Annotated in this window: 53 protein-coding genes, 3 tRNA genes, 2 rRNA genes and 1 pseudogene (1 of these 59 running past the window's edge); 19 read left to right on the top strand and 40 right to left on the bottom strand. The window is 53.3% G+C overall.

The features are described from left to right. On the top strand, window positions 1-740 hold the final stretch of the coding sequence (locus BFG58_RS17580) for a diguanylate cyclase (protein ID WP_069720211.1). Its footprint begins 1,045 nt before the window's first position; 740 of the gene's 1,785 nt are visible here — the last part of the coding sequence; the start codon falls outside the window, past its left edge; the stop codon is at window positions 738-740. Between the two features lie 12 nt (window positions 741-752). On the opposite strand, the gene BFG58_RS17575 is transcribed toward BFG58_RS17580, so the two are convergent. After that, on the bottom strand, window positions 753-1,157 hold the full coding sequence (locus BFG58_RS17575; RefSeq protein WP_023326759.1) for a helix-turn-helix domain-containing protein: 405 nt from the start codon (window positions 1,155-1,157) through the stop codon (window positions 753-755). A 124-nt stretch (window positions 1,158-1,281) separates the two neighbouring features. Beyond that, entirely contained in the window at window positions 1,282-1,926 is a 645-nt protein-coding gene (locus tag BFG58_RS17570; RefSeq protein ID WP_023343460.1) for a TetR/AcrR family transcriptional regulator, read from the bottom strand. Between the two features lie 189 nt (window positions 1,927-2,115). Between BFG58_RS17570 and BFG58_RS17565 the strand changes: the two genes are divergently transcribed. The 9 genes from BFG58_RS17565 (at window position 2,116) to catA (ending at window position 12,771) form a co-directional block, all read left to right on the top strand. Continuing rightward, on the top strand, window positions 2,116-3,603 hold the full coding sequence (locus BFG58_RS17565; protein WP_175430180.1) for an efflux transporter outer membrane subunit: 1,488 nt from the start codon (window positions 2,116-2,118) through the stop codon (window positions 3,601-3,603). A 49-nt stretch (window positions 3,604-3,652) separates the two neighbouring features. After that, window positions 3,653-4,795 (top strand): HlyD family efflux transporter periplasmic adaptor subunit, encoded by a 1,143-nt coding sequence (locus BFG58_RS17560; protein ID WP_069720209.1) that lies wholly within the window; start codon window positions 3,653-3,655, stop codon window positions 4,793-4,795. Window positions 4,796-4,808: 13 nt separating this feature from the next. Then, on the top strand, window positions 4,809-6,353 hold the full coding sequence (locus BFG58_RS17555) for a DHA2 family efflux MFS transporter permease subunit (protein ID WP_055321833.1): 1,545 nt from the start codon (window positions 4,809-4,811) through the stop codon (window positions 6,351-6,353). 402 nt (window positions 6,354-6,755) lie between these two features. Further along, the gene (locus BFG58_RS17550; RefSeq protein WP_069720208.1) at window positions 6,756-7,367 is read left to right on the top strand and encodes a flavin reductase family protein; all 612 of its coding nucleotides are present in this window, start codon (window positions 6,756-6,758) and stop codon (window positions 7,365-7,367) included. 162 nt (window positions 7,368-7,529) lie between these two features. Then, window positions 7,530-8,603, top strand: a complete 1,074-nt coding sequence (locus BFG58_RS17545) for a catalase family peroxidase (protein WP_069720207.1) — start codon at window positions 7,530-7,532, stop codon at window positions 8,601-8,603. Next, window positions 8,600-9,187 (top strand): cytochrome b, encoded by a 588-nt coding sequence (locus BFG58_RS17540; protein ID WP_045909828.1) that lies wholly within the window; start codon window positions 8,600-8,602, stop codon window positions 9,185-9,187. Before BFG58_RS17545 ends, BFG58_RS17540 begins: the two co-directional genes overlap by 4 nt. Before the next feature lie 399 nt (window positions 9,188-9,586). Beyond that, complete coding sequence (locus BFG58_RS17535; protein ID WP_024909477.1) at window positions 9,587-10,081, top strand: molybdopterin-dependent oxidoreductase; 495 nt, start codon at window positions 9,587-9,589, stop codon at window positions 10,079-10,081. A 17-nt stretch (window positions 10,082-10,098) separates the two neighbouring features. After that, window positions 10,099-12,030 carry a bifunctional diguanylate cyclase/phosphodiesterase gene (locus tag BFG58_RS17530; protein WP_069720206.1) on the top strand — a complete coding sequence of 644 codons (1,932 nt, stop codon included), beginning with the start codon at window positions 10,099-10,101 and terminating at the stop codon, window positions 12,028-12,030. A 63-nt stretch (window positions 12,031-12,093) separates the two neighbouring features. Next, window positions 12,094-12,771, top strand: coding sequence for a type A chloramphenicol O-acetyltransferase (gene catA / locus BFG58_RS17525; RefSeq protein WP_069720205.1), 678 nt, complete (start codon window positions 12,094-12,096; stop codon window positions 12,769-12,771). Between the two features lie 70 nt (window positions 12,772-12,841). Here the strand turns inward: catA and BFG58_RS23940 are convergent. From BFG58_RS23940 to proB, 8 genes and pseudogenes are all read right to left on the bottom strand, one after another. Further along, window positions 12,842-13,000, bottom strand: a pseudogene (locus tag BFG58_RS23940) (hypothetical protein); the annotation flags it as partial. Window positions 13,001-13,099: 99 nt separating this feature from the next. Beyond that, window positions 13,100-13,399: a hypothetical protein gene (locus BFG58_RS17520; RefSeq protein ID WP_025912594.1), complete on the bottom strand. Its 300-nt coding sequence runs from the start codon at window positions 13,397-13,399 to the stop codon at window positions 13,100-13,102. Then, the gene (locus BFG58_RS17515) at window positions 13,396-14,460 is read right to left on the bottom strand and encodes a hypothetical protein (RefSeq protein ID WP_069720204.1); all 1,065 of its coding nucleotides are present in this window, start codon (window positions 14,458-14,460) and stop codon (window positions 13,396-13,398) included. The genes BFG58_RS17520 and BFG58_RS17515 overlap by 4 nt, the downstream gene beginning before the upstream one ends. A gap of 638 nt (window positions 14,461-15,098) precedes the next feature. Continuing rightward, entirely contained in the window at window positions 15,099-16,004 is a 906-nt protein-coding gene (locus BFG58_RS17510) for a HEPN domain-containing protein (RefSeq protein WP_069720203.1), read from the bottom strand. 163 nt (window positions 16,005-16,167) lie between these two features. Continuing rightward, window positions 16,168-17,091: a glycosaminoglycan attachment site gene (locus tag BFG58_RS17505; RefSeq protein WP_254665206.1), complete on the bottom strand. Its 924-nt coding sequence runs from the start codon at window positions 17,089-17,091 to the stop codon at window positions 16,168-16,170. Window positions 17,092-18,194: 1,103 nt separating this feature from the next. Beyond that, window positions 18,195-18,270 (bottom strand) — tRNA-Thr (locus BFG58_RS17500). Between the two features lie 111 nt (window positions 18,271-18,381). Next, the gene (gene proA, locus BFG58_RS17495; protein WP_032646979.1) at window positions 18,382-19,635 is read right to left on the bottom strand and encodes a glutamate-5-semialdehyde dehydrogenase; all 1,254 of its coding nucleotides are present in this window, start codon (window positions 19,633-19,635) and stop codon (window positions 18,382-18,384) included. A gap of 11 nt (window positions 19,636-19,646) precedes the next feature. Further along, a complete protein-coding gene (gene proB / locus BFG58_RS17490; RefSeq protein WP_008501877.1) occupies window positions 19,647-20,750 on the bottom strand; it encodes a glutamate 5-kinase in 1,104 nt (367 codons plus the stop codon). 304 nt (window positions 20,751-21,054) lie between these two features. On the opposite strand from proB, the gene phoE reads away from it, so the two are divergent. Then, window positions 21,055-22,107, top strand: a complete 1,053-nt coding sequence (gene phoE / locus BFG58_RS17485; RefSeq protein ID WP_008501878.1) for a phosphoporin PhoE — start codon at window positions 21,055-21,057, stop codon at window positions 22,105-22,107. Between the two features lie 136 nt (window positions 22,108-22,243). Here phoE and crl read toward each other — a convergent pair whose 3' ends face one another. The 3 genes from crl to gpt all read right to left on the bottom strand — a co-directional run bounded on the left by crl (window position 22,244) and on the right by gpt (window position 24,510). Then, window positions 22,244-22,645, bottom strand: a complete 402-nt coding sequence (gene crl, locus BFG58_RS17480) for a sigma factor-binding protein Crl (protein ID WP_008500249.1) — start codon at window positions 22,643-22,645, stop codon at window positions 22,244-22,246. A gap of 57 nt (window positions 22,646-22,702) precedes the next feature. Further along, window positions 22,703-23,947 carry an esterase FrsA gene (frsA, locus tag BFG58_RS17475; RefSeq protein ID WP_045909843.1) on the bottom strand — a complete coding sequence of 415 codons (1,245 nt, stop codon included), beginning with the start codon at window positions 23,945-23,947 and terminating at the stop codon, window positions 22,703-22,705. 104 nt (window positions 23,948-24,051) lie between these two features. After that, entirely contained in the window at window positions 24,052-24,510 is a 459-nt protein-coding gene (gpt, locus tag BFG58_RS17470; protein WP_003863205.1) for a xanthine phosphoribosyltransferase, read from the bottom strand. Between the two features lie 260 nt (window positions 24,511-24,770). Here gpt and pepD point away from each other — a divergent pair, with 260 nt between their 5' ends. Then, on the top strand, window positions 24,771-26,228 hold the full coding sequence (pepD, locus tag BFG58_RS17465) for a cytosol nonspecific dipeptidase (RefSeq protein WP_047748040.1): 1,458 nt from the start codon (window positions 24,771-24,773) through the stop codon (window positions 26,226-26,228). Between the two features lie 76 nt (window positions 26,229-26,304). Here pepD and dinB read toward each other — a convergent pair whose 3' ends face one another. The 8 genes from dinB to BFG58_RS17425 all read right to left on the bottom strand — a co-directional run bounded on the left by dinB (window position 26,305) and on the right by BFG58_RS17425 (window position 33,512). After that, entirely contained in the window at window positions 26,305-27,363 is a 1,059-nt protein-coding gene (gene dinB / locus BFG58_RS17460; protein WP_048029970.1) for a DNA polymerase IV, read from the bottom strand. Between the two features lie 108 nt (window positions 27,364-27,471). Further along, window positions 27,472-27,675: a (Na+)-NQR maturation NqrM gene (gene nqrM, locus BFG58_RS17455; protein WP_023615899.1), complete on the bottom strand. Its 204-nt coding sequence runs from the start codon at window positions 27,673-27,675 to the stop codon at window positions 27,472-27,474. After that, complete coding sequence (nqrF, locus tag BFG58_RS17450) at window positions 27,675-28,898, bottom strand: NADH:ubiquinone reductase (Na(+)-transporting) subunit F (protein ID WP_069720202.1); 1,224 nt, start codon at window positions 28,896-28,898, stop codon at window positions 27,675-27,677. Before nqrF ends, nqrM begins: the two co-directional genes overlap by 1 nt. Window positions 28,899-28,908: 10 nt before the next feature. Beyond that, window positions 28,909-29,505: an NADH:ubiquinone reductase (Na(+)-transporting) subunit E gene (nqrE, locus tag BFG58_RS17445; protein ID WP_023334613.1), complete on the bottom strand. Its 597-nt coding sequence runs from the start codon at window positions 29,503-29,505 to the stop codon at window positions 28,909-28,911. A gap of 6 nt (window positions 29,506-29,511) precedes the next feature. Beyond that, a complete protein-coding gene (locus tag BFG58_RS17440; RefSeq protein ID WP_024909466.1) occupies window positions 29,512-30,150 on the bottom strand; it encodes an NADH:ubiquinone reductase (Na(+)-transporting) subunit D in 639 nt (212 codons plus the stop codon). After that, the gene (locus tag BFG58_RS17435; protein ID WP_069720201.1) at window positions 30,143-30,937 is read right to left on the bottom strand and encodes a Na(+)-translocating NADH-quinone reductase subunit C; all 795 of its coding nucleotides are present in this window, start codon (window positions 30,935-30,937) and stop codon (window positions 30,143-30,145) included. Before BFG58_RS17435 ends, BFG58_RS17440 begins: the two co-directional genes overlap by 8 nt. Continuing rightward, on the bottom strand, window positions 30,930-32,165 hold the full coding sequence (locus BFG58_RS17430; protein WP_069720200.1) for an NADH:ubiquinone reductase (Na(+)-transporting) subunit B: 1,236 nt from the start codon (window positions 32,163-32,165) through the stop codon (window positions 30,930-30,932). The genes BFG58_RS17435 and BFG58_RS17430 overlap by 8 nt, the downstream gene beginning before the upstream one ends. Window positions 32,166-32,168: 3 nt before the next feature. Beyond that, window positions 32,169-33,512: a Na(+)-translocating NADH-quinone reductase subunit A gene (locus BFG58_RS17425; RefSeq protein WP_069720199.1), complete on the bottom strand. Its 1,344-nt coding sequence runs from the start codon at window positions 33,510-33,512 to the stop codon at window positions 32,169-32,171. A 298-nt stretch (window positions 33,513-33,810) separates the two neighbouring features. Between BFG58_RS17425 and dpaA the strand changes: the two genes are divergently transcribed. Further along, on the top strand, window positions 33,811-34,551 hold the full coding sequence (dpaA, locus tag BFG58_RS17420) for a peptidoglycan meso-diaminopimelic acid protein amidase (RefSeq protein ID WP_069720198.1): 741 nt from the start codon (window positions 33,811-33,813) through the stop codon (window positions 34,549-34,551). On the opposite strand, the gene BFG58_RS17415 is transcribed toward dpaA, so the two are convergent. Both BFG58_RS17415 and lpcA read right to left on the bottom strand, forming a co-directional pair. After that, a complete protein-coding gene (locus tag BFG58_RS17415; RefSeq protein WP_008500262.1) occupies window positions 34,522-35,289 on the bottom strand; it encodes a class II glutamine amidotransferase in 768 nt (255 codons plus the stop codon). The two genes, dpaA and BFG58_RS17415, sit on opposite strands and share 30 nt — an antisense overlap. A gap of 57 nt (window positions 35,290-35,346) precedes the next feature. Beyond that, window positions 35,347-35,925, bottom strand: coding sequence for a D-sedoheptulose 7-phosphate isomerase (lpcA, locus tag BFG58_RS17410; RefSeq protein WP_021242877.1), 579 nt, complete (start codon window positions 35,923-35,925; stop codon window positions 35,347-35,349). Between the two features lie 239 nt (window positions 35,926-36,164). Here lpcA and fadE point away from each other — a divergent pair, with 239 nt between their 5' ends. Together fadE and BFG58_RS17400 are read left to right on the top strand one after the other, a co-directional pair. Next, the gene (fadE, locus tag BFG58_RS17405) at window positions 36,165-38,609 is read left to right on the top strand and encodes an acyl-CoA dehydrogenase FadE (RefSeq protein WP_048029959.1); all 2,445 of its coding nucleotides are present in this window, start codon (window positions 36,165-36,167) and stop codon (window positions 38,607-38,609) included. A 108-nt stretch (window positions 38,610-38,717) separates the two neighbouring features. Continuing rightward, complete coding sequence (locus tag BFG58_RS17400; protein WP_045909852.1) at window positions 38,718-39,488, top strand: amidohydrolase; 771 nt, start codon at window positions 38,718-38,720, stop codon at window positions 39,486-39,488. Between the two features lie 57 nt (window positions 39,489-39,545). On the opposite strand, the gene BFG58_RS17395 is transcribed toward BFG58_RS17400, so the two are convergent. From BFG58_RS17395 to dnaQ, 9 genes are all read right to left on the bottom strand, one after another. Beyond that, on the bottom strand, window positions 39,546-41,147 hold the full coding sequence (locus tag BFG58_RS17395) for a gamma-glutamyltransferase family protein (RefSeq protein WP_069720197.1): 1,602 nt from the start codon (window positions 41,145-41,147) through the stop codon (window positions 39,546-39,548). Between the two features lie 9 nt (window positions 41,148-41,156). After that, window positions 41,157-42,032 carry an ABC transporter permease gene (locus BFG58_RS17390; protein WP_069720196.1) on the bottom strand — a complete coding sequence of 292 codons (876 nt, stop codon included), beginning with the start codon at window positions 42,030-42,032 and terminating at the stop codon, window positions 41,157-41,159. A 2-nt stretch (window positions 42,033-42,034) separates the two neighbouring features. Beyond that, window positions 42,035-42,976, bottom strand: a complete 942-nt coding sequence (locus BFG58_RS17385) for an ABC transporter permease (protein ID WP_008500268.1) — start codon at window positions 42,974-42,976, stop codon at window positions 42,035-42,037. 18 nt (window positions 42,977-42,994) lie between these two features. Next, window positions 42,995-44,509, bottom strand: coding sequence for an ABC transporter substrate-binding protein (locus tag BFG58_RS17380; RefSeq protein ID WP_175430179.1), 1,515 nt, complete (start codon window positions 44,507-44,509; stop codon window positions 42,995-42,997). Between the two features lie 2 nt (window positions 44,510-44,511). After that, entirely contained in the window at window positions 44,512-45,594 is a 1,083-nt protein-coding gene (locus tag BFG58_RS17375; RefSeq protein ID WP_069720194.1) for an ABC transporter ATP-binding protein, read from the bottom strand. Next, window positions 45,591-46,604 (bottom strand): ABC transporter ATP-binding protein, encoded by a 1,014-nt coding sequence (locus BFG58_RS17370; protein WP_069720193.1) that lies wholly within the window; start codon window positions 46,602-46,604, stop codon window positions 45,591-45,593. Before BFG58_RS17370 ends, BFG58_RS17375 begins: the two co-directional genes overlap by 4 nt. Continuing rightward, a complete protein-coding gene (locus tag BFG58_RS17365; RefSeq protein ID WP_045909857.1) occupies window positions 46,601-47,320 on the bottom strand; it encodes a FadR/GntR family transcriptional regulator in 720 nt (239 codons plus the stop codon). Before BFG58_RS17365 ends, BFG58_RS17370 begins: the two co-directional genes overlap by 4 nt. Before the next feature lie 379 nt (window positions 47,321-47,699). Continuing rightward, window positions 47,700-47,776 (bottom strand) — tRNA-Asp (locus BFG58_RS17360). A gap of 132 nt (window positions 47,777-47,908) precedes the next feature. Further along, complete coding sequence (gene dnaQ / locus BFG58_RS17355; RefSeq protein WP_048029949.1) at window positions 47,909-48,640, bottom strand: DNA polymerase III subunit epsilon; 732 nt, start codon at window positions 48,638-48,640, stop codon at window positions 47,909-47,911. A gap of 31 nt (window positions 48,641-48,671) precedes the next feature. On the opposite strand from dnaQ, the gene rnhA reads away from it, so the two are divergent. Continuing rightward, window positions 48,672-49,172 carry a ribonuclease HI gene (gene rnhA, locus BFG58_RS17350; RefSeq protein WP_223540539.1) on the top strand — a complete coding sequence of 167 codons (501 nt, stop codon included), beginning with the start codon at window positions 48,672-48,674 and terminating at the stop codon, window positions 49,170-49,172. Here rnhA and BFG58_RS17345 read toward each other — a convergent pair whose 3' ends face one another. Further along, complete coding sequence (locus BFG58_RS17345; protein ID WP_045909859.1) at window positions 49,173-49,889, bottom strand: class I SAM-dependent methyltransferase; 717 nt, start codon at window positions 49,887-49,889, stop codon at window positions 49,173-49,175. A gap of 32 nt (window positions 49,890-49,921) precedes the next feature. Here BFG58_RS17345 and gloB point away from each other — a divergent pair, with 32 nt between their 5' ends. Together gloB and mltD are read left to right on the top strand one after the other, a co-directional pair. Further along, window positions 49,922-50,680: a hydroxyacylglutathione hydrolase gene (gene gloB, locus BFG58_RS17340; protein ID WP_069720192.1), complete on the top strand. Its 759-nt coding sequence runs from the start codon at window positions 49,922-49,924 to the stop codon at window positions 50,678-50,680. 68 nt (window positions 50,681-50,748) lie between these two features. After that, window positions 50,749-52,113 (top strand): murein transglycosylase D, encoded by a 1,365-nt coding sequence (mltD, locus tag BFG58_RS17335; RefSeq protein WP_045909861.1) that lies wholly within the window; start codon window positions 50,749-50,751, stop codon window positions 52,111-52,113. Between the two features lie 52 nt (window positions 52,114-52,165). On the opposite strand, the gene BFG58_RS17330 is transcribed toward mltD, so the two are convergent. The 3 genes from BFG58_RS17330 to BFG58_RS17320 form a co-directional block, all read right to left on the bottom strand. Beyond that, the gene (locus BFG58_RS17330) at window positions 52,166-52,939 is read right to left on the bottom strand and encodes a class I SAM-dependent methyltransferase (RefSeq protein ID WP_069720191.1); all 774 of its coding nucleotides are present in this window, start codon (window positions 52,937-52,939) and stop codon (window positions 52,166-52,168) included. Between the two features lie 76 nt (window positions 52,940-53,015). After that, window positions 53,016-53,816: an endonuclease/exonuclease/phosphatase family protein gene (locus tag BFG58_RS17325; protein WP_025912579.1), complete on the bottom strand. Its 801-nt coding sequence runs from the start codon at window positions 53,814-53,816 to the stop codon at window positions 53,016-53,018. 136 nt (window positions 53,817-53,952) lie between these two features. Then, a complete protein-coding gene (locus BFG58_RS17320) occupies window positions 53,953-55,128 on the bottom strand; it encodes an MFS transporter (RefSeq protein ID WP_063620856.1) in 1,176 nt (391 codons plus the stop codon). A 104-nt stretch (window positions 55,129-55,232) separates the two neighbouring features. On the opposite strand from BFG58_RS17320, the gene yafC reads away from it, so the two are divergent. Further along, entirely contained in the window at window positions 55,233-56,138 is a 906-nt protein-coding gene (yafC, locus tag BFG58_RS17315; protein WP_045909864.1) for a DNA-binding transcriptional regulator YafC, read from the top strand. A 29-nt stretch (window positions 56,139-56,167) separates the two neighbouring features. On the opposite strand, the gene dkgB is transcribed toward yafC, so the two are convergent. The 4 genes from dkgB to BFG58_RS17295 form a co-directional block, all read right to left on the bottom strand. Then, window positions 56,168-56,971 carry a 2,5-didehydrogluconate reductase DkgB gene (gene dkgB, locus BFG58_RS17310; protein WP_024909445.1) on the bottom strand — a complete coding sequence of 268 codons (804 nt, stop codon included), beginning with the start codon at window positions 56,969-56,971 and terminating at the stop codon, window positions 56,168-56,170. 160 nt (window positions 56,972-57,131) lie between these two features. Further along, a tRNA-Asp gene (locus tag BFG58_RS17305) sits at window positions 57,132-57,208 on the bottom strand. 56 nt (window positions 57,209-57,264) lie between these two features. Then, window positions 57,265-57,380 (bottom strand): 5S ribosomal RNA (gene rrf / locus BFG58_RS17300). Between the two features lie 72 nt (window positions 57,381-57,452). Further along, window positions 57,453-57,671, bottom strand: a 23S ribosomal RNA gene (locus BFG58_RS17295); the annotation flags it as partial.

Here is a 57,671-nt window from a genome sequence, read left to right as displayed (position 1 = left end):
GTCACCCGCCGGTGAACGGCGAGCCGGATATTGCCTGTTATCATCTTCCGGCATCCCAGGCGGAAAGCGCGCTTTGCGTGCCGCTTATCGCTCAGGGTGAGGCCATTGGCCAGCTCTCCTTCCAGAATATCACGGCGGATAATGCCCCTTCCCGCGCGTATCTGGAGCTGATGGCCGAGGCGCTAGGGCTTGCGCTGGCCAACCAGCGTCTGCGCGACGCGTTGCTGGAAAAAGCGTTGTTTGACCCGCTCACCGGCCTGCGTAACCGTCATCATCTGGAAGATACCCTGCAAACCCAAACGGCACAGGCGATACGCACTGGCGTGCCGTTAAGCTGCATGATGATTGATATCGACCACTTCAAGAGCATTAATGACCGTTTCGGCCATGAAGCGGGCGATCTGGTGATCAAAAGCGTGGCGTCAATTGTTCAGCGCGCCGCACATGACAACGGGCTGGCATTCCGCTACGGCGGCGAGGAGTTTCTGGTGCTGCTTTCCGGTGCCGATGAAGCAGAAGCGTACGCCTGCGCGCAGAAGATTTACACCGGCGTGCATGAGCTGTCGCTTCGCTACGGGCTGACCGAGATTGGGCCGGTGGACGTGTCGATTGGCATTGCCAGCTACCCACAACATGCCCAGACCGACAACCTGCTGCGCGCTGCGGATGTGGCGCTATACCGGGCAAAAGAGCTGGGACGCGCGCGGATTGTGAGTTTTGGGATGCTGGAGGCGGGTTAGCGGATTTTCGCTTTAGTCGCGCGTCACCTCAGTAATCAATATCGACAATCCATTCATGTCATGACTTTTTTTAGCCATCTCACGGTATTTGGTTGGGGAGAGTCCATATTGGTTTGAGAACGCTCTGCTGAAGGTGGACGGCTCTTCATAGCCTAGCATTGTAAATATATCTGAAACAGAGAGCTGCGTATGTCTGAGCATATGCGCGGCTTTTTCAAGTTTCCGGCTGCGGATATAGAGACCTATACTTATGCCACACTCCTGGCGAAAGTTTCGTTGAATATAAGCCAATGAATAACCGGATTTTCGCGCCACATCCAGAACGGTAATAGGTCTGTATAAATTCGAGTCAATCCAGTGAGTCAGGGACTTAATTACAGTTTCACGATCTTTTAAAAGAGTAAACTTTATACACATAAGTATCCACGAAATTTTATTTACAAGAAGTCCGCTGGCAATGTCATCCAATGACAATTGAAAATAATATTTCCAAAAAGAAAAAATCACCCTAATAATAGGGTGAGAGAATGCTTACTGTATTTTAGTGAGATGTCTTTGCAACATCCTCATTTTGTTCAGGACCATACAACTTCATAAACGCATTAACGGAGGCCTGCGCTTTCATGACAATTTCACTTTCGTCCGGCTGATCCTTTCGTGCTTTTAAAAGCAAGGGTTCAAGGATACCGGCCTGGAGAAGAGAGCGAAAATACTCAGCGGCCAGCACTGGGTCATCTTTTCTTAAAATATTTTGATTCATTAAATCGGTGAAAAGCGCCGATACGTTTGAACGAAGTTTTTGCATTCGCTCATAATACAACTCTCCAATTCCCGACCTTCCGGCTTCGGAAATCATTAATCTTTGCAAGTCCACAATATCCGGTGAACAAATATAGCGTAAAAAGGCAACGGCAAATTGCTCGATAACCAGCTGTGGTGATTTTCTGAAAAGGCGCACCTGCCCTGCAGTTTCAATAGTCATGCTCTTAATATACTGTTCTGTTTCAGAAGACATGCATTCTACAAATAGCTCTTCTTTCGAAGAAAAGTGGCTGTAAATTGTCGATTTTGAGCCACCCACAATCGCGTTGATCTCAGAGATAGACGTAGCATCAAATCCTTTTTGTCGAAACAGCCCGGATGCAACGTCCAGAATCTGTTGCCGTTTAAGCGCTCTTTTATCCATATGTTTCCTCGGTAGTTTAGGTGTTTGGCCGCTCGCCAACACTTTTTGTTATCTGATTTCGGAATCACGTCTGTGAGTAGGGTTCGTAATCGTACCGACGAGTACATTTTTATTTGACGGCGCTCAGAAGTCAAGATATAAATCGTACCGTACTGTACGGTACTGCATTTGGACTACTTGATGAACAGCATGATGAGCGTACTGATGAAAGGTTTTCAGGAGGCACTCCCGAGGTGTCGTATTTCCGGTTCAACCCGGTCCAGGATAGTGATGGGCTGTGTTGTCTTTTCCGCCATCAGCCTGAGCGGATGCGCCATGATCCCCGATCTCGGCACCCCACCGCCTATGAAGACGGTCACACAACTTAAAAGCGATCAGAGTTTCCCACATCAGAACGGCCAGTGGCCGAAAGATGACTGGTGGAAAAAATACGGTGATGAGCAGCTCAACGGACTGATTGATGACGCGCTCAAAAATTCCCCTACGCTTAACATCGCCGACGCTCGCGTGAAGCAAGCGCAGGCGATGACCCAAAGCGCAAGCGGATCGCTTTTCCCCGAGGTCACCGCTAACGCCAGCTTTATGCGGGACAAAATGAGTTACAACTATGTGACGCCTGAAAGCGCAACACCCCAAAACTGGAACAGCTATGGGCGCACCACGCTGGATATGAGCTGGGAAATTGATTTTTGGGGTAAAAACCGCGCTGCGCTCGCGGCTGCAACGTCAGGTGAAATGGCGGCAGTCGCGGAAAAAGCGCAAACAAGACTGGTGCTGTCTTCGTCTGTTGTTACCGTTTACGCGGAGCTGGCGCATTTATACACCGTTCGCGAAACGCTTAACGATACCCTGACGATACGAACCAGTACGCTTGCGTTGTTCCAGCAACGGCATGACGCTGGGCTGGAAGATTTATCCAGCCTTCAACAGGTTGAGACGCGTCAACTCAACGCAAAAGCAAATCTGGTGGCAATAGATGAAGCGATTGCGATCAAAAAACATGCCCTCGCCGCATTGATCGGTGACGGGCCTGACAGGGCGCTGGCCATAACCGCGCCTAAGGCAACGCTTTTAGCGCATGAGGACCTTCCTCCCAATATTGCGTTGGATCTGATTGGTCGCCGTCCCGATATTATCGCGGCACGTTTACGCGCAGAGGCGGCAGCAGAGAAAATCAAACAGAAAAAAGCCGGTTTTTACCCGAGCGTTAATCTGGTTGCCTTTGCCGGATTCCAGTCATTGGGTATTAACAACCTTACCCGGAGTGGCTCAGCAATTGGCAGCTTTGGCCCGGCAATATCGTTGCCCATATTTAATACGCAACAGCTACAGGGTGATTTGAAATACGCCAGCGGTGAATATGACATTGCGGTGAATGTATATAACGACACGTTAACGAATGCACTTCGTGAAGTGAGCGATGCGCTCACCAGCAGAGCCTCTCTTAAAGACGAGATGCTGTATTCTCAGGCGGCAGTCGCGTCAGCAGAAAAAGCGTATTCGCTCACCAGACAAAGGTATGAAGGAAAAGTTGCTGATTATCTTGACGTCTTATCCTCGGAAGACGAGCTGGTCGCTTCCCGCAGAAAATTAGCCGACGTTAATTCTCGTGCCTTTACGATTGACGTCGCATTAGCGCGCGCATTAGGCGGCGGATATACCTCGAGCAAACAGTGATTATTTAACACCAGGTTAATAACTAAATAGTGGAAAGAAAGGAAATAAAATGAGTCATTCTGCAGCGATTGAAAATCAAAATATTGAATCATCCGATATCAAAAAGAAAAAGAGAAAACGTTTGTTCTCCTGTCTTGCAGTGAGTATTGCGCTTGCTGGTGCAGGCTCTTTTGCCTGGTGGGAATTCGTCGGTTCCCGGTATGTTGAAACCGATAACGCCTATACCGATGTCGAATCAGCCCAACTCTCTTCTGCCGTTACCGGTACGGTAAGCGCCATCCTGGTCACGGATTCCCAGGTGGTAAAAAAAGGCGATGTTCTGATCCAGCTGGATCCCACCGACGCGCAGCTAGCCCTTAATCAGGCGGAAGCAGACCTGAACCTGTCCATTCGGCGAGTAAATGGATATAAGGCCACTGATACAAAGCTCGGCGCAGAAGTTGTGGCTAATGAAAAAGAGCAAAAACGCCTGCTGGCCCAGGTTGATGCCGCAAACGCTGACTTCCAGCGCGCGACGGTTGACCTCAAACGACGCGAGGCGCTCATGCAGACAGGCGCGATTTCAGGCGACGAGCTGACGCGCATTCAAAACGTTTATGCTTCCGCTCTGGCAAACCTGAATGCCGCTAAAGCCGCCGTGGCGCAAGCAGAGGCAGCTAAACAGGCGGCGGTGGGTGCAAGACAAGCGAATGCTGTTCTGATTGAGAACGCAGATACCGAGACCAACCCTGAAGTTGTCCTTGCCAGAGCGAAGCGCGATCAGGCCAGACTGGATCTGGAAAGAACCGTAATCCGTTCGCCAGTCGATGGCGTGGTTGCTCGTCGCCAGGTCGAGCTTGGGCAACGCGTACAACCTTCCACACCGTTATTGTCCGTGGTGCCAGTACAGCAAATTCACGTCAATGCCAACTTCAAGGAGGTTCAACTCCAGCATGTGAAAGTGGGGCAGAAAGTGGAGCTGGTAAGCGATCTGTATGGCGATAACGTGCTTTTTCATGGAACGGTAGAAGGCTTTGATGGCGGAACCGGCGCAGCGTTTTCAGTTATTCCTGCGCAGAACGCAACGGGTAACTGGATTAAGGTTGTTCAGCGTTTACCCGTACGCATCAAACTCAATGCTGACGAGCTTGCAGCACATCCGCTGCGGGTAGGGCTGTCCATGAAAGCGACAGTTAATTTAAAAAGTGAATAACGGAAACCGGGCTATGTCTACATTCGTTATCGATAACCAACCTCCTTCGCTGAAGGGCGGTATGTTATGGGTGGGTGCCCTGGTTCTTGCAATGGCGAACTTTTTAGCCGTGCTCAATATGACCATTGCAAACGTCACTCAACCCAATATGGCTGGTGCCCTGGGCGCAGGCACCAGCCAGGGTACCTGGATCATCACGGCCTATGCCGTTGCTGAAGCCATTACGGTACCGCTTTCAGGATGGTTAACCACACGGTTTGGCGGCGTGCGCGTTTTCTCCATTTCCGTGTTCATGTTCGGTATTTTTTCATTGCTTTGTGGCCTTTCCACTTCGCTGGGAATGCTGCTGCTGATGCGAGTTTTTCAGGGCATGGCAGGAGGCCCCCTGATGGCCTTATCACAAACGTTACTGCTGCGTATTTTCCCGAAAGAAAAATCCATGCAGGCGACGGGACTATGGGCGATGACAACATTGCTCGCGCCCGTGATAGGCCCGGTTCTCGGTGGATGGATTTGTGATCATTACAGCTGGTCGTGGGTGTTTATCATCAACGTTCCAATGGCCATCGCTTTTTCAGTCGTGGCGTGGTCAGTATTGAAAATCTTCGAAGATGAGCTGGTTAATAACGCTATTGATATCGTTGGGTTTGTTTTACTGGTTATCTGGGTTGGCGCACTGCAAATCATGCTGGATGAAGGGAAAGACCTTGACTGGTTTGCCTCAGAAGAAATATGGGTTCTGGCGATTGTGGCCTGCATAGGTTTTTTGTGTTTCTGTATCTGGGAACTGACCGCTGACCATCCGATTGTCGATATCAGCGTGTTTCGCCATCGCGGTTTCTCGGCCAGCATGTTTGTGCTCGCGCTTGCGTTTGGGTGTTTTTTTGGTCTGAATGTCCTGACGCCTTTGTGGTTACAATATAACTTAGGGTATACAACAACATGGGCCGGGATTGTGGTGGCCTGGGGTGGCCTTCTGCAGGTGGTCTTTTCTCCGGTTGCCGCTAACCTTTCCAACAGAATCGATCCGCGCATTCTTATCTTCTTTGGCTGCGCCTGGCTCGGTCTCGATACCTTCTGGCGCGCCTATGCGACGACCGATATGGACTACTGGTCCATCTGTGTCCCCTTGTTATTCATGGGGGTGGGAATGCCGTTGTACTATGTTCCGATTACGGGCCTTGCAATGGGCTCGGTAGATGAAGCGGAAATGCCTTCTGCAGCCGGGTTAATGAACTTTGTTCGAACGTTATCAGGCGCGTTTGCCACATCGCTGGTGACGACGTCATGGCAAGACCAGCGCTATATTGCGCATGACAAGCTGGCGTCCGTCGTTGACCCGACAGGCGATCTTTCACAGTACATCAACTCGGCGCCTCAGCAAGGTGGGCAGTTTGTTAGGGAGCTTTTTGACAAGATGGTTAACAGCCAAAGCATGATGCTTTCTACCAATAATCTGATGATGTCGATAGGCGTCATATTCTTTATCGCTGCTTTTGCTATTGCTTTAGCACCGAAACCCTCTCGCGTTGTTGATGCCGCATCTGTAGGACATTAATCGTTATTCAGCACAGGGATGTGGGCGTCAAATAAAAGAGAAAATTTGATGGATGAAAAACCAGGACTTTCTGTACAGAAAAAGCGGTGCTTAATATCAGAAATAAATTTTTCAATATATAAAAAAGTGGACGCTTCCCAGTGGAAGAAGCGTCCTAAATCAGGCAATTATTCAGACACAGATTGAAACCGTTGACTGACGATCTCATCGATAATATCGCATACTCCCTTCTGTTCATTATTTACATTTTCTGCCATCGCAGAAGAAAAACACAGCCCATATCCCTCACCCTGCGCCTTCTCGCCGGGGACGTTCAGGTGGCGTGCGTTACTTCGCGCTTCACCGAAGTAACGCACGTTTGCACAACGTAGACTGGGCCTTCGTTAATCAGAGGATGATAAAATGAAAACCCAGCAGGTCGATTTTGCTTCTTTATATTTTGGTACACCGGTCGCCATTATCTCCAGCCAAAATCCTGACGGTTCAACCAACCTGAGCCCGGTCTCCTCGTGGTGGATCCTCGACCGGAATATCGTGTTCGGGCTTGGCACCTCCGGAAAGTGTTATGAAAATATCACAGGTAACCTCGATATTGTTCTGAACATCCCGGACAGCAGGCTCTGGCCGAATATTGAAGCTATCGCAAATAAAACGGGAAAAGCATCGCCACCGGAATGGAAGAAAAAAATGGGATATGTTTTTGAACAGGACAAGTTTAGCTGCGGAAATTTCCATAAGGAAAAGGCGGTGACGATTAACTCGTTGAGAATTAAAGAGTGTCCTGTACAAATAGAGGCTAAGGTTGGCGGGATAGCGCCCCTGACCGGTTCGCAGGGGAACCTGGTGTCCGTTGATGCCACGATAACCTGCGTCCACATATCTGAGGCTTTATTAATTCGTACTCAGCGAGGGGTGAAATTTAATGTGGAGAAATGGAATCCTCTCTATTATCTATTTCGCCACTATTTCTCGCTGGGTAACCGACTCGGTCACAACTTCCGACACGATGAGTAACCCGGACTTTTTGACAGCGGAAAGGTTTAAACTTTTCGTGATATTCTTTCTTTACGCCCCTTAGTTCCTATACTCGAGCCATATTCGCCACTGTATTAACACCTGTCACGCGCAATACGTCGCGCATGACAGGTGAAGATATTTTGTTCTGGAAAAACGTCTATGTCGAAACTGGATTTGAGGTCCAAAAAAACCTGGGGCGCGCTGGCAGCGATCGCCGTAGTCGCCGGTACGCTGGCATCTGCTTTTGCATGGACGGCGGGCTGGCTTGGTTCACGCACGGTCAGCAAGGCACTGGTAGGGGAAACACCGAAACCCTTCCCGCCGGGTTTTCGCCGCGCGCATGGAAAAGGCATCTGCTTTGCCGGCACCTTTACGCCAAACGGCTCGGCGGATTCCCTTTCAACCTCCCGCCTCTTCTCACTGCAGGAAGTGCCCGTAGTGGGTAGATTCTCTATTGGTACCGGCGATCCGCATGCACCGGATAGTACGACCAAAACCCTGAGCATGGCGCTACTGCTGAAGACAGATGACAAGCAACAATGGCGGATGGCGATGAACAACGAGCCTTTCTTCGCCACGCACAGCCCGGAAGGTTTTCTGGCCTTGCGAAAAGCCACGGCCGTTGATGCGTCCACCGGGAAACCGGATCCGCAGCGTCTCAAAGACTTTTTAAAAGCGTACCCGGAGGCGGAGAAATACCTTAAATGGGCGGCACAAAAACCCGCCCCCGGCAGCTTCGCAGGCGCGACGTTTTACAGCATTAACGCCTTTTACCTTGTGAACGCGCAGGGGGAACGTCAAGCCGTTCGCTGGATGATGCGTCCGCACGAGCCTTTCCTGTCGATAAGCAATGAGCAACGACAGAAAGCCGATGATAACTTCCTGTTCGAAAACCTGCGTCAGCGCCTGGCGCAGAAGCCACTCTACTGGGATTACGTTTTGCAGCTCGCACAGCCGGGCGATCCGGTGGATGACCCTTCCCAGCCATGGCCGGACGATCGCAAAAAGGTGGTAGCCGGCACGCTGGAAGTGACGCGGGTCGAAGTACAATCAACAGGCGCGTGCCGCGACGTTAACTTTGATCCTTCTGTCGTTCCTGCAGGCGTTGCGGTGTCTGATGATCCCATCTTAAACGCCCGCTCCGCGGCCTACTCCCACTCTTTCAGCCGCCGTGAACGGGAAATCGGCTACGGCAAAGCCACCGAAGCCGTGCAAAAGCAGGAGGTAAAATGAGCTCAAATAAAGACAGGCGAGAGCACGCGCCGCAGCATTTCAATACCCTGGCACGAAGCCTGCACTGGCTGATGGCGGTGATGATCCTGACCATGCTGTTCATCGGTGCCGCGATGATGACGTCGTTACATCACCGGATTTGGCTAATCGACCTCCACCGGCCGCTGGGTATCGCCATTTTACTGCTGGCACTGGTTCGTCTGGTCAACCGACTTCTGAGCCGGACGCCCCCACTTCCTGCCGATTTGCCCGTCTGGCAGGTGCTTGCCGCAAAGGCATCACACTGGATGCTGTATGGGTTAATGCTGGCAATGCCGCTGCTGGGCTGGGCGCAACTGTCGGCAGCGGGCCTGCCAATTGTCATGTTTGATGGCGTCAACCTGCCGGCAATTGTCCCGACCAGTCCGGCACTCTTTGCCTGGTGTCACGACGCCCATAGCCTTCTGGCAAAGTTGCTTTTTGCCGTGGTGCTGGTCCATCTTTCCGCCGCACTCGTTCATGCGTGGATCTACCGGGACGCAGTGTTTGCCAGCATGGCGAAAGGGGGTAAGCCGGCGTCAGCCATCCGGGATGACCTGAAGTAAGGCAAGCGCCAGGGACACGCACAATCAGAATGTTCGTGTCCTCGCTTATCATCGCCATCCTGAAACAGCGCACACAACCGGGGCGCGTATTTAGCCGCTAAATTCGCGCGCCAAAAAGCCACGGACACCCCACAATTATCGTGGAAGATAATATCTCTCAATTAAAGCGATTATTTTTTAAACAGAAGAGCATTTATGCCCGCAATTTTAGCTTTTATCAAAAAGTTAAGCGTCGCTCGCGCATCAAACATCCTGACACCCGCAACACATAACTCATTGATTAAAATGACTTTACATCAATAAAAACGATAAAACCCCCGACTCCCCAACAAAATATATCAACTCGTGTGATATCTAAATTATAATTCTTATACTTCTGTTAAAAAGGTGGAGGTCAAAATGCGATTAACCCTACTGCTGTTATGCTGTCTGGTACAAAGTGTAACCTGGGCTGGCGACCTGCCAAAACCAGTTGGTAAACCCATTTTAACGATTTACGGTAATATAGAAAATACCAACGAAAATGGAAAAGCAGTGTTTGATCTCGCCAGCCTTGAAAAACTCGGAGTAGTGAGTTTCGAGACGACCTCCCCCTGGTATAACGGTCGTACGAAGTTTGAGGGTGTCCCCATGAGCAAGCTCATGGATTATGTGGGTGCAAAAGGTACGAACGTGAATGTTATTGCGCTCAATGATTACTCAACCGTCATCCCTCTCAGCGACTTTAAAAAATACAACGCCATCCTTGCCTTAAAGGTCAATGGCGAATATATGCGCATCCGCGATAAAGGCCCATCGTTCATTGTATACCCCTATGACAGTCTTCCTGAGTTGAATAATCAGATTTATTACTCACGATCAGCATGGCAGGTAAGCAAAATGAAGATTGAGTAGCCGTTCAGGAGAACATAATGAACAGGATACTGGTTGGTATCATTTTTTCTCTTTTTATCACGACAGGATATATTGCATACCTTGTTTATGATCGACAGCAGGAATTGCAAAAACTGACTCAATACACTGAGTCCTGGTCCGTGGCACAACTGGTATCAGAGTATTACCGTTTTGAATCATGGCTTGGTCTATACGCAACCGATACTGATGACGTTACGATAGACCAGGTCCGTATGCGCCTCGAAATTATGCTCAGTCAGGGCGATTTAATGAAGGGGGGCGATTTAGGTCGCTACATTGATAGCGATAAAACGCATCAGGAGCTCGCTTTACGCTTAGAAAAAATACTGGCCTATCTGGATAGTCATCTTGAAAAAATGAGCCATCCGGAGTTACAGGCGTACCTGACAAATATGCATGAGCTCGACGCACCGCTCAGCCAGCTGTCTGCAACGGCATTAACGAAAGATATTAATACGGTTAATGAATCCAACAACAAAATACAAATCCTGTATTATATTTATTCCGCACTTTCTTTGCTTCTGGTGATTTTAAGCTTTATTCTTGGCTTCTTAATGATCTACCAGAATAAAAACATTCTGAAAGCACACATGCAGGTTAAAAGCCTGGCTGATGAACTTCAAATATCAAAAGAAAAACTGCAAATTCAGAACGCGAAGCTGGAGTATGATGTTTATCATGACTCTCTCACCGGCATGAAAAACCGCCTTTTCTTCTGGGACGATCTCAATAAAATTAATCTTCAGGCAGATAAAAACCACGTCCCCGTCACCGTAATGTTATTTGATTTAGACCGCTTCAAAGAGGTCAACGATACCTATGGCCATGATACGGGAGATTTGCTGCTGAATCAGGTATCCCGACGGCTGACCTCGATGAGCAACGCAACGGATACGTTTTACCGTTTGGGCGGCGATGAATTCGCCCTTCTCTCCAGCGGACTCACGGAAACCGCCGCCGTTTCGCGCGCCAAAGAAATCAGCGATCACATCAGCCAACCCTATACGATTAATAACCAGCTGATAAAAATTGCCACCTGCGTGGGCATCGTTTTATCTGATAATGAACGACGCTCTGATTATCTTTATAAATTTGCCGATCTGGCGCTCTACGAAGCGAAAAAAGAAGGTTCGCAGCAGATCAAAGTCTTCCGGCAGTGGATGCTGCAAAGATTGCAGGAAAGCAGAACCCTTGAACATGATATGGCTCTGGCGATCGATCACAATGAATTCGTTGTGTACTACCAGCCTATTGTCGATTCATTCAGCAATGAAATTTACGGCTATGAAGCGCTTATTCGCTGGATACACCCGGTGAAAGGGATACTCGCGCCAGATTATTTTATTTCCGTCGCTGAAAAAACGGGAATGATCAATGAGATCGGCAAGTCGGTGCTTGAGATGGCCTGCCGGGAAGCGGTGTCCTGGGCGGTGCCGGCCAGGATCTCGGTGAACGTCTCACCCGTTCAGCTAGGCACGAAATCGTTTACCACGATGGTGCAGTCCATCCTGAAAGAGACGGGGCTACCGGCCAACCGACTCGAGTTAGAGGTTACAGAGTCTTCGCTCTTCAGTGACAGCAACATGCCGATCACTATTCTCAAAAAGCTCCGGGCACTGGGTGTCAAAATTTCCATCGATGATTTCGGAACGGGATATTCCTCGCTCTCGCGACTGAGTGAACTTAATTTTGATAAAATTAAGATAGATAAATCCTTTGTGAATCCGATATCCACGCAGGATGATGCCCTTAATATCGTTAAATTGATTACCGGCATGGCGAAGAGCCTCAATATGCGGGTCATTGCAGAGGGTGTTGAAACCGAAGCGCAGCTTGAACGTCTTCAGGCGCTTGGCTGCGATCTCGTGCAGGGGTACCTGTTCGGAAAACCACAGGCTGAGATTGACAGGAAGATCAGATACGGTTGAAATGATTGTGCGGTTGTTTCTGGCCCAAAATCATGTAGACGATTGATAATCAAAGGTTAAACAATGAAAAAAACAGCCCCGGACTATACGCCTGTTGATTTATCTCGTTGGCCAAGGAAGGAGCATTTTGAAGTCTTCCAGTCATTTGCTGAATGCACAATTAACCAAACCGTTCTCATCGACATTACCGCGCTGCGAAAACATATCAAAGCGGTGGGATGGAAGTTTTACCCGACTATCATTTTTCTCCTGTCTAACATCATGAACCGGCATCCTGAGTTCCGTATGGCCATGAAGGACAATGAGCTTGTCATATGGAATGAAATTCATCCCAGCTACACCATTTTCCACCCAGAAACGGAGACGTTTTCGTCATTGTGGAGCCACTATGACGGCAATATTCATCACTTCCAGAACACGTATGCTGAAGATACGGCCCGCTATGGAAATAGCCTTTCATACTGGCCTAAGGAAGAGTCCCGGGAAAATGTCTTTTTCGTCTCGTCTATTCCGTGGGTTACGTTTACGAACTTTACGATGAACATTGCGCATATGAAGAACTTCTTTTCGCCTATGTTCACGTTTGGGAAATACTACGAGCAGGATGGAAAAGTGCTGCTGCCGCTCGCGGTGCAGGTGCATCATTCGGTGTGCGATGGCTTCCATGTGGCAAGGATGTTTAATGAGTTGCAGGAGATGTGTGATGGTTTGTCGGAGCTGTCAGAGGAACCTGGCGCATGATGCGTAAGAAGTGCTGATGGTTTCCATCTGGCAGGAGTGAGTGTGAGAAGCCTACCGGCCTTTCATTATTTTATGCGCTTTCCATGTGAGGCCACACCGTATCCATTAGAGGACCATAGAAATCTGCGTTCCTGCACGTTATGGAGACGGCACACTGCGCCACTATCGATGAGAATGTCTGCCGGGAACGCTGCCCAAAGGGCAGGTTCTTTTCGGGGGCATCGATGCTGACGAGACGAACACACCTGAGGCTGTTGTAAGGTTCTGCGCTTCCCCTGTCAGGCTGGAGGCGTACCCAATAATTTACTGACGGCGCTGGAAACTAACGCTATGGTAAATCACCTGCTTTTAACAAAACGATTGCATGGTCAAGCTGCTTGTAGAGTTTGTGTCTCAAATCGTCTAACTCGTCATTTTCCCGAATGAGAGGTATGCCATTTTTATGAAGAACAATATCGTTAAATGATCCCATCCCGCCGTAGAGTTTTTTCAACGAGTAAATGGATGACTCACAATCAACATCGAGCTCGATGGCTAGTTTTTCGAATGTTTTTGCCCATGAATCCTCATCATTTGAGGAGAGGATTTTGATGATATCAGTTACCGTTTTCTTTATTTCATTTTTCATTTCAAACCACCACTTTCAAGTATCTTAACGCCAGGTATTTTCCACGGGGTAGGTATCACAACTTGCTCAGAGCCACCGGAAAAAAGGTCTGTTTGATAGCCAACTTCTCCAACATATACTTTCGTTCCTGCGGGTATTTGTATCTTGTGATAGCTATCAAGAGGGGATTCACTTCCGTTAGGCCATTTGGGGAGCAGGGCCTTATCTATTCTGGTCTGGAGCACTCCCTGAGGTTGTTCATATCCGAAAAACTGACCTAGTGGTCGCCCCTCTATACCACCTCTGTAGAAACTCGTGTCTGTTGATAGCGTGATCTCTTTATATGTACCACTGGAGAAGGTTTCAGCCAGCTCTTTAGGTAATGGTCCGGGTTTTATCATCGAGTATTCACCCTCGACTTTTCCCAGAACATGAAGATTGCTAAGCTCACTCGCCGTTCCCAGTCTGCCCAGGCCAAGGCCCGCAGCAACAGAAGCACCAGCGATAATCAGCCCTTTATTATCCATAACCTGATCGTAACCCGCCGGTGCATCACCACCGAGCTGCTGCGCGGTCTGACGGAATCCCTCGATATTGCCATTATAGATCCCGCCCGCGGCCAGCAACCGACCGGCAATTTTGCTGTTGATGGTTTTTGCGGCCTGGGCATGTTGCACCGGTGCCGCATGGCGGACCTGATATCTCGGGCGTTTGAGTTGCCGGGACAGGATGTGTCGGAGTCGAGTTTGAAGGAACAAAGGCAGGTCATTGCGAAGGTCACCGGATGTCGTCAGCACGCCCGAAATCGCATTGCCGGTGATGTCTTTTCTCAGCAGAACGAGCTTACCGGATTTGATGTCGTCGAGCGTGTCACGGTATGCCATCCAGGGATGTTGCCAGTGGTACAGTTGATACCGGCGGACAAACCGGGTGTAGCCCTGTGGCAAATTCCACTCCTGAATGATGCGGTTAGGCCTTGCAGTATCTACGAGGTCTCCTGCCGCCGTATCCGGGTGAATAATGTGAGGAATGTCCTCAAGGTAGATGTCATCCAGTGACATTGCCTGGCTGTGATGAAGCATGTTGCCCCTTTTACGCTGCCGTTATGTGTCACATTATCGCGCATTCCGGAAACCTGGCAAAGACACGAATATAGCAGGTAATGGCCAGTTGTGTGGCTGTAAGCAACGGGTTCTGCACGCTGAGAAGAAAGCACACTGCTTGCGGAAGATGACAGACAGCCCACATTAGCGCCTCATCCGAACGCAAATGATGACGAAGATCTGTTTGTTGTTTAACCACGGACGGCGCAAACCGAACAGGAATATATACACAATCCTATACAGATTCAGCATCGATTTTACTGGAAGTTTACGGAAAATAATGGACTAAAAAGCATTAAAATCATTTTATATCATGGACTTTATGGATGAATTCAGACGTTTGAGGAATTTGAGATGGTGATAACAGGAACAAGATACAACCAAATAGGTTGTTGAATTACATGAAATTAACCATGTTTTGTTTTGATAGATACCCCCAAAAGTACCCCCATAAGATTTTCTGCTCCACCACCAGATCACAAAAAAGCTTTAGTGTGGTCTTCACAAGCTCACGAGGTACCTATTAGGTCGAAACTCTAAGTTACAGAAGACACTTACAAACAATTAAATTCATTCATAAGAGAATTCACCAATATGGATATAGTTAGTCTCTTTCGTCAGCATTTTTTGAGATCTTCTACCAAGACTTGATTATACAGAGCAAACCGTAACAGCTTTACAACTACCAGATCTAAAAATTCATTAACCCGCTCAAAGTTTTTAAGACTACTATCAATTTCGTAGTTGTTACCATGTGCGATATTGCTTCTTAACGCATATAATTTCGACCATAGCTTTTTACTGTTCATACCCCCAAAAAATGAAGCATGGTCAACAAATCCATTTAAATTAAATAATAAACTAATCTTTCTCTCAAGTTGCTTTGTAATACTCAGACCATCTTGATTTGTTAATAAGGCTTCAAGAATAGAGAAATAAGAAAGAGTAAGCAAGCTACTGTGCTTTATTATATAAATTGTATTTTTATACAACTCAAGAATTCGCCTGTAATGGTTTTCATTCCCCAATGAAACAACACAATCAAATAACTTAGACAGTTCTTCTAAATCTTTTTTATAGTAAATCGCTGTTTCCTTTTGAGCTTGTTCCCCCATCCAGTATAGCCCTTCATTCGACATCATTGAATACATAGCTAGGGAGTTGTGATTTGTATCAGCATAAACACCATTCATGCCCAATAAAATTTTAGGCTGCATCAATGCACAAGCCAACTCTAAATCTGGCACCAATTTATTAAATCCATTATATAATATAATGTAGGGTATAAAGGTTTCATCAGATTCCCATGATACCGAACCATCGTTTTCTGAAACGCTTTTCTTCGCTCCTAAAGGAATAATCATTTTAGAAAAATACCCAGCATCCTTTACCATTTTCTGGAATGCAGTCTTTTCAAACTCAGTGCCTCTAGAAATTGTTATGGTTTCAGAAATTTTAAAAGGAAGGCATTCTTCAGCAATAACTATATTTGATGTTATTATTAGAAATCCAGTATCATTCATTTATAAAATTCCTTTAGTATGTTTCATGGTTTCACAATGCATCATAACACTAAATGAATAAAAACAGGAACTCCCAAATGAACGTAAATATTGCCTGGCACTGAGGAATTTAGAAGGCCGCCAGAACGTGGCCTTCATGATATATATTAAAAATGTAATTGACCTATTTTGTATACCTGATAGCCATTAAATACCTTAGAAGCAAGAAATCATCTGGTGCTTGTATATCTAAGTAACCATCTTCTTTCATATAACATTGGGCAATTCGCTCATGTCCTAACGCTTCTGGAGGTAACGGGTGAGTCGCGAATGAGTTATGGAGAACATATAGCCCATCCAGAAGGTGCTCTTTGTATTCATTTTTTTGAGCCGTGTTGACTTTTGGAAAAATAGAATCCTCAGCAGGAGTGAAGGTCTGAAAAACAACAGGCGCAGATGGATTATCTGCCAGAGCCCTTAATTTCCCCCAAGTAGCCAAACTGCTATAAATCACAGCACTAACATCCGAGAATTCAGGCGTGCAAAATAACCCCATGTCAATTTCAGTATCTTCATTTTTTATAGCTGCATTAACATTATAAGAAATTACTTCTTTTGCACTGGTTGCTATCGTTGCTTCTTCATCATGATATAAACCGTACATTGCGGCAAAAATCGGCCTACTGGCTGCAAAATGAGAGAAAGGTCTATCAAATGATGCAATTGCAATTACAAACGGTTTATCCTTACAATGCTCTAATTTTGAATAACGGTCTCTTAACTTCCTCACTTTACTCATAAAACTATTTGTTAATCGAATAGCTGCCTGAGAGTTGAATTCGTTAAAATCCCCAAGCTTGGTATTACTATCAAAACTATGGGCTGGTTGCCCTCCTGCTGCCGGTAATGCAATAGTTGCTTCAATACAAAACTCATGTTCTTTTACCATTACAAAATCAGGCGCGTCAAATGAAAAATCAGAAACATGCCCTAATTCTTTCATGTATGCGTGCAAGTACAATTCCCATAGACAAGGCTCAAAAGTAGTTTGGAATTCTTTTACAAATTTATTATCTCTGTCCTGAAAATCTCTTGCCCACTCACTCAAAACATCACGTTCAGCCCAATATTCTTCTTCTTTTATTAATTTATATATTGGGTGCTATTTATCTAAATCAACCACATCTGTAAATAAATCCATTTTAATTCCTTAGAATAAATGCAGCGAATAACCTGTAAATTTATACAGGAAATTTATAAAGTTGTGCTAAATGTCTGGATGTACTCATCAACTGTACTGCTATTTTTCATTCGTTTCCATTACTATCTCTCCTCATTTTTGTGAAAAAAAGTACTGTGATGTGTTACACAAATTAGCAAATCATACCGTTCTCTATGAAATAAAATTTTCTTAACAAATTTACCTTTTCAAAATAGATTCTATACATGGCTGGTCAAGGTTCAAAGGGATAACGCTCTAAGTTCCTGATGGAAGCAACTGTAACTTAGAGCGCCTACAGCCAAAAATCCCCGCTGGCGGTGCCGGTGAGTGACAAGTTTTGCAGATGCATCCAACGAGCTGAACCTGAAGTTTTCTGAAGCGGTAGCAGTTGACACTTTCCCCCTAGTTTTTCCTAGTAAGGCATAACAAACCATAACAGGCTGACACCTGCCCTGCTTCGCATCATGATTAACAAAAGCTAACAGCCAAGGCTCAACAAATCTCAACGCCAGCCCTTTACACTTCTGCAGTAGCTGCTGTTCGTAGGCGTCAGGATCCGTTAGGTTGGGTTGACACTTTTCCCAGTTTCTCGCGAAAAAGTGTCAAGTTTGAGGGGCTGGGGGGTTTACAGTTTTTCGCCGTCCAGCAGGCAGAGTGACATTAAACCAGTTTTGTTCCAGTCATCCAGCGTATCGGGGTGCATTGTGGCAACGTAAGCCAGCTCAGAACGAAGAAACCGTAAAGCGCCTGCTGCACGGTCTTTGCCATAGAAGCTGTGGGTTTCTTCATCCAGCCGACAGAGAATCAGCAGTTGCTCTTCGGACTCGTGCTGAACATCAAAACCCAGCTTAGCGGCTGCTGCCTCTATCCGCTGGTTTAACTCAATACAGTTTCCCGGGCAGAGCTGGACGAAGCTGGAGCCGTTCGCATACTCGCAGGACGAAATACAAGGAAAAATGGACGACTGGGGATGGTACTGGATGAAAAAATGGTGCCGATAATAGGAGTCGAACCTACGACCTTCGCATTACGAATGCGCTGCTCTACCAACTGAGCTATATCGGCCCTGAGAGGCCGGTTACGAGTGTAACCACGGGGCAAAAGGTTAGATCTATCCGGGTGATGCGTCAATGCCCTTTTGAATCAAACGGCTATTTTTGCATCACCCGTGATTATTTACGCACGAATCGTATCGTCGCCGAAGCCGATCCACTTGTACGTGGTCAGCGCTTCCAGCCCCATCGGACCGCGCGCGTGCAGTTTCTGCGTGCTGACCGCCACCTCAGCGCCGAGGCCGAACTGGCCGCCGTCGGTGAAACGGGTGGAGGCATTCACATACACCGCAGAGGAATCCACTTCGTTCACGAAGCGATCGGCATTGCGCAGCGTACGCGTCAGGATGGCGTCAGAATGCTGCGTGCCATGCTCACGGATGTGCGCAATCGCGTCGTCGAGATCGCTCACGATTTTCACGTTCAGATCCAGTGAGAGGAACTCGTCGTCATACTGCTCCGCGTTGACGGGAACGACGTTAGCCGGGCCATCCTGCAGCAGTGCGAGCGCACTGGCGTCAGCATGCAGCGTCACGCCGCTCTCTGCCATCTGTTTGCTCAGGGCCGGCAGGAAGGTGTTCGCTATGTCCTGATGCACCAGCAGCGTTTCAACGGTGTTACAGGTGCTAGGACGCTGGGTCTTCGCGTTAACGATAATCTTCAGCGCAGGAGCAATCTCAGCGCTGTCGTCTACCACGATATGACACACGCCAATACCGCCGGTGATCACCGGAATCGTCGACTGCTCGCGGCACAGCTTGTGCAGGCCCGCGCCACCGCGTGGGATCAGCATGTCGATGTATTTGTCCATGCGCAGCATTTCGTTGACCAGCGCGCGGTCCGGGCTCTCAATTGCCTGCACGGCACCCGCCGGTAAGCCACACTCTTCCAGCGCCTGCTGAATGACTTTCACCGTCGCGGCGTTGGTGCGCCAGGTCTCTTTCCCACCGCGCAGAATGGCGGCGTTGCCGGTTTTCAGGCACAGGGAGGCGACATCCACCGTCACGTTTGGACGGGCTTCATAAATAACGCCGATAACGCCGAGCGGCACGCGGCGGCGCTCCAGGCGTAAACCGCTGTCCAGCAGCCCACCGTCAATCACCTGCCCTACCGGGTCGGCCAGATTGCAGACCTGACGAACATCGTCGGCGATGCCTTTCAGACGGGCCGGGGTCAACGCCAGACGGTCGAGCATCGCTTCGCTCAGACCGTTGCGGCGCGCTTCCAGTAAATCCTGCTCGTTGGCGAGCAAAATTTCCTGGGACTGTGATTCCAGATAATCAGCGATTTTTTCCAGCACGCGGTTTTTCTCGCGGCTGGAAAGGAGCGCCAGTTTATAAGAGGCGGCCTTCGCGGCGGCGCCCATTTGTTCCAGCATGTTCTGGCTCCTTAACGAATAATCATGTCATCGCGATGCACGGCAACCGGGCCATATTCATAGCCCAGAATGGCGTCGATCTGCTGCGAATGGTGACCCGCGATGCGGCGCAGGGCATCGCTGTTATAGCGGCTTACGCCGTGGGCGATGTCGCGGCCTTCGAGGTTACGGATACGGATCACTTCACCACGGGAGAAGTTGCCTGTCACGCTTTTAATTCCTTTAGGAAGTAATGAACTTCCTCGTTCCAGAATCGCGGCGGTCGCCCCTTCATCAACGACGAGTTCGCCCGCAGGCGGCGCGCCAAAGATCCAGCGCTTACGGTTTTCCAGCGGGGATTCCTGAGCGTGGAAGCGGGTGCCAACGGAGATGCCTTCCATCACGTCGCCAATCACGCCAGGGCGGCTGCCCGCGGCAATGATGGTGTCGATACCGGCGCGGCACGCCACGTCGGCGGCCTGCAGTTTGGTCCCCATCCCGCCCGTTCCGAGGCCGGACACGCTATCACCGGCGATGGCGCGCAGCGCATCGTCGATACCGTGAACGTCGGTAATCAGCTCGGCTTCCGGGTTGGAGCGCGGATCGGCGGTGAACAACCCCTGCTGATCGGTCAGAAGCAGTAATTTATCGGCGCCAGCCAGAATGGCGGCCAGCGCAGAGAGGTTATCGTTATCACCCACTTTGATTTCAGCGGTAGCAACGGCATCGTTCTCGTTAATGACCGGAACAATATTGTTGTCCAGCAGCGCGCGCAGGGTATCGCGGGCGTTCAGGAAGCGCTCTCGGTCTTCCATATCCGCACGCGTCAGCAGCATCTGCCCGACGTGGATGCCATAGATAGAGAACAGCTGTTCCCAGAGTTGAATGAGTCGGCTTTGTCCCACGGCGGCCAGCAGCTGTTTGGAGGCGATCGTCGCGGGGAGTTCGGGGTAACCCAGGTGTTCACGCCCGGCGGCAATCGCCCCGGAGGTCACAATCACAATACGATGCCCTGCGGCATGTAACTGAGCGCACTGACGTACAAGCTCAACAATGTGGGCGCGATTTAGGCGGCGCGATCCGCCTGTTAAAACACTGGTACCGAGTTTTACCACCAGCGTCTGGCTGTCACTCATGATTCTCTGCCGTTCAACGATAAGGGAAAGTAATGTCGAACGAACGTTTTAGCAGGAGTCAGCCCCGTTGCCAACTGCCTTAGCACATCGCGAAACACTTTGTTGCGCGGGATCAGGAAGCGTAGCGGGAGAATTTGACACTTTTATTACCGAAATAATAAATCACAGTTTTTTAAAATTATTCTTAGTTTGTCATAAAAGTTTCATTCCAGAACGATAAAACCCTTCCTGTTTTTTCACGGGACTTAAGCATGAGCTTATCGTCCAGCGAATTTTTTAGCGCGTTTATAAGACAGGATCGAAAATGAAAAAGAGCACTCTGGCATTAATGGTTATGGGCGTAGTGGCTTCTGCATCCGTTCACGCAGCTGAAGTTTATAATAAAGATGGTAATAAGCTGGACGTGTACGGCAAAGTGAAAGCCATGCACTACATCAGCGATGATGCCACCAAAGATGGCGATCAGACTTACGTGCGTTTCGGTTTTAAAGGCGAAACCCAGATTAACGATCAGCTGACGGGCTATGGCCGTTGGGAATCTGAATTTGCGGGTAACAAAGCCGAGAGCGACTCCTCTCAGAAAACCCGTCTGGCGTTCGCGGGCCTGAAGCTGAAAAACTTTGGTTCTCTGGATTACGGTCGTAACCTGGGTGCCCTGTATGACGTTGAAGCATGGACCGACATGTTCCCTGAGTTCGGCGGCGACTCTTCCGCGCAGACCGATAACTTCATGACCAAGCGTGCGACCGGTCTTGCTACCTACCGTAACACCGACTTCTTCGGCGCGGTTGACGGCCTGGACATGACCCTTCAGTACCAGGGTAAAAACGAAAACCGTGACGCCAAGAAACAGAACGGTGACGGTTTTGGTACCTCTCTGAGCTATGACTTTGGCGGCAGCGATTTTGCCGTCAGCGGTGCTTACACTAACTCTGACCGCACCAACGCGCAGAACCTGCTGGCGCGTGGCCAGGGGCAGAAAGCCGAAGCCTGGGCTACCGGACTGAAATATGACGCGAACGATATTTATCTGGCAGCGATGTATTCAGAAACCCGAAATATGACGCCAATTTCTGGCGGATTTGCCAATAAAGCACAGAACTTTGAAGTCGTCGCACAATATCAGTTCGATTTCGGTCTGCGTCCTTCCCTGGGTTATGTCCAGTCTAAAGGCAAAGATATCGAAGGTATTGGTGACGAAGATCTGGTGAAATATATTGACGTTGGCGCGACCTATTACTTCAACAAAAATATGTCCGCGTTTGTTGATTATAAAATTAACCAGATTGACGACGATAATAAACTGGGCGTGAGCAGCGATGATATCGTTGCCCTGGGTATGACCTACCAGTTCTAAGATTATCCGAATAAGAAAATCCCGGCAGATAAGCCGGGATTTTTTTTGCCCGGTGGCGCTGCGCTTACCGGGCCTACGGGATAGTGCATTTTGTTGGCCGGGTAAGGCGAAGCCGCCACCCGGCACTGTGACGCTATCAGGCAGTCAGCTTCACCGCTTCGCTGGAAAAATCATCCGCTGGCTCGAACTTAAGGTCCAGGGTGGCCAGCAGTGCGCTCGCTTTGTCGTGAAACTCTTTCAGGGTATATTCCAGGCGATCGATCACTTCCTGATCTTTAATGGTGGTGGCCTGCCAGTTACCGTCTTTATTAAACAGGCCAAACTGGTAGCTATACGTAAAGCGTTTTTCCTCTGCTTCCATTTCCATCCACCAGCCCCAGAATTCACGTTTTTCGGGTGCAGGCTTCACGTTGACGCATACAGCCAGGCAGTCGAAAAAAAAGCGATTCTCTTCACACTGCTCTTCTCGAATATACGGGCCAAGAGCCATGAACTTCTTAATCAATCTACTTTTCGGGTGTCCACTCGGTAACGTCATTGCGATCTCCTTTTGTGAAGCCACTGTTTTACCAAACCAGCGAAATTTAGCAATCTATTAACACAATCTCTGAGCGATCCAGCGCGTAATCTCTTTCAGAGCTTTATCGAAATTCTGATAGACCGGGCTGAACGGCACCTCAAGCAGTTTGCCATCCGCAGATGACGACGTGATTAAGCGCGACTCTTCTTCCGGACTGAACGGATCGTTTTTCCAGAACCCTGACAGCATCGGCGTTGGGCAGCGACGTCCCAGTAACCCTTGCGTTTTTAACGAGTAGCGATTGAGCTCCACGCGCAGCGCTTCGTCTGATGCATCATGCATGCCAAGACGGCTGGCCAGCACATCAAGGTACATTTCAGGCACGCTCCCCTGGCGGGCGGGATCGCTGAGCAGGGCGTGAACGACCGGACCAAGACAAGCGACGGCTTTCAGGCGGGAGGATTCAAGATAAGCCAGACGCACCGCGACGTTTGCGCCAAAGCGGAAGCCAAATGCCGCCACGCGGGTGTGGTCAACCCACGGGATGTTTTCCAGCGCTTTTAGCGCATGCTGGTGCAGCAGGCTGGAATCCTGAGTCAGTTTCCATTTGGAGGAGAAGCCGATTGAGGGCATATCCAGCGTCAGCATCGCGATCCCTTTTGGTGCGAAGTAGCGCTCATACAGGCTGTAATAGTCAATTTGCAGAGAGTCCAGCCCGCCGCACATCAGCACGGTCGGGAACGGACCTTCACCTTCAGGCATATGCAGGAACCCGGTAATGGATGACCCGCCCGGAATGGTAAACTCGAGTTCGCGCATCTGGCCCGGGAGGCGTTGAGCCGCCTCTTCGTAAGCGCGATTCGCCAGCGCCTGTGCCTGCTCAGCCAGCTCATCGCCTTTTAAATGCGGGTAGGCGGCAATGGCGTAGAGATTGGCCGCATGCAGCCAGTGCTTGCCGCTGCGCGTGGCATCCTCTTCCTGGGTGGCTTTTTGCTGCCAGAGCATCGCCTGTTTAGACCATTCGTAGATCCAGTTTCCCCCCCGGTACCCCACCACCGTATCATAGAGTTCGCTGTCGGTGCGCTCGGCTTCACTCATCACGATACGCGCCTGCACATCAAGGATTTCACGAGGATCGATACCGCGCCAGACCCACATCAGGCGGTTAATCATACGATACCAGTGGGGCACGTTTTTACCGTCTAACGCGGACTGGACGGCAGGCTGGGTCCCCGGATTAAAGCGACGCACCAGCGTCGACGTTTCAGGGTGTTTGAAACGGGGTTTGAAAAGTGTCTCGGTGAGATTCGCCTGCGTCATTGCGTTGCCTCCATGAATACGTCATATGAAGACTATTGTAACGCGTGGCAGGCCAAAAAGAACAACGCCCGGCATAGCCGGGCGTGTAAAGTTACGTACTGGTATTAACGGCCTGAAATCGGCGGTACGAAGACCACGCCCATATCCCATGGCTGTTCAATCCAGGTATCCTGCGGGATATCAATCACGTAATCGTCAACCAGCGGGCGACCAGCAGGTTTCGCGAAGATAGTGACGAAATGGGCTTTCGGATACATTTCACGGATAGCCACCGCAGTACCACCGGTATCCACCAGGTCATCAATAACGATGAAACCTTCACCGTCGCCTTCCGCGCGTTTCAGCACTTTCAGCTCACGCTGGTTATCATGGTCATAGCTGGAGATGCAGACGGTATCGACATGACGAATACCCAGCTCACGTGCCAGCAGCGCCCCCGGTACCAGACCGCCACGGCTGACGGCAATAATGCCTTTCCACTGTTCGGAAGGCATCAGACGCGCAGCCAGTTTGCGTGCGTGAATCTGCAACATGTCCCAGGTGACGACGTATTTTTCGCTCATGTGAAGTGTCCCAGCCTGTTTTTATACGGCTTAAAAAGTGTTCGAGGGGGAAATAGGTTGCGCGAGATTATAGAGATCTGACGCACTAAAAACCAGTGTTTAGCGCCCTCAGCCTGAGTTTTTACATGCTTTATGCTACCAGCCAGCAGAGAAAGTGGTATTCTCAGTTTCATCTCGCAAGCCTGACTTGTGGTAACTATTAACCTGCTAACCCTGTGACCTGCAACCCTGTTTGCAGCGCCTCGACAAGGAGACTTATCGTGTCTGAACTGTCTCAACTATCTCCGCAGCCGCTGTGGGATATTTTTGCCAAAATCTGCTCCATTCCACACCCTTCCTACCATGAAGAACAGCTTGCCGAACATATTATGGGCTGGGCGAAGGAAAAAGGCCTGCATGCGGAACGTGACCAGGTTGGCAACATTCTGATCCGCAAACCCGCCACCGCAGGCATGGAAAACCGTAAACCGGTTGTGCTGCAGGCGCACCTGGACATGGTGCCACAGAAGAACAACGACACCGTTCACGACTTCACCAAAGACCCGATCCAGCCGTACATCGACGGCGACTGGGTGAAAGCGCGCGGCACCACCCTGGGCGCGGATAACGGCATCGGTATGGCCTCTGCGCTGGCCGTGCTGGCTGACGACAGCGTTGAGCATGGTCCACTGGAAGTGCTGCTGACCATGACCGAAGAAGCGGGCATGGACGGGGCGTTCGGTCTGCAGGCGAACTGGCTGCAGGCGGATATCCTGATCAACACCGACTCCGAAGAAGAAGGCGAGATCTACATGGGCTGCGCGGGCGGGATTGATTTCATCTCTACCCTGCCGCTGTCACGCGAAGCGATCCCTGCCGGTTTCCAGACCTTCAAGCTGACGCTGAAAGGTCTGAAAGGCGGCCACTCTGGCGGTGATATTCACCTGGGTCTGGGTAACGCCAACAAGCTGCTGGCACGCTTCCTGGCAGGCCATGCGGCCGAGCTGGACCTGCGTCTGGTTGATTTCAACGGCGGTACCCTGCGCAACGCGATCCCACGCGAAGCCTTCGCCACCGTAGCGGTTCCAGCAGCAAAAGCCGACGAGCTGAAAAAACTCTCCACCGTATACCTGGATATCCTGAAAAACGAACTGTCGGCGAAAGAGAAGAACCTGACCGTGGTGCTGGAATCCGTCTCCACGGATAAAGCCGCGCTGACCGTGCAGTCTCGTGACACCTTCGTTCAACTGCTGAACGCGACGCCAAACGGCGTGATCCGCAACTCTGACGTGGCGAAAGGCGTGGTGGAAACCTCACTGAACGTGGGCGTGGTGACCATGAGCGACGACAGCGCGGAGATCATCTGCCTGATCCGTTCCCTAATCGACAGCGGTAAAGAGTATGTGGTGAGCATGCTGGAATCTCTGGGCACGCTGGCGGGAGCAAAAACCTCAGCCAAAGGCAGCTACCCGGGCTGGCAGCCGGATGCAAGCTCTCCGGTGATGGCGCTGGTGCGTGAAACCTATCAGCGTCTGTTCAACAGCACGCCGAACATTCAGGTGATCCACGCAGGTCTGGAATGCGGTCTGTTCAAGAAACCGTACCCGGACATGGACATGGTATCTATCGGGCCAACCATTACCGGTCCGCACTCGCCGGATGAGCAGGTTCATATCGAAAGCGTCGGTCACTACTGGACGCTGCTGACTGAACTGCTGAAAGCGATCCCTGCGAAGTAACATCTTCATCCCAACCCTCTTCCTGTGGAAGAGGGTGAAAAACCCAGGCCCGGTAAGCGTAGCGCACCGGGCTTTTTTACAATCCCAATACCAGTTGTCGCTCTAACTGCGGATCCAGCAGCGTGACGTGCAATCCCACCAGCCTCACCCCTCGCCCACCTCGTCGCTCTTCCCATGCCTTTTTTGCCGTCGCGATAAGATCGTCTTTATTCAAACGCGGCCAGACATGTTCCTGCGTGGTCTGCTGGAAATCGTTGAATTTGAGCTTGATGCCCTGACGGGCGATGAGCAGGTCCGGTTTTACCTTGCTTAAGCGTCGCTCCAGCTCCGGGTAGAGTTGTTCCGTGATAATAGATTCGCACTCGGACCAGTCATGAATATCTTCAATGAGGGTACGCTCAACGCCGACGGATTTCCGCAGCCGTTCGCTGTTCACATCGCGATCGTCAATCCCCTGGCTGCGCTCCCACAGCACGCGGCCAAACTTCCCGAAGCGCTTAAGCAGCATCGCGAGATCGCTTCGCTGTACGTCTTCGCAGGTGCGTAACCCCATGCTTTCCAGCTTTGCGGCGGAGACTTTACCGACGCCGGGAATTTTGCCGAGCGGCAGCGTTTTTAAAAATGCAGGCACCTCTTCCGGCGTAATGACGTACTGGCCGTTGGGCTTATTTAAATCCGAAGCGATTTTGGCAAGGAATTTAACGGGCGCCACACCCGCCGATGCCGTCAGATTCAGCTCGTTGAAAATCGTCTGGCGGATCTCCTGAGCCATCAGCGTGGCGGAGCCGTGGCAGTGCACGCTGTCGGTCACATCGAGATAGGCTTCGTCCAGCGACAGCGGCTCTATCAGAGAGGTATAGCGGGAGAAAATTTCCCGAATATGAAGGGAAGCCTCTTTATAGGCGTCGAACCGCCCGGGCAGAAGCGTGAGATGAGGGCAAAGCTTTAAGGCCATCGCCGTCGGCATGGCGCTTCGCACGCCAAATTTGCGCGCAGGATAGTTGGCGGTGCTGATGACACCACGCTGAACGCGGCTGCCGCCAATGGCGATGGGAATATCCCGCAGCGCCGGGTTGTCTCGCATCTCCACTGCGGCAAAAAAGCAGTCCATATCAACATGGATTATTTTGCGCATAGTAAGCCCTCACTCATCACTGGATAAGTATACAGTAAATAAATGAGAGTTGAGAAGCAGATGTAAGAATGCCGGGTGGCGGCGTTGCCTTACCCGGCCTACAAAAAATTAAATAATGCGCTGCTGCTCGCGCGCCATGCGTTTTTTGCGGGCGTCGCACGGTTCCGGGCAGTCGCAGACCTTCTCCATACCAATGGAGGAAATACCGCCGCAGCTGCCCTGAATGCTTTTCCGCTTAACGATCCAGCCTAACGACATGCCGAAGATGACAAGCACAAAAACCACAAAGGTTGCCAGAAACGTCAGCATCATCAGCCTCCAAAGTCATCAAGCATGATGTTCTCATCTTCGACGCCGAGATCTTTCAGCATCTTAATCACGGCGGCGTTCATCATCGGCGGACCGCACATATAGAACTCGCAGTCCTCGGGTGCCGGGTGCTGTTTGAGGTAGTTTTCATACAGCACGTTGTGGATGAACCCCGTATAGCCCGTCCAGTTATCTTCCGGCTGCGGATCGGAAAGCGCTACGTGGAAGGTAAAGTTCGGGTTTTCACGTGCCAGCTGTTCAAACTCGTCGTCGTAGAACATTTCGCGCAGCGAGCGCGCCCCGTACCAGAAGCTGATTTTACGCTTGCTGCCGAGCCGCTTGAGCTGGTCAAAAATGTGCGAGCGCATCGGGGCCATACCGGCACCGCCGCCGATAAAGACCATCTCCGCGTCGGTATCTTTCGCGAAGAACTCCCCGAACGGACCGGAGATGGTCACCTTATCGCCCGGCTTCAGAGACCAGATGTATGACGACATCACGCCCGGCGGCGCATCCGGCACATTCGGTGGCGGCGTGGCGATACGCACGTTGAGCATGATAATGCCCTTCTCCTCCGGGTAGTTGGCCATCGAGTAGGCGCGCAGCGTCGGCTCTTTTACCTCTGATACAAAGCGGAAGAGATTGAATTTGTCCCAGTCGGCGCGGTACGCCTGCGGAACGTCGAAGTCCGCATACGCCACGGTATGATCAGGACACTCAATCTGAATGTATCCGCCGGCGCGGAACGGGACATCTTCCCCTTCCGGTACGCGCAGCTTCAGCTCTTTGATAAAGGTGGCTTTGTTATCATTAGAGATAACCTCGCACTCCCATTTTTTGACGCCGAAAATCTCTTCAGGCAGTTCAATCTTCATGTTCTGACGCACTGCGACCTGACAGGCCAGACGGCAGCCCTCTTTTGCCTCACGCTTAGTGATATGCGCCAGCTCGGTGGGCAGAATATCGCCACCGCCCTCTTTTACTGTCACGCGGCACTGCCCGCAGGAGCCGCCGCCGCCGCAGGCTGAGGAGACAAAAATACCGTTACCGGAGAGCGTATTGAGCAGTTTATCTCCCGCAGGCGTGCGGATCTGATTCTGCGGATCGTCATTAATATCAATCACCACGTCGCCGGAATTCACCAGCTTCGCCCGTGCCGCCAGAATGAGTCCTGACAGCACCAGTACGATCAGCGTGAACATCACCACGCCAAGAATAATTTCCATCTGTTAGCCCTTATAGCTGCACACCGGAGAAGGACATAAAGCCCAGCGCCATCAGACCGGTGGTGATAAAGGTGATCCCTAAGCCACGCAGACCCGCAGGCACGTTGGCATATTTCATTTTCTCGCGGATCCCCGCCATGGTGACAATCGCCAGCATCCAGCCGATGCCGGAACCAAAACCGTACACCACGGATTCACTGAAGTTGTAATCACGCTGAACCATAAACGAGACGCCGCCGAAGATGGCGCAGTTCACCGCGATCAGCGGGAGGAAGATCCCCAGCGCGTTATAGAGTGAAGGGAAGTACTTATCGAGGATCATCTCCAGGATTTGCACCAGCGCCGCGATCACCCCGATAAAGGTAATGAAGTTCAGGAAGCTGAGATCAACTCCTTCTACCAGCGCGCCATCCCGCAGCACGAAGTTGTACACCAGATTGTTAATCGGAACCGAAAGTCCCAACACAACGGTGACCGCCACGCCCAGGCCAAATGCCGTGGAGACCTTTTTAGACACAGCAAGGAACGTACACATGCCGAGGAAAAACGCGAGCGCCATGTTTTCAACAAACACCGCGCGCACAAACAAACTCAGGTAATGAGCCATCGTCGGTTACTCCTTTTCCTGCTGTTCTGGTTTCAACGTACGAATCAGCCAGATCAACAAACCGATAATGAAAAATGCGCTAGGGGCCAGCAGGAACAGGCCGTTTGGCAGATACCATCCGCCGTTTTGCACCGTGTCCAGCACCGTGATGCCAAACAGCTTGCCGCTGCCAATCAGCTCTCGCAGGAACCCCACGGTCAGCAGGATCGCGCCATAGCCCAGACCGTTGCCGATACCGTCCATAAAGCTCGCCAGCGGCGGCATTTTCATCGCGTAGGCTTCCGCACGCCCCATGACGATACAGTTGGTGATAATCAGCCCGACAAACACCGAGAGCTGTTTGGAGGTTTCATAGGCGAAGGCGCGCAGCAGCTGATCGACCACGATCACCAGCGAGGCGATGATCGCCATCTGCACGATGATCCTCACGCTGTTGGGAATGTGGTGGCGGATCATCGAGATAAACATGCTCGAAAACGCCGTAACCAGCGTGACGGCCAGCGTCATTACCACCGCCGTTTCCAGCTTGGTCGTCACCGCCAGGGCTGAACAGACGCCCAGCACCTGCAGCGTGATCGGGTTATTGGCGAGCAGTGGGCCAATGAGCACCTTTTTCACTTCTTTCAGTTCACCGGTATCAGCCATTGTTCAGCACTCCTTCACGTACGTTTTTCAGGAAAGGACCAAAGCCCAGCTCGCCCATCCAGAAATCAAAACTGTGCTGCACGCCGTTTGAGGTGAGCGTAGCGCCGGAAAGCCCGTCGACCGCGTAGTCGTCACCGGGACGTGCCGCTCCTTTCATCACCTTCAGCGCAGGCAGACCGTTATCGTCGAGCACTTTCTTGCCGACAAACTGTGCCCGCCAGTTCGGGTTTTCCACTTCGCCGCCCAGCCCCGGCGTTTCGCCCTGGTCATAATACGTAATGCCTTTAACGGTGCGGCCATCCGTATCAAGGGCCACAAAGGCATACATCATTGACCACAGGCCGTTGCCGTAGACAGGAAGCACCACTTCCTGAATGCGTTTTTGGGGGTCACGCACCAGGTAAATTTCGGCGAGATTGCTGCGGCGCTTAATCCCGGCAGGGTCTTGCGATGCCTCGAGCGTCAGGCTCATCTGCGGATCTTTCAGCGCCAGCGCCTGGTTGAAGGTTGCCGGGTCTTTATCCAGCAGCTGGCCTGTTTTTAAATCCACCAGACGCGCGGAAATTCGTTCGGCAAAGACGGCCGAAACCTCATCTGCGCTCATCCCCTCCTGCATCAGTCCGGCCACGGCCAGAATGTTGCGCTGTTTATCCAGGGCACGTTGCTCCTGCTGCAGGGGTTTTAACCCCACGGCAGAACCGGCCACGACAATGGAGCAGACCAGACAGAGCACCAGCACCACCAGCAGCGTTTTGCTGATGCTGTCGTTATTTTTGACTTCAGCCACGCGCCTTCCTCCGCTTGATGTTGGCCCGCACCACCAGGTAATCGAAAAGTGGCGCAAACAGATTGGCAAACAGAATCGCCAGCATCATCCCTTCCGGATACGCCGGGTTGACCACGCGGATCAGGACACACATCGCGCCAATGAGCACGCCATAGCTCCATTTACCTTTATCGGTAAACGAGGCCGAGACGGGATCCGTCGCCATGAACATCATGCCGAACGCGAAGCCCCCCAGCACCAGATGCCAGTACCAGGGCATGGAGAACATCGGGTTAGTGGACGAACCGATAAGGTTGAACATCGTGGCGGTCAGCACCATGCCGATCATCACGCCTGCAACAATCCGCCAGGAGGCCACGCGCCCAAACAGGATGATCGCCCCGCCAATCAAAATCATCAGCGTCGAGACTTCACCGATAGAGCCGGGAATGTTGCCAATAAAGGCATCAAACCAGGTCACGGGCTGACCCGTCGCGTTGTTCACCAGCGTTTCGCCGCCGTGTGCCGCCCACTGTGAAAGCGGCGTCGCACCGGAAAAACCGTCTGCCGCCGTCCAGACCAGATCGCCTGAGATTTGCGCCGGATAGGCAAAGAAGAGGAACGCACGTCCCGCCAGCGCCGGGTTGAGGAAGTTCCGCCCGGTGCCGCCGAAAATTTCTTTAGCAATGACCACGCCAAAGCTAATGCCCAGCGCCGCCTGCCAGAGCGGTAAGGTTGGCGGGACAATCAGGGCAAACAGAATCGAGGTCACGAAGAAACCTTCGTTGATCTCATGTTTACGGATGATGGCGAACAGCACTTCCCAGAAGCCACCCACGATAAATACCGTGAGGTAAATCGGCAGGAAGAACACCGCGCCCAGTGTCATCATGCTGATCCAGCCCGCGTCTGGCGCGAAGTTCACCCCTAAGGACTGGGCCAGGCGGTAGTGCCAGTCAGACTGAAGCACCTTCGCCAGCTGCTGCGCATCGTACATGTGGTGCAGCGCCGGAAGGGTCTGCAAACCGACGTTGTACATCCCCCAAAACATCGCCGGGAAGACTGCAAACCACACCAGAATCATCATCCGTTTAAGGTCGATGGCGTCACGAACGTGCGCCGCCCCCTTCGTCACCAGACCCGGCGTATAGAAAATGGTCGCCGTTGCTTCATATAGCGGGTAGTACTTTTTGAGCTTCCCTTCGGTAAAGTGCGGCTCCATTTTTTCAAAGAGGTGTTTTAAGCCCATCGGTTATCCTTCCTGCTCAATGCGGGTTAACACCTCGCGCAATACCGGTCCATATTCGTATTTTCCCGGACAGACATAGGTACAGAGCGCCAGATCTTCTTCGTCCAGTTCCAGGCAGCCCAGCGCCTGCGCGCTGTCGGTGTCACCGGCGAGCAGATCACGCAACAGCATGGTCGGCAGAATATCCAGCGGCATAACGCGCTCGTAGTTGCCAATCGGGACCATGGCGCGCTCGCCACCGTGCGTAGTGGTCGAAAAGTTAAACAGCCTGTTACGCAGGAAGTGGCCCAGCGTGGTCCGGGTGACGGAGTATTTTTCCGCACCGGGCAGCACCCAGCCGAACAGCTCTTTGTCGCGCCCTTCCTGCACAATGCTGACCTGCAAATGGAAACGCCCCAGATAGGCGTGCGCCTGCACAGCATGGCGGCCACTGAGGACCGAACCGGAAATCAGCCGGTTTTCGCCCGCTTTGGTTTCGTCGGTCAGTAGTTCATTAATATCCGCGCCAATCAGCGTTTTCACCAGACGCGGGTTTACCGCCTGCGGCCCGCCGATGGCGATGACACGTTCTGCGCACAGCTCTCCGGTGGTGAAGAGCTTCCCGATGGCGATGACGTCCTGATAATTAAGGTGCCAGACCTGTTTCGCCAGGCTTACCGGCTCAAGAAAGTGGATGTGCGTTCCAACCAGACCCGCCGGATGCGGGCCCGCAAACGCATTAAACGTGACCTGCCCCTGCGGATGTCCGCCGAGCTTGCCGCCGCCGGCCTGGCATACGTGGACTTTCCCCGACGTCAGGCGGGTTAACACGGTCAGCCCGGCATCAAAGGCTTTGCGCTGCGCCAGGATAACCGGCTGCGGGTCCACGCTGAGTGGGTTGGTGTCCATTGCCGTGACGAAAATCGCGGCCGGTTCCGTGCCCGGCACAGGGGATTTGCTGAAGGGACGGGTACGAAGCGCGGTCCATAAACCGGACGCCAGAAGCTGAGCCTGTACAGCGTCACGGCTCAGCGACACGAGGTCTGCGGCATCGTAATGGGCGAATTCACGCTGTTCGTTGCCTTCAATGCGGATAACCACCGACTGCAAAACGCGTCGTTCGCCACGGTTAATCGCCACAACGGTGCCACTTGCGGGGGCAGTGAACATCACGCCGGGATTTTTTTTGTCCTCAAAGAGCGCCTGGCCTGTGATCACGCGATCGCCTTCCTTTACCAGCATAGAAGGTCGCATTCCCAGGTAGTCGTCGCCCACAATGGCGACATGACGGACACGTGCGCCTGTCGAAACGTGCTGCGCGGGCACGCCTGCAATCGGCAGATCAAGTCCTTTTTTTATTTTAAACATGTGGTTAGCAGGTTTCCATGAACAACAATCCAGTGGCCGCAAAGTGTAACATTTTCCCCTTCTCGCGGGCAGGTAAACCGCCGTCGCGCGCACCAAATTGCGAGCTAATGCGCAAAGTTCCTGGAGCCATCGCGATTTTGATGGTTTATAAAGTAAAACTAATTTGTAAACTCACCGCCCGGCTCTTGCGAAAATCTATAGCGGTGCTAATGTGAGCGCTCCTAACAGAATAATCTGATTTCGGGTCTCTTTTGCCGTCCTGGCAAGTTGGTCATGGTTTTATCAAGGAACTAGTAGTATGCGTAAAATCGCATTGTTCATTGCGATGCTTCTGATTCCGTGCATGTCGTTTGCCGGACTGCTCAGCAGTAATAGCTCATCGACGCCGGTCAGTAAGGAATATAAACAGCAGTTAATGGGATCGCCGGTTTATATTCAAATCTTCAAGGAAGAACGCACTCTCGATCTGTATGTGAAGATGGGCGAGACATATCAGCTGCTTGATAGTTACAAAATTTGTAACTACTCCGGCGGACTGGGGCCAAAACAACGTCAGGGCGACTTCAAAAGTCCGGAAGGGTTCTACAACGTTCAGCGCAGCCAGCTCAAGCCTGACAGCCGCTTCTATAAAGCCATTAACATCGGCTTCCCGAATGCCTATGACCGTGCACACGGTTATGAAGGTAAATACCTGATGATCCACGGTGCCTGCGTGTCTATCGGCTGTTATGCGATGACCGATTCCGGCATTGATGAGATCTTCCAGTTCGTGACCGGCGCGCTGGTCTTTGGGCAGCCTAGCGTACAGGTCAGCATCTATCCGTTCCGCATGACGGACGCCAACATGGCACGTCACAAGTACTCATACTACGCGGATTTCTGGCAACAGCTGAAGCCGGGTTATGACTACTTTGAGCAGACCCACAAGCCACCGGTGGTCTCTATCGTAGATGGCCGTTACGTGGTCAGCAAACCGCTGAGCCACGAAGTCGTCCATCCACAGCTGGCGTCAAATTACACGGTCCCCGAGACAAAATAGCACCCACTCGCCTGGCATAATCTTTTGCCAGGTTTCGTTGCCCGTCAGCGGCTGCGTTGCAATAACAGTGACCACATCGTTCGGTGTGGTCTCCTTCTGAAAGTCTATCTCCACATCCTGATCCAGCAGCGTCGCCACGCCAAACGGCGCACGGCGGGTGATCCAGAACAGATTCGTCGAGCAGAACGCCATCACATAGCGGCCGTCAGAGAGCAGCATGTTGAACACGCCTTTTTCACGTAGCTCGGTCGCCAGCGTCGCGATGTATTTAAACACGGCAGCCATGTTGCCTGGCGTACGTGGATAGCGCTCCGTCAGCTTGTGCAGCAGCCAGCAGAAGGCTTTTTCGCTGTCGGTTTCGCCAACCGGGCGGAAATTGCCCGTTTCCAGCGACTTATAGCCCGTGAGTTGCCCATTGTGCGCGTAGGTCCAGTTACGGCCCCACAGCTCGCGGGTAAACGGATGGGTATTTTCCAGCGCGACTTCGCCGCGGTTAGCCTGGCGAATGTGGGCGATCACCGAGCGGGACTTGATGGGATAGTCCTGCACCAGTTTGGCAATCGGTGAGTTAAAGCTGGGCTGTGGATCTTTGAACGTGCGACACCCTTTACCTTCGTAGAAGGTGATGCCCCAGCCGTCTTTATGCGGCCCGGTTCCTCCACCGCGCTGCACCAGCCCGGTGAAACTAAAGCAGATATCGGTTGGCACATTCGCGCTCATCCCGAGCAGTTCGCACATACATCACCTCCACAACAGCGGGGGCAGCGCCCCAATGGATATGCCCCCCGCGAAGTCTTACTTAGCCATCTCTTTTTCGATCAGCTGGATCAGGATGTGGATCACTTTGATGTGAATTTCCTGAATGCGGTCAGCATAACCGAAGTGCGGAACGCGAATTTCAACATCCGCCGTACCGTCCATCTTACCGCCATCTTTACCCGTCAGGGTGATGACTTTCATCCCTTTTTCACGCGCGGCGGCGATCGCTTTGATCACGTTACCGGAGTTGCCGGAGGTAGAAATCCCCAGCAGCACGTCGCCTTCACGGCCTACCGCTTCAACGTAGCGAGAGAAGATGTGGTCGTAACCGAAGTCGTTGCCTACGCAGGAGATGTGGCTCACGTCGGAAATCGCAATCGCCGGGTAGCCCGGGCGGTTTTCGCGATAGCGACCGGTCAGCTCTTCTGCGAAGTGCATCGCGTCACAGTGAGAGCCACCGTTACCGCAGGAGAGCACTTTGCCACCCGCTTTGAAGCTGTCGGCCAGCAGGACCGCAGCGCGCTGAATAGCGTGAATATTGGCATCATCTTTCAGAAAGTTAGCCAGCGTTTCCGCCGCTTCGTTCAGTTCGTTACGAATAAGATCCTGGTACATGAGGATAATCCTTCAGTATTGATGAAATAACACAGTGGAGTGTACCGGATAGCGGGAAAAGCGAGAAGCTAAAGCCATGCGAAACGTCCGGCGTTTTGCTTTTTCGTGCCGAGTAAAACGCGAACAATGTGAACCAGGTTGTAATTATTTTGTAAACACATTGCTAAAGGAAATAACATCAACTACAACCATATCATCACAAGTGGTCAGACCTCCTACAAGCAAGGGAGCTTTTCTTTATGATGATTTTGAGCATTCTCGCAACCGTTGTTCTGCTCGGTGTGTTGTTCTATCACCGCGTAAGTTTATTCCTGAGCAGCCTGATTCTTCTGGCCTGGACGGCTGCGCTTGGCGTCGCAGGTCTCTGGAATATCTGGCTTTTAGTCCCTCTTGCCATCATCCTTCTGCCGTTTAACTTTGCCCCGATGCGTAAATCAATGATCTCTGCACCGGTGTTCAAAGGCTTCCGCAAAGTGATGCCGCCAATGTCGCGCACTGAAAAAGAGGCGATTGATGCGGGCACCACCTGGTGGGAAGGCGATCTTTTCCAGGGCAATCCGGACTGGAAAAAGCTGCATAACTACCCGCAGCCGCGTCTGACCGCGGAAGAACAGGCGTTTATTGACGGCCCGGTGGAAGAAGCCTGCCGTATGGCGAACGACTTTGCTATCACCCATGAAATGGCCGATCTGCCGCCAGAACTGTGGGCGTACCTGAAAGAGCATCGCTTCTTCGCGATGATCATTAAGAAAGAGTACGGCGGTCTGGAGTTCTCCGCTTACGCTCAGGCTCGCGTGCTGCAAAAGCTGGCAGGCGTTTCCGGGATCCTGGCGATTACCGTTGGCGTGCCTAACTCCTTAGGCCCGGGTGAACTGCTGCAGCATTACGGTACGGAAGAGCAAAAAGATCACTACCTGCCGCGTCTGGCACGCGGTCAGGAAATCCCTTGCTTCGCGCTGACCAGCCCGGAAGCAGGCTCCGATGCGGGCGCGATTCCGGATACCGGCGTGGTCTGCATGGGCGAGTGGCAGGGCGAGCAGGTGCTGGGCATGCGCCTGACCTGGAACAAGCGTTATATCACGCTGGCCCCTATCGCCACCGTGCTGGGTCTGGCCTTTAAGCTCTCTGACCCGGAAAAACTGCTGGGCGGCGAAGAAGATCTGGGCATTACCTGTGCGCTGATCCCAACCTCTACCCCAGGCGTCGAAATTGGTCGTCGTCACTTCCCGCTGAACGTGCCGTTCCAGAACGGTCCAACCCGCGGCCAGGATATCTTTGTGCCGATTGACTACATCATCGGTGGTCCGAAAATGGCCGGTCAGGGCTGGCGTATGCTGGTGGAATGTCTGTCGGTGGGCCGCGGTATTACCCTGCCGTCGAACTCAACCGGCGGTCTGAAGTCGGTGGCGATGGGGATTGGTGCCTACGCGCACATCCGCCGCCAGTTCAAAATCTCCATCGGCAAGATGGAAGGTATCGAAGAGCCGCTGGCGCGTATCGCGGGCAACGCCTACGTAATGGACGCCGCCGCCACGCTGATTACCTACGGCATTATGCTGGGCGAAAAACCGGCCGTACTGTCCGCTATTGTGAAGTACCACTGTACCCACCGCGCGCAGCAGTCAATCATTGACGCGATGGATATTGCAGGCGGTAAAGGCATTATGCTCGGCGAAGGCAACTTCCTGGCGCGCGGCTATCAGGGCGCACCGATTGCCATCACCGTGGAAGGGGCAAACATCCTGACCCGCAGCATGATGATCTTCGGTCAGGGCGCAATTCGCTGCCATCCTTACGTGCTGGAAGAGATGGCCGCTGCGCAGAACAATGACGTGGATGCCTTCGATAAGCTGCTGTTCAAACATATCGGTCACGTGGGCAGCAACAAGGTGCGCAGCTTCTGGCTGGGCCTGACGCGCGGCCTTACCAGCGCCACGCCGACCGGCGATGCAACTAAACGTTATTATCAGCATCTGAACCGTCTGAGCGCCAACCTGGCCCTGCTGTCTGACGTTTCCATGGCGGTGCTGGGCGGCAGCCTGAAGCGTCGCGAACGTATCTCTGCCCGACTGGGCGATGTGCTGAGCCAGATCTTCCTGGCCTCTGCGGTCCTTAAACGTTACGACGATGAAGGCCGTCAGGAAGCGGATCTGCCGCTGGTGCACTGGGGCGTGCAGGATGCGTTGTATCAGGCTGAACAGGCGATTGACGATCTGCTGGCGAACTTCCCGAACCGCTTCGTGGCAGGCGCCCTGCGCGTGGTGATCTTCCCGACCGGTCGTCACCATCTGGCGCCGTCCGACAAGCTGGACCACAAAGTGGCGAAGATCCTGCAGGTTCCGAGCGCAACCCGCTCCCGCATCGGTCGCGGTCAGTATCTGGCGCCGACGCCGCATAACCCGGTGGGTCTGCTGGAAGAAGCGCTGCTGGACGTGATGGCCGCCGATCCGATTCACCAGAAGATCTGTAAACAGCTGGGCAAAAACCTGCCGTTTACCCGTCTGGACGAACTGGCAAAACAGGCGCTGGCCGGTGGCATTATCAGTAAAGATGAGGCCGCTCTGCTGGTGAAAGCCGAAGAGAGCCGTCTGCGCAGCATTAACGTGGATGATTTCGAACCGGATGAGCTGGCGACGCAGCCGGTAAAGCTGCCGGAGAAGCACCGCAAACCTGAAGCGGCATAACGCGTTTCGCTTATACAAACCCCGCCTCGCGCGGGGTTTTTTATTGCCACATTTTCTCGTTATGTCGTGCTACAGTGTCAAAAAGTGGTCGTTTGAGGAGTCTGAATTGTGCCTGGTCTGAAGATTTCTATTTTGCAGCAACCTTTAGTGTGGATGGATGGCCCCGCCAACCTGCGCCACTTTGATCGCCAACTGGAAGACATTACCGGGCGTGATGTGATTGTCCTGCCGGAAATGTTCACCACCGGCTTCGCCATGGAAGCGGCAAAACAGTCAATGCCTCAGGATGAGGTGGTCGCCTGGATGCACGCCAAAGCGCAGCAGACTAATGCGCTGATCGCCGGCAGCGCCGCCCTGCAGACCGAACGCGGGCCGGTGAACCGCTTCCTGCTGGTGGAGCCGGAAGGGAACGTGCATTTTTACGATAAACGCCACCTGTTCCGCATGGCGGATGAGCATCATCACTATGAGGCCGGTAACGAGCGCGTGGTGTTCGAATGGCGCGGCTGGCGTATTCTGCCGCTGGTCTGCTACGACCTGCGTTTCCCGGTGTGGTCGCGTAACCGCAACGATTACGACCTGGCGCTGTATGTTGCCAACTGGCCTGCACCGCGCTCCCTGCACTGGCAATCGCTGCTGGTGGCGCGCGCGATTGAGAACCAGGCGTACGTGGTGGGCTGCAACCGCGTGGGGACGGACGGCAACGGGCATCACTATCGCGGCGACAGCCGGGTGGTGAATCCGCAGGGCGAGATCATCGCCACCGCCGAGCCGCATCAGGCGACGCGTATTGATGCCGAATTATCGTTAACGGCGCTGAAGGAGTACCGGGAGAAGTTTCCGGCGTGGCAGGATGCGGATCCTTTTAGCATTGAGTGAAAAAAAAGCCGGGTGGCGGCTACGCCTTACCCGGCCTACCAATGTTGCTCGCTTCTTTTAACTCACCAGCGCCTGCCCGTCCTTGCGGCTTTCCGTCGCGGCCACGTAGTGTCCTTCCGGCAGGCGGTAAATCACCTGCGCGCCACCGAAGTTGTAATCCTGAAGCGGATCTTCCACCACGATCTGATGTCCGCGCTCGCGCAGAGCGGCAATCGTGTTGCGATCGAACGTCGATTCAACGATCACCTCCCTGCCCTGCACTACGCGCCAGCGCGGCGCATCGATTGCCGCCTGCGGGTTTTGCCCGTGCAGCATGATGCGCAGCGCCATCTGCATGTGCCCCTGCGCCTGCATCGGGCCGCCCATCACGCCAAAGGACATCAGCGGCTGGCCGTTGCCGTCCATCGCAAAGCCCGGAATGATGGTGTGGAACGGGCGCTTGCTGCCCGCCAGCGCGTTCGGGTGCTCAGGATCCAGCACAAATCCGCAGCCCCGGTTTTGCAGGCTGATCCCCGTATCCGGCACCACAATGCCTGAACCGAAGCCCATATAGTTGGACTGAATAAACGAGACCATCATCCCGCTGGCGTCCGCGGTGCTGATGTAGACCGTGCCGCTCTGCGTCGGGGAGCCGTAGACAAAATCAGACGCGCTGTCGTGGTTGATCAGCGCCGCACGTGACTTCAGATAATGGTCGCTCAGCAGCTCTTTCGCCGCGAACGCCATGTGTTCTTCGTCCGCCACGTAGCGGTCGAGATCCGCCAGCGCCAGCTTCATCGCCTCGATGGACAGATGCAGAGACTGCACGGAATCCGGATGATGCTTCTCAATGCCGCACTGCTCAAGAATGCCGAGCGCAATCAGCGTGGCGATCCCCTGACCGTTAGGCGGGAGCTCCTGCACCGAACCGCCCGCGAAGTCGCGCGACAGCAGCTCTACCCAGTCCACGCGATGGTTGGCCAGATCCTCAGCCGTCAGGTGCGCGCCATGTTCTTTGGCGAAAGCGGCAATTTTCTGCGCCAGCTCGCCGCGGTAAAAGGCGTCGCCGTTAGTTTTCGCAATCAGCTCCAGCGAGTTCGCCTGCGCCGGGTTACGGAAGATCTCCCCCACGCGCGGGGCGCGGCCTTCCGGCGCGAAGCAGGCGCTGAAACCCGGCTGATCTTTCAGCTTGTGATAGCCGCGCTGCCAGAGATGCCCAATCAGCGGGGAGACCGGGAAGCCTTTGCGCGCGTAGTCAATGGCGGGCTGCGCCAGGGTGGTCAGCGGCAGCGTGCCGAAGCGTTCCGCCAGGGCGACCCAGCCGGATACCGCGCCCGGCACGGTCACCGCGTCCCAGCCGATTTCCGGCACTGCGGTTTTTCCGGCAAACAGATCCGCATGCCAGCTCGCCGGCGAACGACCGGAGGCGTTCAGGCCGTGCAGCTTTTCACCGTCCCAGACGATGGCAAAGGCATCGCTGCCGATCCCGTTGCCGGTCGGCTCGACCACCGTCAGCGCCATCGCGGTGGCAATGGCCGCATCCACGGCATTTCCCCCCAGCTGCAGCATCTTCATTCCCGCCTGCGCCGCCAGCGGCTGCGACGTTGCAACGGCGTTATGGCCCAGCATCGGCGGGCGGCGTGAATCGTAACCGGACGTAAAATCAAGCGCTTTGGTCATCATGACTCCTTAGTCATGGCGCGGATCGAGCGCATCGCGCAGCCCGTCGCCGAGTAAATTAAAGCCCTGCACGGCAAGGAAAATCGCCACACCGGGGAAAATGGACATCCACGGGGCCTGCTCAAGAAAACCTTTGGCGGTGTTGAGCATAGAGCCCCAGGACGGATTGGGCGGCTGCTGTCCCAGCCCCAAGAACGACAGGCTGGCTTCAGCGATTATCGCCGAGGCAATCGCCAGCGTGGCCTGTACCAGGATCGGCGACATCACGTTGGGCAGGACATACTTAATGATGATCCAGCGATCCGGCAGGCCAATCGCCCGCGCGCCGTCGATATACTCTTCGTTGCGAATGGCGATCACCTGCCCGCGCGTCAGGCGGGCGAAGATCGGCATCGCCGAAAGACCGATGGCGATCATCGCGTTGGTCAGGCTCGGGCCTAAAAATGCCCCCAGCGCGATCGCCATGATCAGGAACGGGCAGGCCAGCAGCGCCTCGATCACGCGCGAGATGACACCGTCCCACATCTTCTGGAAGTAGCCCGCCACCAGCCCCAGCGGAACGCCGATAACCACGGCAATTACCACAGACATACAGCCCGCCATCAGCGAGGTGCGCGCCCCCCAGATAATGCGGGATAAGATGTCGCGCCCCAGCTCGTCGGTGCCGAACCAGTACATCACCGACGGCGCTTTGCGCACCGCCAGGAAGTTGGCCTTGACCGGATCGAACGGGGCGATCCACGGCGCCAGCAGCGCCACCAGCACAAAGAAGCCCACCACCGCCGCGCCAATGACCGCACTTTTATTGCCGAGGAATTTCTTCAGCACCCGGTTTTGCGCCCCCGGCAGCGCAGGCACAACGGTTTGCGTCGTCAGTTCCGCCATGGTTAACCTCGCATTTTCGGGTTGATGAGGACGTAGAGCACGTCGGCCAGAAGGTTCAGCATCAGGAAGCCAATCGCCACGATCAGCACCACGCCCTGCACCACCGCATAGTCACGGTTGAAAACCGAGTCGACGATCATCTTGCCAAAGCCCGGAATGGTGAAAACCTGCTCGGTCAGCACCGCACCGCCCAGCAGCTCGCCAAACAGCAGCGTGGTGAGGGTGATTACCGGCACCAGCGCGTTGCGAAACGCATGCTTCAGGATCACCGCTTTCGGCAGTAGCCCTTTCGCCCGCGCGGTGCGGATGTAATCCGCTTTCAGCACGGCAATCATCGAGGCACGGGTATGGCGCATCAGCGTTGCCGCGAGGCCCGTTCCGAGCACGGACGCGGGCAGCAGCAGCGTGCGCAGGTTCTGAAGCGGATCTTCGCTGAACGGCACATAGCCGGACGCGGGGAGCCATTGCAGGTTCACCGAGAAGACCAGAATCAGCAGGATCCCCAGCCAGAAGTGCGGGATCGAGATCCCCGAAATCGCCACGAAGTTCGCCCCGTGATCGACCCAGCTGTTTTTGTTCACCGCCGCGAGGATCCCCATGCTGATGCCAAACACCAGCGCGATAATCATCGCCAGCAGCGACAGCTCCAGCGTAACCGGCAGCTTGCTGGCAATCAGCTGCGTCACCGGCTCATGCGTGCGTAAGGAGACGCCCAGATCGCCCTGCAGCGCCCGCGTCAGCCAGTGGAAATACTGCACGGGAATGGGCGCATCGAGGTTCAGCTCCGCGCGCAGCTGAGCGATAACTGCCGGGTCGCGCTCCTCACCGGCCATGGCGATCAACGGGTCGCCGGGAAGCAGCTTTTGCAGCCCAAACACCATCATGCTCACCAGCAGTAGCGTCGGGACGGCCAGCAGCAGACGTTTGCAAATCAGTTCCAGCATGGGCTCTCCTCAGGACGGTTATTTCGCCAGCGTTAAGCCAGCCAGACGCACTATGCCGTCCGGGTACGGCTTAAAGCCCTGCACGCTTTTGTTCAGGCCAAAAATACGCGGCTCGAAGTAGAGGTAGGCAATCGGCATATCCGTTTGCAGCTGTTTCACCACCTTGTCGTACAGCGGCTGGCGCGCGGCCTGGTCAGTACTCTGGCGCGCCTGGGTCAGCCACTCATCAACCTGCGCATTGCTGTAGCGGCCGTCGTTCAGGGTGCCTTTGCTGTTGATAAAGCCGTAGATACTGCCGTCCGGATCCGGGCGCCCCGACCAGCCTGAGAAGCTCAGCTGATAGTCCCCGCTCTGCTGGCGGTCCAGCAGCGTGGCGAATTCGGTCATCTGCAGGTTCAGATTAAAGCCCGCCTCGGCGACCATCGCCTGCAGCACCTGCCCCACCTGCTGTGAGGTGGGGTTGTTCGGTACCAGCAGGTTGACGGTCAGCGGCGCGCTGACGCCTGCCGCTTTGAGCAGCGCTTTGGCCTTGTCGACGTCACGCGGCGGGACCGGCAGGTTGACGTGATACGGGCTGACCGTCGAAAACGCCTGGTTGGCTGGCGTATACAGTCCTTCAAAGACCACCTGGTTTAGCGCATCGCGGTCGATAGCCTGCGAGAAGGCCTCGCGCACGCGGGCATCTTTGAACGGGTCATTGGCCGGCACCTTGCCGTTATTGATGTTGAAGGTGATGCCCTGATAGCCGAGGCCCGTTACCTTCGCCAGCGCCAGCTTGCTGTCGGCCTCGACGGTTTTCACGTCGCTGGCAGCAATCCCTTCGGTCAGATCGAGATCGCCCGCGCGCAGGTTTGCGAGGCGCACGGAGGCATCCGGAATCGGCAGATAGATAATTTTGTCGAAGTGGTAGGCGTCTTTGTTCCAGTAGTTGTCGAAGCGGGTCAGAACAATGCGGTCCTGAGATACGCGGCTGTCGAATTTATACGGGCCAGAACAGACGGGATGGGCAGCAAAGTCAGGCTTTTTCGCCGCCTCGGGGGCCATCATTGCACCCGCGCGGTCGGTGAGCTGCATCAGCAGCGCGGCATCGGGGGTCTTCAGGTGCAGCGCAATCTGCATCGGGCCGGTGATCTCGACCGATTCAACGGAGGAGATCTCGCTCTTACGCAGGGAGCCTTTCAGGGTCAGGGCGCGGTCGAGGTTGTATTTTGCCGCAGCGGCATCGAATTTCTCACCGTCGTGGAAGGTCACGCCTTCGCGCAGATTAAGCGTCAGAGTTTTACCGTCGTCACTCCACGCCCAGTCTTTGGCCAGGCCGGGGACAACTTTCAGGTTTTCATCCACGTCCACCAGCCTGTCGCACAGGGAGGCAAAGACGAAGCGGCCATAGTAGGTGCGCGCCAGATGTGGGTCGAGCATGTCCGGATCTGCCCCCAGGCCAATACGCAGCACGCTTTCAGAATGGGCGGGCAGCGCCGCGCCAAGCAACATAACACTTCCCAGTACGGTCAAAAGAGAATTACGCATTGTCATTATCATGAGTTCCTTGAAGGAAGGGATGAGTGGGTGGCCGCGTGTTCAAACAGCGCGCGGCGGCGCAGAAAAGCGGCGGATGGCGGTGCGATCTGGATAACGCTGCGATCGCGGTTGATCTCCTGCCAGCGATGACAGGCAACCTGACGCCCGCCGTCGAGCACCTGATTAATCGGCTCGACCTGACGGCATTCGTCGGTGACGTACGGGCAGCGGGTGTGGAAACGACAGCCGGACGGCGGGCTGGCAGGGTTCGGTAAGTCTCCCTGCAGCAGCGGCGCGTCGCGTTCAGCGCCCGGCTGCATCTGCGGCGCCGAGGCGATCAGCGCCTGCGTATAAGGATGTAGCGGCGCGTCAAAGATCTCATCCACGGTGGCGAGCTCGACGATTTGCCCGAGGTACATGACCGCCACGCGGTCGCTCATGTGGCGGATCACTGCCAGACCATGGGCGACAATCACCATTGTCAGCCCCAGTTGGTGCTTCAGGCTTTCCAGCAAATTGACCACCTGCGCCTGAACGGAGACGTCCAGCGCGGATACCGGCTCATCGCCCAGCAGCAGCTTCGGTCCCGAGGCCAGCGCGCGCGCAATGCCGATACGCTGGCGCTGCCCGCCGGAAAACTCGTGCGGGTAGCGCCCGGCCCAGGCGGCGGGCAGGCCTACGGTTTTAAGTAACTCGGCAACGCGGTACTGGCGATCCGCTTTTTTCATGTTCTGATGCAGCCACAGCGGCTCGCCGACGATCTGCTCCACCGTCATGCGCGGGTTCAGGGAGGCGAAGGGATCCTGGAAGATGATCTGCAGCTCGCGCCGGAGTTGATTGAGGCGCGCCCCCGAGGCGTGGGTGATCTCTTCCCCCTGATAAAACACGCGCCCTTCGCTGGCGGCCAGCAGGCGCAGCAGCAAACGGCCAAGCGTGGATTTTCCGGAACCGGACTCGCCGACAATCGCCAGCGTTTCGCCCGGCATCACGGCAAGCGACACGCGATCGACCGCCGTGACGAACCGGGCCGGGGTAAAGAGTTTTTTCGGACCGGGGAACAGCTTGCTGAGGTCCCGTGCTTCAAGAATGGGTGTGGTCATGCGGTCTCTCCCAGGGCGATGTGGTGTTCGAGCGGCACGCGGAAGCAGGCAACCTGATGGCCCGCGCCGAGCGTGGCGAGCTGCGGTTTTTCATCATGGCAGCGCGCCTGCGCAAACGGACAGCGGGTGGCAAAACGACAGCCCTTCGGCATGGATTCCGGCAGAGGTACCGAACCGGGAATGGTGGAAAGCGGGCCTTTACGTGCGCCAAGGGAGGGAATCGACCCCATCAGGCCGATGGTGTACGGGTGCTGCGGATCGGCAAATATCGCCTCAACGCTGCCCTGCTCTACCACCTGTCCGGCATACATCACCGCCACCTGCTGCGCCACTTCAGCCACCACGCCTAAATCGTGGGTGATCATCAGCACCGCCGTGCCGGTCTCTTCTTTGAGGGCGTTGAGCAAGGCGAGGATTTGCGCCTGGATAGTGACGTCAAGCGCGGTGGTCGGTTCGTCGGCAATCAATAATTTAGGATGATTAATCAGCGCCATGGCAATCATCACGCGCTGGCGCATGCCGCCGGAAAGCTGGTGAGGATACGCCTTGAGACGCATCTCTGCCGCCGGGATCTGCACTTTCTCGAGGATCTGCAGCGCGACCTTCATCGCCTCTGCGCGCGAGACGTCCTGGTGTCGCATGACCGCTTCACTCAACTGATCGCCCAGCGTAAACGCCGGATTGAGCGAGGTCATCGGCTCCTGGAAAATCATCGCCAGCTCGCTGCCACGCAGATCGGCATACTCCCGCAGCGAGAGCTTGCGCAGATCGTGGCGGCGAAACTGCATCTCCCCGCTGACGATCCGTGCGCTGGCGGGCAGTAACCCCATCAGCGCCAGTGAGGTGATACTTTTCCCGCAGCCGGACTCTCCCACCAGCGCCAGCGTTTCGCCCGCCCTGACGGTCAATGAGATACCGTCAAGCACGCTAACCGGTGAGCCCGCGAACGTAACGTTGAGGTTTTGGACTTGCAGTACGGGCGTGGCGTCCTTAAAGGGGATTGTCGTCATGGCGTGAAGTCGTCCTCAAGGTGGATAGCCTGAATCAGGGCGGTTTGCAGGCTGAGCAGGTGTTCGCGCATGGCGGCCGCAGCTTCATTAGGCTGGCGATGGATAATCGCCGCCATGATCTTGTGGTGGTGGTCGTTATAGCTATCGACACGTTCGGGCGTGCGGGCTAATTCGCGCAGATGCTGCCAGCCCGGTTCACGTCTGACGGCATCAATGGCATCAAACAGGCCGAGCATCAGACGGTTGCCCGCAGCCTCGGCAATCGCCCGGTGAAAGGCGCTATCCCAGAGTTCGTTAAGATCGCGGTCATCCGGGCTGACCTTATCGATGCGTTCCAGCATGCGCTGCATAAGCGCGAGGTTTTCCCTGGTGGCACGCAGTGCCGCAAGCCGGGCCAGGCCGGGTTCAAGCTGAAGACGAGCTTCCATCACTTCCAGCAGGTTGGTTTGCTGCACCAGTCCCTGAAGGGCCAGCGGTTCAACAGGTGCTGACGGGCCGATAAAGGTCCCTTTGCCCTGCTTACGCCAGATACGCCCCTCCTCTTCCAGCACGTCCAGCGCACGACGGACTTCACGTCGCCCTACGCCGAGAGTGTCCGACAGCTCACGTTCCGTGGGCAGCGGAATGCCTGGTGTTGACTCATGCTGGTTGATTAGCCCGCGCAACTGCTCAAGCGCGGTGCTGGAATTGGCCAGAAACCGTGACGGTTTTTCCATATTGGTTCGCTCGCTTTCATCATTGCTTTATTTTAATTAACGATAAGTTATTGATATGGAATGAAGCTTATCGTGCTAATGATTAAGCAATAACCAAACCAATACGTAATTGGTTCGGTATTTTTTTGGCAAGCGGGAGATAACCAAATGATTCTGCGTGAATTATTTTTACAGAAAGACACATTCTGAATGAGTTCTGGAGAGAGGCATGGTGGCAAAATGCACAACGATAGTGCAAATAACGCACTGCAACCGTGCAATTGTTAATTAATTGCACCATTTATATTAACTTTTTGTTAACGATAAGTGAGAGTATGGGATTACAGAACGCTGAAACGACGAAGGCCTGAATCATTTCTGATTCAGGCCTTCTGAATAGTGGCGGAACGGACGGGACTCGAACCCGCGACCCCCTGCGTGACAGGCAGGTATTCTAACCGACTGAACTACCGCTCCACTGTTCCCGTTTGGGGAACGAGGCGCATATTACGGTGCGCCTCCGATCTCGTCAACGCTTTTTCTCGCGTTTTGAATCGTTTGCTGCAAAAATCGCCCAAACGATGATTTTACAGGCATTCCGGCGTTTTTTCAGGCACGCCAGAGACAGCTGCCGCCCTTCTTCTGCACCAGATCAAGACGGGATTCGTGGTTAAGCAGCTCTTCATCACTGGCTAAAACAACCCGTAGCCGGCTTGCCTGACGGACAACACGCTGAATACCCGCTTCGCCCTGCGTCTGCTGAGACTCATTTTCCATACTGAACTTCATTGACGTCTGCCCGCCGGTCATCGTCAGATAGACATCGGCGAGGATCTGGGCATCGAGCAACGCCCCGTGGAGCGTTCGTTTGGTATTGTCTATCTCGTAGCGCGAACAAAGTGCATCCAGGCTGTTACGCTTGCCGGGGAACATCTTCCTCGCCAGCGCCAGACTGTCTGTTACCTTACAGAAGGTGTTCGTCTTCGGGATATCACGATTAAGCTTGCTGAATTCATAGTCCATAAAGCCGATATCGAACGAGGCGTTATGGATGACAAGCTCGGCGCCCTTGATGTATTCCAGGAACTCGTCAGCCACATCCGCAAACGTCGGCTTATCCAGCAAGAACTCATCGGCAATACCGTGAACGCCGAACGCTTCGGGGTCCACCAGCCGATCGGGCTTGAGGTAGACGTGGAAGTTGTTCCCCGTAAGACGACGGTTCACCACTTCAACGGCGCCGATCTCGATGATCTTATGCCCTTCGTAGTGCGCGCCGATCTGGTTCATACCGGTGGTTTCGGTATCGAGGACGATCTGGCGAGTAATTGCAGTGCTCATAGCGGTCATTTATGTCAGACTTATCGTTTAACTGAACGTTTCAAATACAGGAAGTCTACCAGAGATGCGTAAACAGGTAGAAATTTTCACCGATGGATCTTGTCTCGGCAACCCAGGTCCCGGCGGCTACGGCGCGATAATGCGCTATCGCCAGCACGAAAAAACTTTTAGCGAAGGCTATTTTCTGACCACCAACAACCGGATGGAGCTCATGGCGGCCATTGTGGCGCTGGAGGCGTTAAAAGAACATTGTGACGTGGTGTTAAGTACCGACAGCCAGTACGTCCGCCAGGGGATTACCCAGTGGATCCATAACTGGAAAAAACGCGGCTGGAAGACTGCCGATAAGAAACCGGTCAAGAACGTCGATCTCTGGAAACGTCTTGATGCTGCGCTGGGCCAGCACCAGATTAAGTGGGAGTGGGTTAAAGGGCACGCCGGCCATCCGGAAAACGAACGCTGTGACGAGCTGGCGCGTGCGGCGGCCGCTAACCCTGCGCATGAGGACGCGGGCTATCAGCCTGAATCCTGATCAGGGCTTTTTGTATTGCCGCGTGGCGCCAACGGTCTGACGGATTGGCGTTTTCGATTTGCTCTGCTTCATGGGATTAAGCGTAAGGGGAATGGTTCGCTTACGCGCGACGATAAACTGCATGCAGCCTAAGGCAGGCAAATGCGTGCTCAACAAGACGCCCCCCTGCCGCGCCCAGGGCAGCACCTGAAAACCGCCGTAGCAGAGCACTTCGAAGTTCAGCAGTGACAGCCAGTCGAGCTGGCGCATCATGGTGAACATCCGGCTGTTGTATGGCGGCGTCCGACGCAGCACCGGTACCAGCTTACGCAGGCCCATCAGGCTCAGCGGATTGAATCCGCTCAGTACCAGCCAGCCGTCATCAATCAGCACGCGATCGGCTTCGCGAAGCAGACGGTGCGGATCGCTGCACCAGGGTAACGTATGTGCGAGCAAACACGCATCAACGGATTTTTCCGCAAACGGCAGATGTAACGGGTCTGCTTTCACCTGAACCGGCGATCCGCCGAGAGAGACGTTGACCTGATGCGAGATAGCGCAGCTTTCGGTATTGATTTCCGCGCTGAGATTGCCAATCTTAAGCAGGTGAAAGCCATACATTTTCGCCAGCCAGGGCTTCAGCTGTTGCTCTAACGCTTCGCGATAGTATTCACCCCAGGGCAATTCCGCCCAACGTTCCGGTGCTGCGACAGTCTGAGGTATCCTTGCCGGTTTCATCAACACACCCGCCACGCTATTAGAGGTAATGTATGAATCTTATCAGTATTTCCGCTTTTGAGGACAATTACATCTGGGTTTTGGTGGACGATGAACGTCGATGCGTCATTGTCGATCCCGGAGAATCCGCCCCCGTACTGCGCGCAATAAAAGAGAACGGCTGGCAGCCGGAAGCCATTCTGTTGACGCATCACCATCACGATCATACGGGCGGCGTGCTGGAACTGCGCGCCCACTTTCCGCATATTGTGGTTTACGGACCGGCAGAGGCACAAGATAAGGGACTCACGCAAGTAGTCGAAGAAGGCGAAAAAATCCTCATACGTGAGTGGGAGTTTTCCGTATTTGCTACACCGGGTCACACTTTGGGACATCTGTGTTTCTACAGTAAGCCTTATCTTTTTTGCGGCGACACGCTGTTCTCCGGAGGCTGCGGAAGACTATTTGAAGGCACACCAGCACAAATGTATCAGTCTTTACAGAAGATTAACGCATTACCCGATGATACCGTTATTTGTTGCGCGCATGAGTATACATTAGGAAATATGAAGTTTGCCGTCAGCCTGTTGCCTGAGGATCGGGCGATTCAGGATTATTATCACAAAGTGAAGGAGTTACGTGCAAAAAACCAAAAAACACTCCCCGTAATTCTGAAAAACGAACGCCAAATTAATTTATTTTTACGAACAGATGATATTGATTTAATTAATAAAATTAACCAAGAAACAAATTTGCAACAACCAGAACAGCGATTTGCATGGTTAAGGTCAAAGAAAGATAACTTCAGATAATTGCGGGTTGCCTTTTCAAAATTTCGCCGTTATCATCGCTCGTCTTTTAAGCAACTATTGACACACACATGAAGGCAAAAGCGATATTACTCGCCTCTGTCCTGCTTGTAGGTTGCCAGTCGCAGAACGGCAGCAACGTACAACAGCACGCACAGAGCCTTTCTGCAGCTGGTCAAGGGGAAGCAGGGAAGTTTACAAGTTCGGCGCGCTGGATGGACGATGGAACATCTTTCGCGCAGGATCAAGACTTGTGGACCTCTATTGGCGACGAGCTAAAGATGGGAATTCCGGAAAATACCCGGATTCGCGAACAGAAACAGAAGTATTTAAGTAATAAGAGCTATCTCCACGATGTAACGTTACGGGCAGAGCCGTATATGTACTGGATAGCCGGGCAAGTTAAGAAACGTAACATGCCTATGGAGCTGGTACTCCTACCCATAGTGGAGAGCGCTTTTGACCCACACGCGACGTCTGGCGCCAATGCCGCAGGCATTTGGCAGATCATTCCGAGCACCGGGCGAAACTATGGTCTGAAACAGACCCGCAACTATGATGCGCGTCGCGATGTTGTCGCTTCAACGACAGCCGCTCTCGACATGATGCAACGTCTGAACAAGATGTTTGACGGCGACTGGCTGTTAACGGTCGCAGCGTACAATAGCGGCGAAGGTCGTGTACTGAAGGCAATGAAAGCGAATAAAGCACGGGGTAAATCCACCGATTTTTGGTCGCTCTCACTGCCACAGGAAACAAAGATTTACGTACCGAAAATGCTGGCACTGAGCGATATTCTCAAGAACAGCAAGCGTTACGGTGTGCAACTGCCAACACCAGACGAAAGTCGTGCACTGGCGCGTGTTCGCCTCAGCAATCCGGTTGATATTCAACAGGTTGCTGATATGACGGGTATGTCGGTAAGTAAACTGAAAACCTTTAATGCTGGCGTTAAAGGCTCAACCCTGGGGGCGAGTGGCCCGCAGTATGTAATGGTTCCGCAGAAACATGCTGAGCAGTTACGTGAGTCTTTAGCTTCGGGTGAAATCGCCGCCGTTCAGTCAACGCTGATCGCGGATGCCTCACCCGTCAACAGCCGCAGTTATAAGGTTCGTTCAGGTGATACGCTTTCAGGCATTGCATCACGTCTTGGCGTGAGCGCAAAAGATCTCCAGCAGTGGAACAATCTGCGCGGATCGGGCTTGAAAGTGGGTCAGAATCTGACGGTTGGCGCAGGTAGCAGTGCGCAGCGTCTTGCCAACAACAGCGATAGCATTACCTATCGCGTGCGTAAGGGTGATTCGCTGTCCAGTATCGCAAAACGTCACGGCGTGAACATCAAAGATGTGATGCGCTGGAACAATGATACTGACAATCTGAAACCAGGCGACCAGCTGACGCTGTTTGTGAAGAACAGCGCGACGCCAGACTCCTGATAACACGACCGAAAGATAAAAAGGCACCGATTCCCCTCGGTGCCTTTTTTGTTTATCCCGCTTTTTGCGCTTCCGCCATGATGGTATCGCTGGTAAATGAACCATCGTCCTGCAGTTCAAAGTACGCCTTCACCTCTGCGGACGCACTCTCCTGATACAGCCTGATTGCCTGGCTTAACGCTTCCGGGGTGCGCATACGCGCAATCCACGAGCTAAACTCCAGCGGCAAACGGTCTGTGATTAACGAGCGTGTAATCAGTCCCGCTTCCGTGATAAGCGATAACCACTCTCCGCTGGCGTAGTTTTGCACATGCGAGGTGTCGCGCAGCGCTTCCACCGTTTGCAGCCAGATATTGCGCACCGGATGTCCAGGCGACATCACATCCATAATAATGAAGATGCCACCCGGCTTCAGAACGCGTTTGACTTCGCGTAATGCCTGGCCAACATCATGCCAGTGGTGCGCGGAATAACGGCTGATCACCACCTCAAACGAGGCATCATCAAAAGGTAAGGATTCGACATAGCCCTGACGCGTATCAATGTTGTCCAGCCCCTTCGCTTTCGCCGCTTCAGCAACCACCTCCAGCATCTGGCTGGATAAGTCATATGCGGTAACCTGCGCCACCTGCTGCGCAGCCGTGAAGCTGGCATGCCCTGCCCCGCAGCCTAAATCCAGCACGTGCGCCTGCGGAAATGCCGACAGGCGCTCACCGAGGCGCACCAGATCGCGGCCTGAAGCGTGTACGGCGCTGCTCAGATACGCATTTGCCTGCGAACCAAACTGTTTTTCTACGTTGTCATGATGGGAGTGTGTTGTTGTCATCGTACTGTCCTTTGTGGGTTAAAAATAAAAGGGCAGCACCTGCACAGGCCTGCCCCACGGCAGACCTGACACACCATTATTTATCAGGTTTGCCGGGACTGAATTCGACGAGTAGAGGGTTATGATCGGAGGCGCGCGTCACCAGCACGGAGGCATCGTGCACGCTCAACCCACGATAGAAGACAAAGTCGAGAGGACGACCAAAGGCTTTTTTGCGCTGGTCATCGCTAAAACGAACTTCACGCAGCGACATTTCGCGCGCAAAGCGATACAGCGCATTCATGCGCGGACGGCTCCAGGCATTGAAATCGCCGGCCATAATGATGGGCCCGCTGTGATGCGCTATCTGATCGCCAATCGGAAGTAACTGCTTACTGTACACATCCACGCCCAGGCTGAAGTTCACCGCGTGGATATTCACGACCATCAGCATACGGGTATCCGGCAGCGGATAGACCGTCACCAGCGCCGATTTCGCCAGGCGCAGAATAGGCTCTCGTTCGCGCAGTGGACAACAATAGACGGGATGTGCCGCTGAAAGCGTCATCACGCCCGAGGGGTGCTGAGGCAGAACAAAGGCGGGTACCTGGTCGGCGGCAAGATAGTGAGTGGTAGCAAACCGAACGAGCTCAGGCGTGGTTTGAGCCTCCTGGAGCAGAACCAGATGGGCATCTTTGCCAAAATTCTTGAGGACCGATAACCACTCCGCACGCTGCTGCTTAAAGATATTCCACACCAGTACACGGATTTTTTCATCGCTGCTTAACGGTGTGCCGGCGGGTAATGCCTGGCTTATGCTCGCAAATGACCCCGGAGGCAAGATCCTCTCCGCGGGCATTCCGGCTACATAACGCATGGCATAGGTATTTTTTCGCACTTTTGGAAACAGCCTCTGTAACATGAACCAGTCCGGAAAACGGACTGGTTCTAATGTTATAGGGACTTTAGGTCACACTTTCAACGCAATTTCTGAGAAACCGCTTTCCAGTTTTGTAAGCAAGCGCTTACTGATGTTAACCCAGCGCGACGCGGGCGGGTTTATCAAGACGTCCGCTCAGCCCAATCAACAGGAAAGCGACCAGGACAATCACCGCGCCAATCCATGGCGTCTGGGTTAATCCGACGTGTTCGACGGTTTGCCCACCAATGATGGAGCCCAGCGCGATACCAATATTAAAAGCGGCAATATTCAGGCCGGAAGCCACATCCACCGCATTGGGCGTATAAAGCTCGGCTTTCTGAACAACGTAGACCTGAAGCCCGGGCACATTACCAAAGGCGAAGATCCCCATGACCAGTACCGTGACCAGCGCGGCGTACTGTATCGAAGCCGTGAACTGGAAAATCATCAACAGAACGACCAACGCGGCGAAAATGAATTTCAGCGCCGGTACCGCACCATGCTTATCCGCAAGCTTGCCGCCCCAGATATTGCCAATCGCAACGGAAATACCGTATCCCAGCAAAATCCAGCTCACGGCATTGGGGGAGAAACCCGCCAGGTCCTGCATCATCGGTGCAAGGAAAGTGAAGGCGGTGAATACGCCACCATAGCCCAGCGCCGTAACCGCGTAGATGATTAGCAAACGCGGATGCGTGAGCACCTTCAGCTGATCGCTCAGGCTGGCGCTGGCCCGGCCAGGAATATTCGACGGCACCAGCAGCAGGCTGGTCACCAGGGCAATGACGCCCAGTAAGGAGACGGCCAGGAACGTTTCACGCCAGCCGAAGTGTTGTCCGATAAACGTCCCCAACGGTACGCCCGTGACGAGTGCAACAGTCAGCCCACCGAACATGATCGCAATGGCGGAGGCCGCTTTCTCTTTTGGTACCAGGCTGGTTGCAATAGTGGAACCAATCGAGAAGAACACCCCGTGTGCAAGGCCGGTCAACAGACGAGCGATGACCAGCGTGGTGTAGTCCGGCGCCTGCCAGGCTAGCACGTTGCCGGCGGTGAACAGCACCATTAATGCAACTAACAGCTGCTTACGCGGAAAACGTCCGGTCAGGGCCGTCAGCACGGGAGCGCCGACGGCAACGCCCAGGGCATAGATGGACACCAGTAATCCGGCGGAGGGCAATGAGATCGCAAGCTGGTTAGCAATGGTGGGAACCAGTCCCACGATAACAAATTCGGTCGTGCCAATTGCAAAGGCACTGATCGTCAGGGCAAGAAGCGCCAGTGGCATAAAATACTCCGTATCATCAGGATTAAGATGACAGGCAGTATGCGCCAGTGCTTAAATAACAAAAATGGTCAAAATATCAATAGAATTTTGCGGGTGGTGCAACAATGAAAGCAACGTCGGAAGAGCTGACAATCTTTGTCGCCGTCGTCGAAAGCGGCAGCTTTAGCCGCGCGGCCGAACAGCTGGGGCAGGCTAACTCAGCCATTAGCCGCTCGGTAAAAAAGCTGGAGATGAAGCTTGGGGTGAGCCTGCTCAACCGAACGACGCGGCAGCTGAGCCTGACGGAAGAAGGAGAGCGTTATTTTCGCCGCGTGCAGTCGGTACTGCAGGAGATGGCCGCAGCGGAGACCGAGATTATGGAAACCCGCAGCACGCCGCGTGGGTTACTGCGCATTGATGCGGCCACGCCGGTTGTGCTTCACTTTCTGATGCCGCTGATTAAACCTTTCCGCGAACGTTATCCGGAGATGACGCTCTCTTTGGTCTCGTCAGAGACGTTTATCAACCTCATCGAGCGAAAGGTAGATGTGGCTATCCGGGCGGGAACGCTGACCGATTCAAGCTTGCGTGCCCGCCCTCTGTTTGCCAGCTACCGAAAAATTATCGCGTCGCCACAGTATATTGCTGAACATGGTAAACCGGAGACGGTTGAAGAACTGAAGCAGCATCTGTGCCTGGGCTTTACGGAGCCGGTATCGCTGAACACCTGGCCTGTCGCCTGCCATGATGGGCAACTTCATGAAATTACTAGCGGATTGTCGTCTAACAGCGGGGAAACGCTGAAGCAGCTGTGCCTCGAAGGCAATGGTATCGCCTGCCTGTCAGACTATATGATCGATAAGGAGATTGCGCGAGGTGAACTGGTGGAATTGATGGCCGATAAACGCCTGCCGGTCGAAATGCCTTTTAGCGCGGTGTATTACAGTGACAGAGCGGTGAGTACGCGCATTCGTGCCTTTATTGATTTTCTGAGTGAACATATAAAAACAGCTCCCGGAGGAGCTGTGTGAGGGTTCAGGTTACAGAGGGTGGGTCAAACTTAATCCCAGTGAGGAGCTAAGCCTTCCGGGCTGACCAGGCGATCGTTGCACTCCAGGGCTGCGATCGCTTTTTTATCGTCAGCATCCAGGTGAAGATCCGTTGCCAACAGGTTGCTCGCCAGGTTTTCACGTTTAGTTGAAGATGGGATCACGGCATAACCTTCACCCATTGCCCATGCCAGAATAACCTGCGCGGCAGTCGCGTTATGTTTCTCAGCGATACGCGTAATCACTTCATCTTTCAGGGCTTTACCATAGGCCAGCGTCATGTATGAGGTGATGTGGATCCCGTGCTGTTTTGCCCAGTCCACGACTTTGCGGTTCTGCAGGTAAGGAGACAGTTCAATCTGGTTGGTCGCAATATTTTCTGCACCTACAGCCGCAATGGCTTTTTCCATCAGCGGGATCGTGAAGTTGGAGATCCCAATTTCGCGGGTTAAGCCCTGCTTTTTCGCTTCCAGCAGCGCCTGCATGAATTCTTCCACGGAGACGGCATCGTTTGGTGATGGCCAGTGGATCAGCGTCAGATCGACGTAGTCAGTACGCAGTTTTTTCAGGCTTTCTTTCAGGCTTGGGATCAGCTTGTCTTTGCTGAGATTCTCAATCCAGATTTTCGTGGTAATGAACAGCTCATTACGCGGTACACCGCTCTCTTCGAGAGCTTGTCCAACGGCAGCTTCGTTTTCATAGATCTGCGCCGTATCAACTGCGCGATAGCCCAGTTCGAGTGCGGTTTTAACTGATGCGATAACAACGTCGTCTTTCAGGCGGAAAGTGCCCAGACCAAATGCAGGGAGAGTCATAATTTTCCTCAATCGTTATGTTCGTAAACTGAGGACGATTATCGCTGGCTGTGTTATAGAGAAAAAGATCGTAAAACGCAGAGGATTTTTGCTGATTTCGCAATAATTAAACGTCAGATAAGAAAAAAGCCCTGAGCGTTAACTCAGGGCTTTTAATAAGTGGCGGAACGGACGGGACTCGAACCCGCGACCCCCTGCGTGACAGGCAGGTATTCTAACCGACTGAACTACCGCTCCACCGAAGACTGCTTGTAACCACCGGATTAATGCACCGGCTTACTACTTAATTTGATGCCTGGCAGTTCCCTACTCTCACATGGGGAGACCCCACACTACCATCGGCGCTACGGCGTTTCACTTCTGAGTTCGGCATGGGGTCAGGTGGGACCACCGCGCTAAAGCCGCCAGGCAAATTCTGTTAATCTGTATCAGGCTGAATTTTGATTGTTCTGTCTCTTCGCCAAAACATCTTCGGCGTTGTAAGGTTAAGCCTCACGGTTCATTAGTATCGGTTAGCTCAACGCATCGCTGCGCTTACACACCCGACCTATCAACGTCGTCGTCTTCAACGTTCCTTCAGGAGACTTAAAGTCTCAGGGAGAACTCATCTCGGGGCAAGTTTCGTGCTTAGATGCTTTCAGCACTTATCTTTTCCGCATTTAGCTACCGGGCAGTGCCATTGGCATGACAACCCGAACAC

The sequence above is a fragment of the Enterobacter sp. ku-bf2 genome (assembly GCF_001742765.1).
Lineage (GTDB): Bacteria > Pseudomonadota > Gammaproteobacteria > Enterobacterales > Enterobacteriaceae > Enterobacter > Enterobacter quasiroggenkampii.
This window is presented reverse-complemented; position numbering and strand designations above follow the sequence as displayed.

Bases quoted from the DNA above. Each gene is read 5' to 3' on its own strand.
- BFG58_RS17575 (WP_023326759.1), bottom strand. From the start codon at position 1,157: ATGTGTATAAAGTTTACTCTTTTAAAAGATCGTGAAACTGTAATTAAG.
- BFG58_RS17570 (WP_023343460.1), bottom strand. From the start codon at position 1,926: ATGGATAAAAGAGCGCTTAAACGGCAACAGATTCTGGACGTTGCATCC.
- BFG58_RS17565 (WP_175430180.1), top strand. From the start codon at position 2,116: ATGATGAGCGTACTGATGAAAGGTTTTCAGGAGGCACTCCCGAGGTGT.
- BFG58_RS17560 (WP_069720209.1), top strand. From the start codon at position 3,653: ATGAGTCATTCTGCAGCGATTGAAAATCAAAATATTGAATCATCCGAT.
- BFG58_RS17555 (WP_055321833.1), top strand. From the start codon at position 4,809: ATGTCTACATTCGTTATCGATAACCAACCTCCTTCGCTGAAGGGCGGT.
- BFG58_RS17550 (WP_069720208.1), top strand. From the start codon at position 6,756: ATGAAAACCCAGCAGGTCGATTTTGCTTCTTTATATTTTGGTACACCG.
- BFG58_RS17545 (WP_069720207.1), top strand. From the start codon at position 7,530: ATGTCGAAACTGGATTTGAGGTCCAAAAAAACCTGGGGCGCGCTGGCA.
- BFG58_RS17540 (WP_045909828.1), top strand. From the start codon at position 8,600: ATGAGCTCAAATAAAGACAGGCGAGAGCACGCGCCGCAGCATTTCAAT.
- BFG58_RS17535 (WP_024909477.1), top strand. From the start codon at position 9,587: ATGCGATTAACCCTACTGCTGTTATGCTGTCTGGTACAAAGTGTAACC.
- BFG58_RS17530 (WP_069720206.1), top strand. From the start codon at position 10,099: ATGAACAGGATACTGGTTGGTATCATTTTTTCTCTTTTTATCACGACA.
- catA (WP_069720205.1), top strand. From the start codon at position 12,094: ATGAAAAAAACAGCCCCGGACTATACGCCTGTTGATTTATCTCGTTGG.
- BFG58_RS17520 (WP_025912594.1), bottom strand. From the start codon at position 13,399: ATGAAAAATGAAATAAAGAAAACGGTAACTGATATCATCAAAATCCTC.
- BFG58_RS17515 (WP_069720204.1), bottom strand. From the start codon at position 14,460: ATGCTTCATCACAGCCAGGCAATGTCACTGGATGACATCTACCTTGAG.
- BFG58_RS17510 (WP_069720203.1), bottom strand. From the start codon at position 16,004: ATGAATGATACTGGATTTCTAATAATAACATCAAATATAGTTATTGCT.
- proA (WP_032646979.1), bottom strand. From the start codon at position 19,635: ATGCTGGAACAAATGGGCGCCGCCGCGAAGGCCGCCTCTTATAAACTG.
- proB (WP_008501877.1), bottom strand. From the start codon at position 20,750: ATGAGTGACAGCCAGACGCTGGTGGTAAAACTCGGTACCAGTGTTTTA.
- phoE (WP_008501878.1), top strand. From the start codon at position 21,055: ATGAAAAAGAGCACTCTGGCATTAATGGTTATGGGCGTAGTGGCTTCT.
- crl (WP_008500249.1), bottom strand. From the start codon at position 22,645: ATGACGTTACCGAGTGGACACCCGAAAAGTAGATTGATTAAGAAGTTC.
- frsA (WP_045909843.1), bottom strand. From the start codon at position 23,947: ATGACGCAGGCGAATCTCACCGAGACACTTTTCAAACCCCGTTTCAAA.
- gpt (WP_003863205.1), bottom strand. From the start codon at position 24,510: ATGAGCGAAAAATACGTCGTCACCTGGGACATGTTGCAGATTCACGCA.
- dinB (WP_048029970.1), bottom strand. From the start codon at position 27,363: ATGCGCAAAATAATCCATGTTGATATGGACTGCTTTTTTGCCGCAGTG.
- nqrM (WP_023615899.1), bottom strand. From the start codon at position 27,675: ATGATGCTGACGTTTCTGGCAACCTTTGTGGTTTTTGTGCTTGTCATC.
- nqrF (WP_069720202.1), bottom strand. From the start codon at position 28,898: ATGGAAATTATTCTTGGCGTGGTGATGTTCACGCTGATCGTACTGGTG.
- nqrE (WP_023334613.1), bottom strand. From the start codon at position 29,505: ATGGCTCATTACCTGAGTTTGTTTGTGCGCGCGGTGTTTGTTGAAAAC.
- BFG58_RS17440 (WP_024909466.1), bottom strand. From the start codon at position 30,150: ATGGCTGATACCGGTGAACTGAAAGAAGTGAAAAAGGTGCTCATTGGC.
- BFG58_RS17430 (WP_069720200.1), bottom strand. From the start codon at position 32,165: ATGGGCTTAAAACACCTCTTTGAAAAAATGGAGCCGCACTTTACCGAA.
- BFG58_RS17425 (WP_069720199.1), bottom strand. From the start codon at position 33,512: ATGTTTAAAATAAAAAAAGGACTTGATCTGCCGATTGCAGGCGTGCCC.
- dpaA (WP_069720198.1), top strand. From the start codon at position 33,811: ATGCGTAAAATCGCATTGTTCATTGCGATGCTTCTGATTCCGTGCATG.
- BFG58_RS17415 (WP_008500262.1), bottom strand. From the start codon at position 35,289: ATGTGCGAACTGCTCGGGATGAGCGCGAATGTGCCAACCGATATCTGC.
- lpcA (WP_021242877.1), bottom strand. From the start codon at position 35,925: ATGTACCAGGATCTTATTCGTAACGAACTGAACGAAGCGGCGGAAACG.
- fadE (WP_048029959.1), top strand. From the start codon at position 36,165: ATGATGATTTTGAGCATTCTCGCAACCGTTGTTCTGCTCGGTGTGTTG.
- BFG58_RS17395 (WP_069720197.1), bottom strand. From the start codon at position 41,147: ATGACCAAAGCGCTTGATTTTACGTCCGGTTACGATTCACGCCGCCCG.
- BFG58_RS17390 (WP_069720196.1), bottom strand. From the start codon at position 42,032: ATGGCGGAACTGACGACGCAAACCGTTGTGCCTGCGCTGCCGGGGGCG.
- BFG58_RS17385 (WP_008500268.1), bottom strand. From the start codon at position 42,976: ATGCTGGAACTGATTTGCAAACGTCTGCTGCTGGCCGTCCCGACGCTA.
- BFG58_RS17380 (WP_175430179.1), bottom strand. From the start codon at position 44,509: ATGACAATGCGTAATTCTCTTTTGACCGTACTGGGAAGTGTTATGTTG.
- BFG58_RS17375 (WP_069720194.1), bottom strand. From the start codon at position 45,594: ATGACCACACCCATTCTTGAAGCACGGGACCTCAGCAAGCTGTTCCCC.
- BFG58_RS17370 (WP_069720193.1), bottom strand. From the start codon at position 46,604: ATGACGACAATCCCCTTTAAGGACGCCACGCCCGTACTGCAAGTCCAA.
- BFG58_RS17365 (WP_045909857.1), bottom strand. From the start codon at position 47,320: ATGGAAAAACCGTCACGGTTTCTGGCCAATTCCAGCACCGCGCTTGAG.
- dnaQ (WP_048029949.1), bottom strand. From the start codon at position 48,640: ATGAGCACTGCAATTACTCGCCAGATCGTCCTCGATACCGAAACCACC.
- BFG58_RS17345 (WP_045909859.1), bottom strand. From the start codon at position 49,889: ATGAAACCGGCAAGGATACCTCAGACTGTCGCAGCACCGGAACGTTGG.
- gloB (WP_069720192.1), top strand. From the start codon at position 49,922: ATGAATCTTATCAGTATTTCCGCTTTTGAGGACAATTACATCTGGGTT.
- mltD (WP_045909861.1), top strand. From the start codon at position 50,749: ATGAAGGCAAAAGCGATATTACTCGCCTCTGTCCTGCTTGTAGGTTGC.
- BFG58_RS17330 (WP_069720191.1), bottom strand. From the start codon at position 52,939: ATGACAACAACACACTCCCATCATGACAACGTAGAAAAACAGTTTGGT.
- BFG58_RS17320 (WP_063620856.1), bottom strand. From the start codon at position 55,128: ATGCCACTGGCGCTTCTTGCCCTGACGATCAGTGCCTTTGCAATTGGC.
- yafC (WP_045909864.1), top strand. From the start codon at position 55,233: ATGAAAGCAACGTCGGAAGAGCTGACAATCTTTGTCGCCGTCGTCGAA.
- dkgB (WP_024909445.1), bottom strand. From the start codon at position 56,971: ATGACTCTCCCTGCATTTGGTCTGGGCACTTTCCGCCTGAAAGACGAC.